General features: G+C 71.7%; 48 protein-coding genes (1 of these 48 cut by a window edge). 28 read left to right on the forward strand and 20 right to left on the reverse strand.

From position 1 onward, the window contains the following. Nucleotides 1-798 carry the 5' portion of a YncE family protein gene (locus NAG42_RS17705; protein WP_250031397.1) on the reverse strand. 255 nt of this gene lie to the left of the window's left edge, so 798 of the gene's 1,053 nt are visible here — the first part of the coding sequence; it begins with the start codon at nucleotides 796-798; the stop codon falls past the left edge of the window. Nucleotides 799-1,248: 450 nt separating this feature from the next. Between NAG42_RS17705 and NAG42_RS17710 the strand changes: the two genes are divergently transcribed. Genes NAG42_RS17710 through NAG42_RS17720 form a run of 3 tightly spaced genes read left to right on the forward strand, consistent with a single transcriptional unit; the run spans nucleotide 1,249 to nucleotide 5,397 of the window. Beyond that, nucleotides 1,249-2,595 (forward strand): glycosyltransferase, encoded by a 1,347-nt coding sequence (locus NAG42_RS17710; protein WP_250031398.1) that lies wholly within the window; start codon nucleotides 1,249-1,251, stop codon nucleotides 2,593-2,595. A gap of 19 nt (nucleotides 2,596-2,614) precedes the next feature. Further along, nucleotides 2,615-3,775 carry a non-hydrolyzing UDP-N-acetylglucosamine 2-epimerase gene (gene wecB, locus NAG42_RS17715; RefSeq protein WP_250031399.1) on the forward strand — a complete coding sequence of 387 codons (1,161 nt, stop codon included), beginning with the start codon at nucleotides 2,615-2,617 and terminating at the stop codon, nucleotides 3,773-3,775. After that, entirely contained in the window at nucleotides 3,775-5,397 is a 1,623-nt protein-coding gene (locus tag NAG42_RS17720; protein ID WP_250031400.1) for a DUF2334 domain-containing protein, read from the forward strand. The genes wecB and NAG42_RS17720 overlap by 1 nt, the downstream gene beginning before the upstream one ends. A 52-nt stretch (nucleotides 5,398-5,449) precedes the next feature. Here the strand turns inward: NAG42_RS17720 and NAG42_RS17725 are convergent, their stop codons facing one another. Then, a complete protein-coding gene (locus tag NAG42_RS17725; protein WP_250031401.1) occupies nucleotides 5,450-5,953 on the reverse strand; it encodes an ester cyclase in 504 nt (167 codons plus the stop codon). 63 nt (nucleotides 5,954-6,016) lie between these two features. On the opposite strand from NAG42_RS17725, the gene NAG42_RS17730 reads away from it, so the two are divergent. Beyond that, nucleotides 6,017-6,655 (forward strand): TetR/AcrR family transcriptional regulator, encoded by a 639-nt coding sequence (locus NAG42_RS17730; RefSeq protein ID WP_250031402.1) that lies wholly within the window; start codon nucleotides 6,017-6,019, stop codon nucleotides 6,653-6,655. Between the two features lie 91 nt (nucleotides 6,656-6,746). After that, nucleotides 6,747-7,688 (forward strand): endonuclease/exonuclease/phosphatase family protein, encoded by a 942-nt coding sequence (locus NAG42_RS17735; protein ID WP_250031403.1) that lies wholly within the window; start codon nucleotides 6,747-6,749, stop codon nucleotides 7,686-7,688. 1 nt (nucleotide 7,689) lies between these two features. On the opposite strand, the gene NAG42_RS17740 is transcribed toward NAG42_RS17735, so the two are convergent. The 4 genes from NAG42_RS17740 to NAG42_RS17755 are packed head-to-tail and all read right to left on the reverse strand — an operon-like array spanning nucleotide 7,690 to nucleotide 10,366. Beyond that, complete coding sequence (locus NAG42_RS17740) at nucleotides 7,690-8,115, reverse strand: GNAT family N-acetyltransferase (protein WP_250031404.1); 426 nt, start codon at nucleotides 8,113-8,115, stop codon at nucleotides 7,690-7,692. Next, entirely contained in the window at nucleotides 8,108-8,722 is a 615-nt protein-coding gene (locus tag NAG42_RS17745; protein ID WP_250031405.1) for a GIY-YIG nuclease family protein, read from the reverse strand. Before NAG42_RS17745 ends, NAG42_RS17740 begins: the two co-directional genes overlap by 8 nt. A 34-nt stretch (nucleotides 8,723-8,756) precedes the next feature. Then, entirely contained in the window at nucleotides 8,757-9,722 is a 966-nt protein-coding gene (locus tag NAG42_RS17750; protein WP_250031406.1) for a sulfotransferase family protein, read from the reverse strand. Nucleotides 9,723-9,763: 41 nt separating this feature from the next. Next, nucleotides 9,764-10,366 (reverse strand): GNAT family N-acetyltransferase, encoded by a 603-nt coding sequence (locus NAG42_RS17755; RefSeq protein ID WP_250031407.1) that lies wholly within the window; start codon nucleotides 10,364-10,366, stop codon nucleotides 9,764-9,766. 60 nt (nucleotides 10,367-10,426) lie between these two features. Here NAG42_RS17755 and NAG42_RS44915 point away from each other — a divergent pair, with 60 nt between their 5' ends. Continuing rightward, nucleotides 10,427-11,119 (forward strand): HAD family hydrolase, encoded by a 693-nt coding sequence (locus NAG42_RS44915; protein WP_250031408.1) that lies wholly within the window; start codon nucleotides 10,427-10,429, stop codon nucleotides 11,117-11,119. On the opposite strand, the gene NAG42_RS17765 is transcribed toward NAG42_RS44915, so the two are convergent. Further along, on the reverse strand, nucleotides 11,088-12,101 hold the full coding sequence (locus NAG42_RS17765; protein WP_250031409.1) for a DNA topoisomerase IB: 1,014 nt from the start codon (nucleotides 12,099-12,101) through the stop codon (nucleotides 11,088-11,090). The two genes, NAG42_RS44915 and NAG42_RS17765, sit on opposite strands and share 32 nt — an antisense overlap. A gap of 172 nt (nucleotides 12,102-12,273) precedes the next feature. Here NAG42_RS17765 and NAG42_RS17770 point away from each other — a divergent pair, with 172 nt between their 5' ends. Continuing rightward, nucleotides 12,274-14,436: a patatin-like phospholipase domain-containing protein gene (locus NAG42_RS17770; protein ID WP_250031410.1), complete on the forward strand. Its 2,163-nt coding sequence runs from the start codon at nucleotides 12,274-12,276 to the stop codon at nucleotides 14,434-14,436. 19 nt (nucleotides 14,437-14,455) lie between these two features. On the opposite strand, the gene rraA is transcribed toward NAG42_RS17770, so the two are convergent. Then, entirely contained in the window at nucleotides 14,456-14,947 is a 492-nt protein-coding gene (gene rraA / locus NAG42_RS17775; protein WP_250031411.1) for a ribonuclease E activity regulator RraA, read from the reverse strand. A 64-nt stretch (nucleotides 14,948-15,011) separates the two neighbouring features. Here rraA and NAG42_RS17780 point away from each other — a divergent pair, with 64 nt between their 5' ends. Continuing rightward, nucleotides 15,012-16,430, forward strand: coding sequence for an MFS transporter (locus NAG42_RS17780; RefSeq protein ID WP_250031412.1), 1,419 nt, complete (start codon nucleotides 15,012-15,014; stop codon nucleotides 16,428-16,430). Nucleotides 16,431-16,446: 16 nt separating this feature from the next. On the opposite strand, the gene NAG42_RS17785 is transcribed toward NAG42_RS17780, so the two are convergent. Continuing rightward, on the reverse strand, nucleotides 16,447-16,953 hold the full coding sequence (locus NAG42_RS17785) for a MarR family winged helix-turn-helix transcriptional regulator (protein ID WP_250031413.1): 507 nt from the start codon (nucleotides 16,951-16,953) through the stop codon (nucleotides 16,447-16,449). Between the two features lie 76 nt (nucleotides 16,954-17,029). Here NAG42_RS17785 and NAG42_RS17790 point away from each other — a divergent pair, with 76 nt between their 5' ends. Next, on the forward strand, nucleotides 17,030-18,382 hold the full coding sequence (locus NAG42_RS17790) for a glutamine synthetase family protein (RefSeq protein ID WP_250031414.1): 1,353 nt from the start codon (nucleotides 17,030-17,032) through the stop codon (nucleotides 18,380-18,382). 4 nt (nucleotides 18,383-18,386) lie between these two features. On the opposite strand, the gene NAG42_RS17795 is transcribed toward NAG42_RS17790, so the two are convergent. Further along, nucleotides 18,387-19,265, reverse strand: coding sequence for a LysR family transcriptional regulator (locus tag NAG42_RS17795; protein WP_250031458.1), 879 nt, complete (start codon nucleotides 19,263-19,265; stop codon nucleotides 18,387-18,389). A gap of 71 nt (nucleotides 19,266-19,336) precedes the next feature. Here NAG42_RS17795 and NAG42_RS17800 point away from each other — a divergent pair, with 71 nt between their 5' ends. Further along, nucleotides 19,337-20,710 (forward strand): NAD-dependent succinate-semialdehyde dehydrogenase, encoded by a 1,374-nt coding sequence (locus tag NAG42_RS17800; protein ID WP_250031415.1) that lies wholly within the window; start codon nucleotides 19,337-19,339, stop codon nucleotides 20,708-20,710. A gap of 123 nt (nucleotides 20,711-20,833) precedes the next feature. After that, complete coding sequence (locus NAG42_RS17805) at nucleotides 20,834-21,286, forward strand: DUF5994 family protein (RefSeq protein WP_250031416.1); 453 nt, start codon at nucleotides 20,834-20,836, stop codon at nucleotides 21,284-21,286. 26 nt (nucleotides 21,287-21,312) lie between these two features. Here the strand turns inward: NAG42_RS17805 and NAG42_RS17810 are convergent, their stop codons facing one another. Further along, nucleotides 21,313-22,137 carry an ATP-binding protein gene (locus NAG42_RS17810; protein WP_250031417.1) on the reverse strand — a complete coding sequence of 275 codons (825 nt, stop codon included), beginning with the start codon at nucleotides 22,135-22,137 and terminating at the stop codon, nucleotides 21,313-21,315. Nucleotides 22,138-22,701: 564 nt separating this feature from the next. On the opposite strand from NAG42_RS17810, the gene NAG42_RS17815 reads away from it, so the two are divergent. Both NAG42_RS17815 and NAG42_RS17820 read left to right on the forward strand, forming a co-directional pair. After that, the gene (locus NAG42_RS17815) at nucleotides 22,702-23,418 is read left to right on the forward strand and encodes a GAF and ANTAR domain-containing protein (RefSeq protein ID WP_250031418.1); all 717 of its coding nucleotides are present in this window, start codon (nucleotides 22,702-22,704) and stop codon (nucleotides 23,416-23,418) included. 48 nt (nucleotides 23,419-23,466) lie between these two features. Continuing rightward, entirely contained in the window at nucleotides 23,467-24,198 is a 732-nt protein-coding gene (locus NAG42_RS17820) for a GAF and ANTAR domain-containing protein (RefSeq protein ID WP_250031419.1), read from the forward strand. 12 nt (nucleotides 24,199-24,210) lie between these two features. Here NAG42_RS17820 and NAG42_RS17825 read toward each other — a convergent pair whose 3' ends face one another. Continuing rightward, nucleotides 24,211-25,026 carry an ATP-binding protein gene (locus tag NAG42_RS17825; RefSeq protein ID WP_250031420.1) on the reverse strand — a complete coding sequence of 272 codons (816 nt, stop codon included), beginning with the start codon at nucleotides 25,024-25,026 and terminating at the stop codon, nucleotides 24,211-24,213. A 271-nt stretch (nucleotides 25,027-25,297) separates the two neighbouring features. Between NAG42_RS17825 and NAG42_RS17830 the strand changes: the two genes are divergently transcribed. From NAG42_RS17830 to NAG42_RS17845, 4 genes are all read left to right on the forward strand, one after another. After that, nucleotides 25,298-25,876 (forward strand): RNA polymerase sigma factor, encoded by a 579-nt coding sequence (locus NAG42_RS17830; RefSeq protein ID WP_250031421.1) that lies wholly within the window; start codon nucleotides 25,298-25,300, stop codon nucleotides 25,874-25,876. Then, nucleotides 25,830-26,486, forward strand: coding sequence for an anti-sigma factor (locus NAG42_RS17835; protein ID WP_250031422.1), 657 nt, complete (start codon nucleotides 25,830-25,832; stop codon nucleotides 26,484-26,486). The genes NAG42_RS17830 and NAG42_RS17835 overlap by 47 nt, the downstream gene beginning before the upstream one ends. A gap of 291 nt (nucleotides 26,487-26,777) precedes the next feature. Further along, entirely contained in the window at nucleotides 26,778-28,343 is a 1,566-nt protein-coding gene (locus tag NAG42_RS17840; RefSeq protein WP_250031423.1) for a M28 family metallopeptidase, read from the forward strand. 66 nt (nucleotides 28,344-28,409) lie between these two features. Next, the gene (locus tag NAG42_RS17845; RefSeq protein ID WP_250031424.1) at nucleotides 28,410-28,865 is read left to right on the forward strand and encodes a hypothetical protein; all 456 of its coding nucleotides are present in this window, start codon (nucleotides 28,410-28,412) and stop codon (nucleotides 28,863-28,865) included. 108 nt (nucleotides 28,866-28,973) lie between these two features. Here NAG42_RS17845 and NAG42_RS17850 read toward each other — a convergent pair whose 3' ends face one another. Continuing rightward, complete coding sequence (locus tag NAG42_RS17850; RefSeq protein ID WP_250031425.1) at nucleotides 28,974-30,347, reverse strand: SGNH/GDSL hydrolase family protein; 1,374 nt, start codon at nucleotides 30,345-30,347, stop codon at nucleotides 28,974-28,976. 135 nt (nucleotides 30,348-30,482) lie between these two features. On the opposite strand from NAG42_RS17850, the gene NAG42_RS17855 reads away from it, so the two are divergent. The 6 genes from NAG42_RS17855 (at nucleotide 30,483) to NAG42_RS17880 (ending at nucleotide 35,324) form a co-directional block, all read left to right on the forward strand. After that, nucleotides 30,483-31,682: a serine hydrolase domain-containing protein gene (locus tag NAG42_RS17855; protein WP_250031426.1), complete on the forward strand. Its 1,200-nt coding sequence runs from the start codon at nucleotides 30,483-30,485 to the stop codon at nucleotides 31,680-31,682. A gap of 10 nt (nucleotides 31,683-31,692) precedes the next feature. Further along, nucleotides 31,693-33,099, forward strand: a complete 1,407-nt coding sequence (locus NAG42_RS17860; protein WP_250031427.1) for an APC family permease — start codon at nucleotides 31,693-31,695, stop codon at nucleotides 33,097-33,099. After that, on the forward strand, nucleotides 33,096-34,112 hold the full coding sequence (locus NAG42_RS17865) for an acetamidase/formamidase family protein (RefSeq protein WP_250031428.1): 1,017 nt from the start codon (nucleotides 33,096-33,098) through the stop codon (nucleotides 34,110-34,112). The genes NAG42_RS17860 and NAG42_RS17865 overlap by 4 nt, the downstream gene beginning before the upstream one ends. A gap of 47 nt (nucleotides 34,113-34,159) precedes the next feature. Further along, the gene (locus NAG42_RS17870) at nucleotides 34,160-34,381 is read left to right on the forward strand and encodes a hypothetical protein (protein ID WP_250031429.1); all 222 of its coding nucleotides are present in this window, start codon (nucleotides 34,160-34,162) and stop codon (nucleotides 34,379-34,381) included. A gap of 2 nt (nucleotides 34,382-34,383) precedes the next feature. Then, nucleotides 34,384-34,920, forward strand: a complete 537-nt coding sequence (locus tag NAG42_RS17875; protein WP_250031430.1) for a P-loop nucleotide/nucleoside kinase family protein — start codon at nucleotides 34,384-34,386, stop codon at nucleotides 34,918-34,920. A 116-nt stretch (nucleotides 34,921-35,036) separates the two neighbouring features. Continuing rightward, the gene (locus tag NAG42_RS17880) at nucleotides 35,037-35,324 is read left to right on the forward strand and encodes a DUF4287 domain-containing protein (RefSeq protein ID WP_250031431.1); all 288 of its coding nucleotides are present in this window, start codon (nucleotides 35,037-35,039) and stop codon (nucleotides 35,322-35,324) included. A 36-nt stretch (nucleotides 35,325-35,360) separates the two neighbouring features. On the opposite strand, the gene NAG42_RS17885 is transcribed toward NAG42_RS17880, so the two are convergent. The 7 genes from NAG42_RS17885 to NAG42_RS17915 form a co-directional block, all read right to left on the reverse strand. Then, on the reverse strand, nucleotides 35,361-35,828 hold the full coding sequence (locus NAG42_RS17885) for a hypothetical protein (protein ID WP_250031432.1): 468 nt from the start codon (nucleotides 35,826-35,828) through the stop codon (nucleotides 35,361-35,363). A 15-nt stretch (nucleotides 35,829-35,843) separates the two neighbouring features. Continuing rightward, nucleotides 35,844-36,791: an RNA polymerase sigma-70 factor gene (locus tag NAG42_RS17890; RefSeq protein WP_250031433.1), complete on the reverse strand. Its 948-nt coding sequence runs from the start codon at nucleotides 36,789-36,791 to the stop codon at nucleotides 35,844-35,846. A gap of 218 nt (nucleotides 36,792-37,009) precedes the next feature. Then, complete coding sequence (locus NAG42_RS17895; protein ID WP_250031434.1) at nucleotides 37,010-38,386, reverse strand: FAD-dependent oxidoreductase; 1,377 nt, start codon at nucleotides 38,384-38,386, stop codon at nucleotides 37,010-37,012. Nucleotides 38,387-38,431: 45 nt separating this feature from the next. Then, nucleotides 38,432-41,170: an ATP-binding protein gene (locus NAG42_RS17900; RefSeq protein WP_250031435.1), complete on the reverse strand. Its 2,739-nt coding sequence runs from the start codon at nucleotides 41,168-41,170 to the stop codon at nucleotides 38,432-38,434. Continuing rightward, nucleotides 41,137-41,328 (reverse strand): hypothetical protein, encoded by a 192-nt coding sequence (locus tag NAG42_RS17905; protein WP_250031436.1) that lies wholly within the window; start codon nucleotides 41,326-41,328, stop codon nucleotides 41,137-41,139. Before NAG42_RS17905 ends, NAG42_RS17900 begins: the two co-directional genes overlap by 34 nt. A 108-nt stretch (nucleotides 41,329-41,436) precedes the next feature. Continuing rightward, on the reverse strand, nucleotides 41,437-42,579 hold the full coding sequence (locus NAG42_RS17910; RefSeq protein WP_250031437.1) for a serine hydrolase domain-containing protein: 1,143 nt from the start codon (nucleotides 42,577-42,579) through the stop codon (nucleotides 41,437-41,439). Nucleotides 42,580-42,657: 78 nt separating this feature from the next. Continuing rightward, nucleotides 42,658-43,845 carry an ROK family transcriptional regulator gene (locus tag NAG42_RS17915; protein ID WP_250031438.1) on the reverse strand — a complete coding sequence of 396 codons (1,188 nt, stop codon included), beginning with the start codon at nucleotides 43,843-43,845 and terminating at the stop codon, nucleotides 42,658-42,660. 158 nt (nucleotides 43,846-44,003) lie between these two features. Here NAG42_RS17915 and NAG42_RS17920 point away from each other — a divergent pair, with 158 nt between their 5' ends. From NAG42_RS17920 to NAG42_RS17940, 5 genes are read left to right on the forward strand one after another with little or no spacing between them, the layout of a single operon-like run. Beyond that, complete coding sequence (locus tag NAG42_RS17920; RefSeq protein ID WP_250031439.1) at nucleotides 44,004-45,020, forward strand: substrate-binding domain-containing protein; 1,017 nt, start codon at nucleotides 44,004-44,006, stop codon at nucleotides 45,018-45,020. Beyond that, complete coding sequence (locus NAG42_RS17925) at nucleotides 45,017-46,015, forward strand: ABC transporter permease (protein ID WP_250031440.1); 999 nt, start codon at nucleotides 45,017-45,019, stop codon at nucleotides 46,013-46,015. The genes NAG42_RS17920 and NAG42_RS17925 overlap by 4 nt, the downstream gene beginning before the upstream one ends. Next, complete coding sequence (locus tag NAG42_RS17930; RefSeq protein WP_250031441.1) at nucleotides 46,012-46,782, forward strand: ATP-binding cassette domain-containing protein; 771 nt, start codon at nucleotides 46,012-46,014, stop codon at nucleotides 46,780-46,782. The genes NAG42_RS17925 and NAG42_RS17930 overlap by 4 nt, the downstream gene beginning before the upstream one ends. Further along, nucleotides 46,779-47,420, forward strand: a complete 642-nt coding sequence (locus tag NAG42_RS17935) for a nucleoside/nucleotide kinase family protein (protein WP_250031442.1) — start codon at nucleotides 46,779-46,781, stop codon at nucleotides 47,418-47,420. The genes NAG42_RS17930 and NAG42_RS17935 overlap by 4 nt, the downstream gene beginning before the upstream one ends. Then, the gene (locus tag NAG42_RS17940) at nucleotides 47,417-48,184 is read left to right on the forward strand and encodes an SDR family NAD(P)-dependent oxidoreductase (protein WP_250031443.1); all 768 of its coding nucleotides are present in this window, start codon (nucleotides 47,417-47,419) and stop codon (nucleotides 48,182-48,184) included. Before NAG42_RS17935 ends, NAG42_RS17940 begins: the two co-directional genes overlap by 4 nt. The last annotated feature ends 132 nt before the right edge of the window (nucleotides 48,185-48,316 follow it).

Consider the following 48,316-nt stretch of genomic DNA (forward strand, 5'->3'; position numbering starts at 1 on the left):
GGGGTAGGGACCGGTCGAGTAGGTCGGACCGGCCTGGGTCAGGTCGGCCATCGAGAACGACTGCACGTAATAGGGCGCACCGCTCGCGGTGTAGACGGTGGTGCCGGTCGGGTCGAGTGCCGCGTCGCCGAGGTTGGAGCCGACCGAGACGTGGTCGGTGGTGCTGACGTGGGTCAGCGCACCAGCCGCACCGATCGTGTAGGAGTAACCGGTCCAGGGGCTGAGGCTCTCCTGCCCGGCGAACAGCACCTTGGTGTTGCGCAGCGCGGTGGCCAGCCGCGGCGCGCCGTAGAAGGTCTGTGCGGCGAGGCCGGTGGTCACGACGGCCGGCTGGCGGGCGAGGTCGATCTTGCCGATCTGGCCGTCCCAGCCGCCGCAGCCGTAGCCGAACCACAGGTAACGGCCGCCGAAGGCCAGCGTCGACGGACAGCCGCCGGCACCGGTGTCGTAGAGCGCCGACTGCGTGAGCGAGCCGGTGTCGTACGCCGCGATCCGGCCCGCCTCGGGCAGCGCCACATAGAGCGTGCGCCGGTCGTTGCTGAGCTGCAGATCCGTGGGACCGGCGAGGCCGTCGATGGTGCCGGTGATGACGCCGGTCGCCGAGGTCACGACGATCTGGGTGGTGTCCCGGCCGCCGCTCACGAAGACGCGGTCGCCGGACGAGACGACGTCGGCCGGGTTGCCGAACGGCAGCACGGTGACGGTGGGCTGGGCCGCGGCCTGAGCCGTGCCCGGGGCGACGGCGAGGCCGCCCAGGCACGTCACGAGCGCGGCGAGGAACACAACAGGACTGCGCACCGATCTTCCTCCTTCTACTGCGGGAGGAACGGGCAGGGGGCAGCACGGACTGGACGGTCTCGCCCCCGCGCACCGATCCAGAGTGGTCAATTGATACCACAGGGCACCGACCATGTCCGGCCCGTACCGCGCGACAGCTAAAACACGCTTAGTGACCAGACCGGCGCCGACGCCGCTTCGCTCAGCGCGAACGCCGACATTACGGACCGTGAAATCGCCGGCCGCCGGGGCGGACCGACCGCTTCGCGGCAATAGCCCGGATCATGCCCGGTTTCGACCTCCTGCGCCCCGCCTGAGATGTCTGACTTCAGCCGTTTGGCCAGAGAGTGCCGTCGGCCAGGCAACCGCTCTTGTTTCACGCTGCGTAGCTTCTTATTGTCCTATTACGTCCAGCGGCACGGCAAACGTTCGTCGGACGACATCACGAAAAGTGACGAGTCGGAGGTAGCGATGTTCGGAGCACACGGCGGGTTGATCCTCGTCGCCGGCTACGCGCTCATGCTCTCCTGGCCGATCTCGACGGTGGCCCTGGTGACCATCGCGGTCCGCTACGTCGCCTCGCGCCGCCACGACCTCGTCGCCCGGTCGCTGGCGCACGGTGACGGCACTCCCGAGCACTTCTGGATCATCGTGCCGGCGCTCAACGAGGAGGTCGTGGTCGGCAACACCGTCCGGGCCGCACTCGCGCTGAGCGGGCCGGGCAACACGCTGGCCCGGGTCCTGGTCGTCGACGACGGCTCGGACGACGGCACCCCGGACGTGCTGGCCGCGATCGACCACCCTCGCCTGCACGTGATGCGCCGCGAGCTGCCCGACGCGCGCAAGGGCAAGGGTGAGGCGCTCAACGCCGCCTACCGCTACATCGCCGAGCAGACCGCGCGGGACGGCGTCAGCCCGGACAAGGTCGTACTGGGCATCATCGACGGCGACGGGCAGGGCAGCCACAACATCCTGCTCGAGGTCTCCCGGATGCTGCGGGACACGGCGATCGGCGCGGTGCAGGTGCAGGTGCGCATCCGCAACCGCAACCGGCTGCTGGGTGCGGTGCAGGACCTGGAGTTCGGCACGATCGTCAACGCCTGCCAGAGCCTGCGCGACCGGCTCGACACCGTCGGCCTCGGCGGCAACGGCCAGTTCACCCGGCTCTCGGCCCTGCTCACGCTGGGCGACGCGCCGTGGTCGGCCTGCCTGGTCGAGGACCTCGAGCTGGGCCTGCGCATGCACCTGTCCGGGGTCGGCATCCGCTACACCGCGCGGGCCGCGGTCACCCAGCAGGCCGTGGTCGACGTCCGCCGGCTCACCCGGCAGCGCACCCGCTGGGCCCAGGGCAACCTGCAGTGCGCCCGCTATCTGCGGCAGCTGGTGGCCTCGAAGCGGATCGGCCTCACCTCGCTCGGCGAGGTCCTGCACTACCTGTTCTCGCCGTGGATCAACGCGCTGGTCACCGTGTTCCTGGCCGGCCTGGTCCTGGTCGCCACGACCGGGCTGATCCTCGGCCGGCCGATCTCGCTGATCTCGAGCTGGACCGAGCTCGGCATGAGCGGCGGCGTCTGGCTCGGCGTCACCTGGTTCCCCGGCTTCGTCTGGGCGCTGGTGCACCGTTACCGCCTCCGCGACGAGACCCTGCCCCGGCTGCTCGTCGCCGCCCTCGCCTACCCGGCCTTCCTGCTGCTCGGGCTGGTCGCCACCTATCGGGCCATCGGCCGCCAGGCCACCGGCCGGCAGGCCTGGGCCAAGACCGAACGCCTGGCCGAAGAACCGCTCCCCACCACCACCGCTCTCGCGCTGGCCGCCTGAGACCCCCCAGGAGATCCCGATGTCGCTCCCCGAAGTGCACCTGATCGGCGGTACCCGCCCCGAAGCGGTCAAGCTGGCCCCCGTCGTGCTGGCCATGCGTGAGCAGGGCCTGATCGAGCCGGTGCTGCTGGCCAGCGGTCAGCACCCGCAAATGGTCACCCAGGCGCTGGCCGCCTTCGACCTCACCCCCGACGTCACGCTGACTGTCGAGCGCACCACCGGCAGCCAGGCCGAGCTGCTCACCGGAATGGTCCGTGAGCTCGACGCGCTGTGGGACGTCCGGCCGCCGGCCGCGGTGATCGTGCAGGGCGACACCACGACGAGCCTGGCCGGCGCGCTGGCCGCGTTCTGGCGCCGGATCCCGGTCGTCCACCTGGAAGCGGGTCTTCGCTCGGGTGACCTGGACTCGCCGTTCCCGGAGGAGGCCAACCGCAAGCTGGTCGCCCAGGTCGCCTCGCTGCACCTGGCGCCGACCCCGCTGGCCGCGATGAACCTGCTCGACGAGAACGTCGCCCCGGTCGACGTGATGGTCACCGGCAACACCGTCGTCGACGCGACCCTGGCCGTGGCCGGGCGCAAGCTCCCGTACGAGAACCCGGTCGTCGCCGCCGCCCGGGCCGGCCGCACCAACCGACTCGTGCTGGTCACCGCCCACCGCCGCGAGTCGTGGGGTCACCCGCTCGACCGCATCCTCACCGCGGTCCGCACGCTGGTCGCGAAGTACCCGGACATCGACGTGATCCTGCCGAGTCACCCCAACCCGGCCGTACGGGCGCAGGTGGAGGCCGGTCTGGCCGGGCTCGAGCGGGTCACGGTCACCGACCCCCTGCCGTACGCGGACCTGTCCCGTCTGCTGTCGGAGGCCTACCTCGTGCTGACCGACTCGGGCGGCATCCAGGAGGAGGCGCCGTCGTTCGGCGTGCCCGCGCTGGTGCTGCGTGAGGTCACCGAGCGGGTCGAGTCGCTCGACGCCGGCTGCGCCAAGCTGGTCGGCTCGGACACCGCCCTGATCGTCGCCGAGGCGTCCGCCCTGCTCGACGACCGGGCCCGCCGGGACGCCATGACGGTCAACGGCAACCCGTACGGCGACGGACTCGCCGCCCGGCGCACGGCCCAGGCCACCGCCGCTCTGCTCGGTCTCACCGCCTCTCCCGAAGCCCTGGTTGGAGTGTCCCGCTGATGCGTTTCCCCAAGCCTCTTCTCTCGGCCGGCGTCGCCGCCGTCACGCTGGGCGCCTTCGCCCTCAGCTCGGTCAGCGCCGAGGCCGCGGTCACCCCGGCCGCCGTCGTGAGCGCGTTGCCCGCGGCCAAGTCCGGCAAGGCCGCGCCCGGCGGCGGCACCGCCAAGACCCTCGTCCTGTACGACACCACGGGCGCCTACGGCTGGATGGGCGAGGTCTACGCGACCCAGACGGCCAACCTGAGCTCGCACTTCGGCTCGTGGACGGCGGCGCCGGTCGGCTCCTACCGGGCCGGTGACCTCAACTCCTACACCGCGGTCATCTACGTCGGCTCGACCTACGACGAGCCGATCCCGGCCGCCTTCCTGACCGACGTGAGCGCCACCAGCAAGCCGGTGACCTGGCTGTACGACAACATCTGGCAGCTCACCAGCGACCCCGCCCTGGCCGCCCGGCTCGGCTTCACCAGCGGCGGCTTCGACTTCGCCGACGTGGCCGAGGTCGACTACAAGCAGCAGAAGCTCACCCGCGACACGGTGAACAAGTCCGGCATCATGAACCTGTCGATCAGCGACCCGGCCAAGGTGACCACGCTGGCCACGGCGGTGCGGCCGGACGGCACGACCTTCCCGTGGGCCGTCCGGTCGGGCAACTTCACCTACGTCGGCGAGATCCCCTTCGCCTACGTGACCCACGACGACCGCTACCTGGCCTTCGCCGACCTGCTCTTCGACGCGCTGGGCACCACGGGCGCCGAGCGGCACCGCGGTCTGGTCCGGATCGAGGACGTCGGCCCCGACTCCGACCCGGCCGAGCTCAAGGCGGTCGCCGACTACCTGTCGTCGCAGAAGGTGCCGTTCACGGTGGCCGTCTACCCGCGGTACCGCGACCCCAAGGGTGTGAACAACGGCGGCAAGGCCCAGGACTACACGCTGCTGAGCAAGCCCAAGGTGGTGGCCGCGCTCAAGTACATGCAGAGCAAGGGCGGCACGCTGCTCATGCACGGCTACACCCACCAGTACGGCTCGATCGCCAACCCGTACGACGGGGTCAGCGCCAACGACTTCGAGTTCTACGCCGCCCACGTCGACGCGAACGACAGCGTGATCTACGACGGCCCGGTGGCCGGCGACTCGGCCGCCTGGGCGACCAGCCGCATGGTCGCCTCCGGTCTGGTCTTCGCGGCGGCCGGCCTGGGCACGCCCACGATCTTCGAGTTCCCGCACTACGCCGCCAGCGCGGTCGACTACCAGACGGTCAACTCGATCTTCGGCAAGCGCTACGACCGCGGGCTGTACTTCCCGGGCGTGCTGACCGGGGCCAAGATCGACTACGCGAAGCAGTTCGGCCAGTTCTTCCCGTACACCGTCCGGGACGTCTACGGCTCGGTCGTGGTACCGGAGAACATCGGCAACGTCGAGCCCGACGCCTTCAACAACCACCCGGCCCGCCTGCCCGCCGACCTGATCGGCGCGGCCGAGCGCAACCTGGTCGTCCGCGACGGCGTGGCCAGCTTCTTCTACCACCCCTACCTCGGCACCGACTACCTCAAGCAGGTCGTGACCGGCGTCAAGGCCGAGGGCTACACCTTCGTCCCGGCGGCCACGATGCTCGCCGGCTGACGTCGCACCCGAAGCGCCGCCGGTGACCCACCGGCGGCGCTTCGCCGTGCTCTCATCGGCGGGCGGCCCGCCTGGCCCGGGCCATCCGCCACAGATAGACCGGCGTCGGCGGCACCCAGCCGAGCTGGGCCGCCAGACCCAGGTCGTCACGGTTGGCCCAGTGCTCGACGACCTGACCGTCCCGCATCCGGAACCAATGGGTCTGGGTGATGGCGAACGTGCGGCCGGTCGGCGGGAACGCCTGGGCCACCTCGCCACGCTCGTCGTAGGACACGAACGGGCCGACCTGGCGCCCCGACATGGTGCAGTGCACGGCGATCAGCTCGCCGTCGGCCACCGCGTCGTGGACGTCGAAGGCCAGGTCGGCGAAGGCGGCTCGCAGCCACTGGGCGGTGGCCGCGAACGCGGCCGGACCCTGGCCCCGGCAGGCCGGCGGCTCGTCCTTGGCCTCCCGGTTGACCGCCTGCGGATGGACGACCGGGATCAGGTCGTCGAGGTCACCGGAAGCCATGACCGTCATGGAGCGGATGCAGGCGTCGGTGTCGATGGTGTGCATGGTGCCTCCCAGCTGGTTATCGGATACAGTGGAGAAGTATTCGATACCAGCGAACGGTAATCAATGACTCGTCGCCCATACGACAACACCGGCCGCACCGAGCAGGCGCGGCAGACCCGGCGCCGCGTCCTCGGCGCCGCCCGCGACCTGCTGGTCGAGCGCGGCCCCGCGGCGACCACCATGCGCGACGTGGCCACGCGGGCCGGGGTCTCGGCCGAGACGGTCTACAAGACCTTCCGCAGCAAGGCGGCGCTGATCAAGGACGTCTACGACGTCACGCTGGCCGGCGACGACGAGCCCATCTCGATGATCGACCGCCCGGAGCACCAGGCGGTGTTCGCCGCGGTCGGCGCGCGCGACAAACTGGCCCGGTATGCCTACGCCGCCCGTCGCATCGCCGAGCGCACCGGCCCGCTGGTGGCCAAGCTGCTCGCCGCCGCCCGCGGCGGTGACCCGGAGCTTGCCGAGTTCCGCGAGACCATCAACCGCGAGCGCCTGACCGGCGCCGGCGGCATCGTGGGTCACCTCGCCGCCACCGGCGGCCTGCGCCCCGGCGTCGACCCCGGCCGGGCGGCCGACATCGTCTGGACACTGATCGCGCCCGAGGTCTACGAGCTGCTGGTGATCGACCGCGGCTGGTCCTCCGACGAGTACGAGCAGTGGCTGGCCCAGGCCCTCATCGACGCGCTCGCCCCCTCCTGACTGACGACGCCGGCTTCCGCGTCCCCTACGGACGGCGGCCGGCGGATCGACGTTCACCCTCCGTTCCGGGCCCGCGAACTATCATGTGCCTGTGGCGATTCGCGTCGGTCGATCCGCGACTGGGCGGGGATCGGTGCTGCGGTCGCTGATCACGGCGGTGCTGGTCGTGGTGAGCACGGTGTCCGTCGCCGTCGGGCCGGCCGTCGAGGCCCCCTCGGCCATGGACACGCTGGCCGGGCGCGGGACGGCCGCCGACCTGCACGTGATGACCTTCAACCTGCGCTATGCCGGCACCGCGACGCCGAACTCGTGGTCCCAGCGGCGGCCGGTCATGCGGAACCTGCTGACGGTCGAGCGGCCCGATCTGATCGGCACCCAGGAGGGACTCGTCGATCAGCTGGGCGACATCGAGAGGGATCTGGGCGGCGGCTACGCCTACCTCGGCGCGGGCCGCAACGGGGGAACGCTCGGCGAGTTCATGGCCGTCTTCTACCGCCGGGAGCGGCTGACCCCCGAGGCGTACGGGAATTTCTGGCTCTCCGACACGCCGGACAAGCCCGGCTCCGAGACCTGGGACGGCTTCGCGGTCCGCATGGTCACCTGGGTGCGGTTCGCCGACCGCGCGACCGGCAAGCGGTTCCACGCCGTCAACACCCATCTGGACAACGCCAGCGAATACGCCCGCCGGCGGGCCGCCCAGCTGATCCGCGACCGCGTGAGCGCGATGAACCGGCGGCTGCCGGTGATCCTGACCGGCGACTTCAACACCCCCGCCCAGGCGAGCAGCTACGTCCACCAGCTGCTGGTCGCCCGGGCGGGCTATCAGGACGCCTGGTCCGTCGCCGCGTCACGGGGCCCGGCCTACGGCACCTTCCACGGCTACAGTCCGCTCGTACCGGATGGCCCGCGCATCGACTGGGTGCTCACCACGCCGGGGGTCACCGTGTCGGCCGCGCTGATCAACACCTACCGCGGCGGCACCCAATACCCCAGCGACCACCTGCCGGTCCAGGTTCGCCTGCGCCTGCCCTGACTCACCCGAGCGGTTTCACCCAGCGGGACCAGTCGTCCTGCTGCCGGTAGCCGTGGGCGGACCAGACACCGTGAGCTCGCTCGTTGGCGTCGAGCACCATGGCGTCGACCCGGGTCCCGCCCAGGTCCCGGAAACGGTGCTCCGCCGCCGTCAGCAGCCGTCCCCCGATCCCGGTCCGGCGCCGGTGCGGCGCGACCGCGAGCCGATACAGATGGCACCGCCACCCGTCCCACCCGGCGATGACCGTCCCGACGATCTCACCGTCGTCGACCGCCAGGATCAGCGCCTCGGGATCACGCGCGATGAGCGCCTCGACCGCCGCCGCGGTGTCGGCCGGCCGGCTGCCGTTCTCCGCCGACTCCCGCCAGAACTCCAGCACCGCTCCCAGATCCGTCGGTGCCGCGACCCGCAGGGTCAGCTCACCCACGGCTGCCACGCTGATCGCCCGCCGGCTGGGGCGCCGCATCGACCGGCCGGCTGGAGGCGTTGTAGGCGTTCTTGGCGGCGACCACGGCCGCCTCGACATGCTCGGGGTCGACACCGTGGACGTTGAGCGGCGGGTGCAGGCGCCGGACGAGCTCGGCCTCGACGGAGACCGGCTCCGGGTCCTCGGCCCAGGTCAAGCGCAGGTGCGCGTGCATCCACGCGGTCAACCGGGCCTCGTCCTCCGGGACCAGGACGACTCGATCGGTCCAGGTCGTCCGGTAGCCCTCGGACACCAGCAGCCCGGCCAGCGTGCGGCGCAAGGTGGAGCTGCCCGACCGGCGCAGATGGTTGCGCAGGATCCGGCCGCGCAGGTTGGTCGCCCGCCCGAGATAGAGCAGGCGCAGGGACGGTACGTTCTCGTTCGGCGTCCCGGCCAGCTCGGGCAGCGCCGACGGCGTGCCCCACCACGCGTAGACACCGCTGCCGCGGCTCAGTCTCTTGGCGGCGACGTCAGGCGCGAACGGCACGCCGGACAGCAACCGCAGGGCTTCCTCCGCCCGCTCCTGGGCCGGGGGGAGGTCGTCGGGTAGCTCTTCAGGATTGGTCATCGAGGCCATGCTAGGCGTGCTGCCGGAGCGACCGTCAGCCCCGGGCGGCGTAGCCCATGGCCGGGATGACCTCGCCGAGTCTGCGTTCGATCCGCTCGCGGGTGGCCGGGTCGAAGTGGTCGTCGCGGTGCAGCAGTCTGCTCGGCTCGAATGCCGAAGGGGTCGCGAAGTCGTCGACCCCGAGCTGGTCGAACAGGGCGCGGCGCTGCCCGGGCCAGTCGGCCGCGAGGTCCTCGGCTTTCACCTCCACATATCGCCGGCCGGTCAGATCGGTGCTGTCCCGCCAGCTGAGCCACCGGTCGTAGACGGGTTCGAGATAGGCCAGCATGCCGTCGACCGTGGGTGGGGCCCAGGGCTGGGCGAGGTGGGAGGCGAGCACCGAGACCGGGTGGCGCTTGATGTGGACGATGGTGGCCTCGGGGACCAGCTCCCACAGGAAGTCCATGCACAACAGGTTGAACGGTGTCTTCTCACACCAGGCCGGCTTGCCCGCGTCGGCCGCCGCGCCGCCGAACAACGTGTCGATCAGCTGCCGCAGGATGCCGAGCAGTTCGCGCCGGTCGCGGAAATATCTCGGCAGCACCCGGCGGCGGCTCGCCGGCTCGAACGGACCGGCCAGACGGCCGGCGTTGCCGAACCCGTTGGGGTTGGACGGCTCGTCGAAGGTGCAGGCGGTCAGCTGCGCCCAGAGCCGGTCCACCGCGTCCCGGTAGCGCTGCTCACCGACCAGCTCGGGAACGGTCTTGCCCCGGTCGTCGCGCCGGCCGGGCAGCCGCACGGTGAGGAAGTCGCTCAGCCGCGACAGCGCGTTCTCCCCCACGATCGGGTCGTACCGGCTGGTGAGCGCCTCGGCCAGATCGCGCAGCCCACCCGGATCGACGAGGAACCGGGTCTCCATCGGAATCCGGTGAATCCGCGGATGCTCGCCGATGATGTCCGCGATCCGCGACGTCCCCGAGCGCCCCGTGCCCGCCACAAAGATCGGTGAAGGTGAATCCATGGTGATCAGCCAACCCCCAACCCGATGGCCGCCGCAACCCGTCAGCCGAAGTCGCGGCGCATCACGACCCGCCGGGTGGTCGGGTGGCTGACCTCCCGGAAACCGGCCGCGAGGAACGTGGTGCGGGACCCGACGTTCATCTCGCCCCACGACACCTTCTGCCCCTCCCTGGGGACCATCGGGTAGGCCTCGACCGCCTTGGCGCCCCGCGCCCGCGCGTATTCGGTGGCCGCCCGCGCCAGGTGCCGGGTCAGCCCCTGCCCGCGACAGCCGGCCCGGATGGCGAAGCAGACGATCGCCCAGACCCGGGGGTCGTCGGGATCCTCGCTCCGCCCGGCCCACGGCACCGGGGACCCCCGCAACCGCCGATAGCCGGCCCGCGGCTCGACCGCCACCCAGCCGACCGGCTCACCGTCCCGGTAAGCGACCATGCCGCTGGTGCCCTCGGCCTCCGGATGACCGCAGTCGGTCTCCTCCCGCAGCCGATGCATGCGTTCCTCGACCCCCGTGCCGAACCAGTCCCGGTCCCCCAGCTTGATCCGCTGGCACTGGCACGTGGCCGCCGGGCCGCGCCCGAACACCGTCTGCAGATCCGCCCAGCTCGCCTCGTTGGCCGGGATCACGGTCACACCGTCGTCCTCCACGACCAGGCAGCCTAAGCACGGTTCCGGACGATCCACGTCCGGAACCCTTAGCCTCAATTCGTGGAAGCTGTGGTCTTCGATCTGCTCTACACCCTGGTCCACCCCGGGAGCTATCCGGGCGGCACGGGCCGGATCGGCTGGCTGGCCGGGACTCTGGGTGTGGACGCGGCCGGCCTGGCGGCGCGGTGGGCCGAGTTCGAACCGGTGCTGGAGTCCGGCCGGACCGGCGATCGCGACCCGGAGCTGGCCTGGGTTCGTTCCGTCGCCGGCCGAGCCGACCTGGCGTACGTCGAAGCCGACTGGGACCTGACCAGGCGGGAAGCTCTCCTGCACCCGCCGCCGTCGTCGGTCGCGACGCTGGTGGCCTTGCGCGAACGCGGTCTCCAGCTCGGCGTCCTGAGCAACACGCATGCCTGGGAACTGCGGGCCTGGCACCGCTCGCCGCTGGCCGCGCTGGTCGACGTGGTCGCCCTGTCGCACGAGATCGGCGCCGTCAAACCCGATCGGGCCGCCTACGAGTTCGTCCTCGACCGCCTGGGGGTGCCGGCCGCCCGAGCGGCCTACGTGGGTGACGGCAGCAACGACGAGTTGGTGGGCGCGCGGGCCGCCGGGTTCGGTCTGGTCGTGCTGGCCGAGCAGGCCGCGGCCGAAGCGGCACCGGGCGACCTCCCGCGCCTGCGCGCGCAGGCCGACATCTCGGTGCCGTCCCTGCTCGACGTCGTCACCGTGCTGGAGCAGCGGGCAGCAGGGTGAGGGTGGCTTGCTGGACGGCCGGGTCGCGCCAGAGCACGGCGAGGCGGTCGTCCCCGGTCCGCGCGGCGGCCTCGTCGACGGCGGCGGCGATGGTGTGGCCGTTGTCGAAGGCGGTGAGCACCGCGGGGTGGATGTAGGAGGCGCGGGCCACGGCCGGGGTGTTGCCGAGCAGGCGGCTGGTGGCGCGCACCGCGGCGAGCTGCGGCGACTTGGCCCGCTCGTCGTGGCGGGCCCCACCCAGGGCGGCCGCGGCCAGCACGGTGCCGGCCCAGGTGCGGAAACGCCGGGCCGTCGCGTCGATGCCGGTGTACGCGTGGATGAACGCGTTGACGTGCGTGCTGTGCACCCGCTGCCAGCCGCCGTCGTCGCGGCTCCAGGCCAGGAAGGCCGGGTCGTCGCCGGCCCGCGCGAGCAGCCGCCGCGCCCACGGCACGACAACCGGGTCGGACACCTCGACCACCCGGTGCAGGTGCTCCTTGGCCGAGTAGTCGAACGTCACCGTCTCCCGGCCCACGTGCACGTGCCGCCGTTCCAGGGTCGTCAGGCCGTACGTGTGGTTGTCGCGCGCGTAACGCTCGGAGCCGACCCGGAAGAAGCCCAGGTCGAGCAGCCGCACCGCCACGCTGAGCACGTGGTCGCGGTCGAGCGCCCGGCGCGGAACCCCGAGCCCATGACTGACGTGATCCCGCAACGACGGCAGCGACGCCGCGAAGTCGGGCACGTGCGCGAACTTGTCCCGCGCCCGGCTCTCGGTCCACCAGCCCGCATACCGATACTGCGTACGCCCCGCAGTGTCGACCCCGACCGCCTGCACCTTGGCCGCCGGGTCCCCGGCCACCCAGACGTCCCGCCACGCGGGCGGCACGGCAAGCGACCGGATCCGCGCGACAACCTCGGCCTCGGTCACCACCCGGCCGTCGTCATCGAGGTACGACGAGCCCTGGCGCCGATAGCCCGACGGCCGGGCGTGCACGCTGGTCACCCGATCCACGGTAATGACGCTCCCCCACTCGTGCCCGCTCTTGAGACCCTCGCCTCAGCACGACTTCCACCGGATCGACAGACGCCGATCATCCGAGGCGGGACCGGCTGCTCCGGTCATGGCGACGGCGCGCGCCCCGTGTCAGCGTGAATCGACGGTGGGGGTGGCGAGGATGGCACAGCCCGACGAGGGGCGATACACGACCTGGCGCCGCAATTTCGACCTGGCGCCGGGTCGCGAATGCGGCCGGACCGTCATAGCCCTGTCCGGTGGAGGGATCCGGTCGGCCGTGTTCGCGCTCGGCGCCGTGGACGCTCTGCGCACCCATGGCGTGCTGGGCCGGACCCGCTACCTGTTCGGGGTCTCCGGCGGAGGCTACGCGGCCGGAGCCATGCGACTGGCGTTGCAGAAGCCCTCGAAGGCGACGGCGGAGGACGTGTTCGCGCCCGGGTCGCCCGAGCTCGACCATCTGCGCCGGCACGGGAAGTACCTCGCGGACGGCGCCGGCGGCTGGGCGGCGGCGCTGGGTGTGGTCTTCCGGGGACTGGTCGTCGTGCAACTGACGATGCTCTTCGTCGTCGTCCTGGCCGGCTATCTGGTCGGCGGGGCATACATCCTGGCCGGAAAGCTGGGCGCGCCGTTCGCCGGTCTGCCGTCCGGATCGATGCTGCTTGTCACCGCGGTTCTGCTGGGCGTCGCCGCGGTCTTGTGGCTTCTGAGTATCGCCATGGAGAACTGGGCGGGCACCTACGTCACCTGGGCCCCGAAACTCGCCCGGATCGCGCGGGTTCTCACCTGGCTCGGGCTCGCCGTGCTCGTCGTGGTGGCCGTGCTCCCCCCGCTGGCCCGAGCGTCCGACATCGACGGGCTCGGCCTGTTCGACGCGGCCGGTGCGGGCGCGGCCGTCGCCGGGACCGGGTTCGTCGCCACTGTCAGCGCCATCTTCCTGGTCGTCCGCGCGCCGATCAGCAAGGCGGTCTCCGGGCTGTGGAAGGCCCGGGACCAGATCCGGGTGATTCCCGCTTTCGTGTTGCAGCGACTGCTCGTCCTGGCCGGGGTGGTTGTTCTCGTGGGCGCGCACGTTTTCGTCTTCGCACGGGTCGTCGACACGATGCAGCAGCCGTTCGCCGAGTGGCCGTGGCCGCTGCACCCGGTGGCCGTCGCCGCCTGCTTGATCGGCTTGGTTCTGCTGGGCGTCCTGATCGATCAGACCCGGTGGTCGCTGCACCCGTTCTACAAGCGCCGGCTCGCCAGTGCGTTTGCCGTGCACCGGATCGACGACCCGGCGCGGCCCGGGCAGTTCAAGGCCGAGTCGTACGCTCCCGGCACGATCACCCATCTCCACGAGTACGGGCGGAAGGCCGAAGGCTTCCCGCAGGTTGTGCACGTCGCCGCGGCCAACGTGTCCGGTCAGGCGCTGGCGCCGCCCGGCCGCCGGGTGATCACCTATTCGATGTCCGGTGACTATGTCGGCGGTCCGCAGCTGACCTGGATCCCGGCGGCCGACCTCGAGCACCTGCGGTGGCCGCTGCGGCTGGATTCCACCGTCCAGGCGGCGATGGCCGTCTCCGGGGCGGCGTTCGCGTCCGCGATGGGGGCGAGCGCGACGCCGTTCAGCCTGCTGCTCACCCTGACGAATGCCCGGCTCGGCACCTGGCTGCCCAATCCCGCCCATCCGGGCCGTCAGGCCGGCGCCACCTTCAGGCGGACCTTCCGGCAGCGCGATCTCCGGTACATGCTGCGGGAGATCTTCGGCCGGTACCCGCTGAGCGATCCGCTCCTGTTCACCTCGGACGGCGGACACTTCGACAACCTCGGTCTGATCGAGGCGCTGCGGCACCGGCCGGCCGAGGTCATCTGCGTCGACGGCAGCGGAGGTGCGACGGTGTCGGGCGGGGCCCTGGGCCCGGCCATCGCGCTGGCCCGGCAGGAGCTCGGCATCGAGATCGACTTCGTGGGTGGCGAGCCCCAGGACCTCGAGCCGGGTGTCGCCGACAAGGACGACAAGGGTCCGCTGGCCGGCCGCTTGGCGACGGCCTCGGTGATGACCGCGACGGTGACCTACCCGGATTGCTTCCCGGACGGGCGCCCCCCGGCCGGGCGGCTCTATTACGGCCGCGCTGTGCTGTCGGCGGCCACCCCGTGGGACGTGCTCGCCTACGCCGGCGCTCACCGCAGCTTCCCCAACGACTCCACCGCCGACCAGTGGTTCCAGCAACAGCAGTTCGACGCCTATCACGCCCTGGGCGAGCACGTCGGCGAGGCCCTGGCCGCCCGCACCCGCCGGCCCGCCGCGGCCACCCCACCGCCCGGGCCCCGAGCCGGCGACGGCTGACCTCCGTCACCCGCCGATGTCAGCCCGGTGACCTCCGGTCGCCGGCCGGGGGGAGGACCACGATCCCGTCCTCGTCCGCGACGACCTCGGCTCCGGGGTGGAAGGCGCAGCCGCCGATGGTCAGCGGCACGTTGCGCTCGCCCCGGCCGGTCTTGGTGCTCTTGCGCGGGTTCGCGCCGAGGGCCTTGACGCCGATCGGCAGCTCCCGCAGCTCGGCCACGTCCCGCACGGCGCCGTTGATCACGACCCCGGCCCACCCGTTGGTCACCGCCAGCCCGGCGATCACGTCGCCCAGGAGCGCCCGATGCACCGACCCGCCGCCGTCGACCACCAGCACCCGGCCCTCCCCGGGCTCGGACAGCACCGTCTTGAGCAGCGCGTTGTCCTCGAAGCAGGACACCGTGACGGCCGGCCCGCGGAATCCCGTGCGCCCGCCGTAGTCGCGGAGCTGGCTGTCACAGGAGCCGATGTCGTCGCCGTATCGGTCGACGAGATCCGCGGTCTTGTCCATGGTCTTCCCTCCGTCGGCGGTGCCCCACGATCATCGCGCGGCCGCCGAAGCGGTAGTAATAAGGGTGACCGAACTCAGTCCCCGCCGCCGTGCGCTCGTGCTCGCCATCTGCTGTCTGAGCCTGTTCATCGTGGGTCTGGACAACACCATCGTCAACATCGCGCTGCCGGCGCTGCGGACCGACCTCGACACGTCGGTGTCGGGACTGCAATGGGTCATCGACGCCTACACGTTGGTGCTGGCCAGCCTGCTGATCCTGGCCGGCAGCACAGCCGATCGGGTCGGGCGGCGGCGCACCTTCCAGACCGGGCTGGCGCTGTTCACGATCGGGTCGCTGCTGTGCAGTGTGGCGCCGGGGCTGGGGTGGCTGATCGCCTTCCGGATGATGCAGGCGGTCGGCGGGTCGATGCTCAACCCGGTGGCCATGTCGATCATCACCAACACGTTCACCGAGCCCCGGGAGCGGGCCCGCGCCATCGGCGTCTGGGGCGGGGTCGTGGGGCTGAGCATGGCGCTGGGGCCGGTGCTGGGTGGCGTCCTGGTCGACTCGCTGGGCTGGCGCTCGATCTTCTGGCTCAACGTGCCGGTGGGGCTGGCCGCGATCGCCCTGACCGCGCTCTTCGTGCCCGAGTCGCGGGCGCCGCGACCGCGGCGCATCGACCCCGTCGGTCAGGTGCTGGTGCTGGTCGCGCTGGCCTCGATCACGTACGGGATCATCGAGGGCCCCGGCGCGGGCTGGGCATCGGCCGAGATCGTCGGCTGCTTCGTGCTCGGCGCGGCCGCGCTGGCCGCCCTGCTGGTCTACGAGCCCCGGCGGGCCGAGCCGCTGCTGGATCTGCGCTTCTTCCGCAGCATCCCGTTCAGCGGGGCCACCCTGATCGCGGTGTCGGCCTTCGGCGCGCTGGCCGGGTTCCTGTTCCTCAACACCCTCTACCTGCAGGACGTACGGGGTCTGTCCGCCCTGCACGCCGGCCTCTACACCCTGCCGATGGCCGCGATGACCGCCGTCTTCGCCCCGCTGTCGGGCCGCCTGGTCGCCACCCGGGGCGCCCGCCTGCCGCTGATCCTGGCCGGGACGGCGATGACGCTGGCCATGCTGCCGCTCACCCGGCTCACCGCGACCACCCCGGACGCCCTGCTGATCGGCTGTTACCTGCTCTTCGGCATCGGCTTCGGCCTGGTCAACGCGCCGATCACGAACACCGCGGTCTCCGGCATGCCCCGCGCCCAGGCCGGCGTGGCCGCGGCCATCGCGTCGACGTCACGGCAGGTGGGCGGCTCGCTGGGGGTCGCCGTCATCGGGGCGGCGGTCGTGTCCGGTGTCTCCGGGCCGATGGCCACCGGCTTCGCCCAGGCCAGCCACGTCGGCTTCTGGATCGTCGTCGGCTGTGGCCTCGCCGTGCTGATCCTGGGCGTGCTGACCACGGGCCGCCGGGCCCGCTCGACCGCCGACCGCACCGCCGCCGAGCTGATCCCGGCCTGAGTCGCAGCGCAGCGGATCAGTGCTGCTGGGTCTCCTCGATCGTGAGGACGATCTCGCGCAGGCCGCTCGTCATCGCGGCCAGCTCCTCGGCCGGCACCCGGGCCACGACCTTGGACTCGATGGCGTTGAACTGGGGATACAGGTCCCGCATCACCTGTTTGCCCTCGTCGGTGAGGTGGACCTCGACCAGGCGGCGGTCGTCGTCCCGCCCGACCCGGCGCATCCAGCCCCGGCCCTCGAGCGTCTTGACCACCCCGGTCAGCGTCCCCTTGGAGATGGCCGCGGCCTCGGCCGCGTGCCGCGTCTCCATCCCGTCGAAGATCCAGACGACCCACATGACCACGAACCCGGTCCAGGTCAGGTCGTACGACCGGAGCAGGTCGTGCCCGGCATAGGCGCGCACCGCGTTCGCCGCCCGATAGACGCTGGACACGGCGAGGGCGGCCTCGTAGTCGAGGCCCAGCGACCCGACGTGCTCGCGCATGGCGCGCTCGGTCGCGGCGAGATCGGGGTGCTCGGTCATGGCGATGATCGTACGTTCCGGTTCGCCGGGGCTGTCTACACTCGACGACTGTGGCCAAGGTATACGGGGAGTGACGATGGTCGCTGTCGACACGAGTGTCCTCGCCTCGGTCCAGGCCGAGCTGTCCGGGCAGGACATCGATGTGGTTCGGCTCGGCTACAGCGATCTGATCGGCGCCGAGCGCGGCCGTGACCTGCTGGTCCGCCACTTCGCCCGGACCGCCGGGGACGGCGTGGCGTTCTGCCGGTCGGTCTATGCCACCTCGCCGATGGGCGACGTGGTCGACATCGAGGGTGGCCTGTCGGCCGGCCTGCCCGACATCATCGCGATCCCCGACCTGAGCACGATGCGGGCCGTCCCGTGGGAGCCCGGCGTCGCCCACGTCATCGCCGACCTGCACAACCCGGACGGCTCACCCTCCGAGCAGAGCCCACGCACCGTCCTGCGCCGGGTCGCCGACCGGTTCGCCGAGCTCGGCCTGCGCCCGCTGATCGGGCCGGAGCTGGAGTTCTACCTCCTCGAGCGGTCCCCGCAGGCGCCGAACGGCTGGAAGCGCTACGGCGAAGGCACCGGCAACGTATACACCGCCGGCTACAAGGGCGACCCGGACAACACGCTGCTCGCCCTGCTGCGCGGCCTCGACGCGTACGGTCTGGACGTGGTCGCCGCCAACCACGAGTTCTCCTCCGGCCAGTTCGAGATCAACCTGTGGCACTCGGGCGCGCTCGACGCCGCCGACCGGGCGTTCCGGTTCAAGACGGCCGTCCAGGAGCTGGCCCGCATGCGCGACAAGATGGCGACCTTCATGGCCAAACCGTTCAACGACGAGGGTGGCTCCGGTTTCCACCTGCACTTCTCGGCCTGGTCGGACGAGGGGGCCCCGGTGTTCGACGACCCGGACGGCGAGGACGGGCTGTCGGCGACCGCCCGCTCGGCGGTCGCGGGTCTGCTGGCCCACGCCCCGGCGCTGACCGCCCTGCTCAACCCGACGGTCACCTCGTACAAGCGCTTCGGGCCGGACACGCTCGCGCCCTGGCTCGTCGACTGGGGCCTGGACAACCGCAGCGCGATGGTGCGCATCCCGCCCGAGCGCGGGCCGGCCACCCGGCTGGAGCTGCGGCTCGGCGACGCGTCGGCCAACCCGTACCTGGGCCTGGCGGCCCTGCTGGCGGCGGCCTATCTGGGCATCCACGACAAGCTCGAGCCTCCGCCGAAGCTGCGGGGATACGGCTACGACGCCGGCCGGTCGCCCCGGCTGCCCGGCGACCTGCCGTCGGCCCTCGCCGCGCTGGAGGCCGACACCGAGCTCACCGAGCTGCTCGGCCCGGCGTTCGTGGCCGCCTTCGTGGCTTACAAGCGCAACGAGCTCGACCGCTTCTCCCGGTGGGTGACCGACTGGGAGTTCCGCGAATACAGTTACCACCTGTGAGGCGTCACCCGGGCCGGACCTCGGCGCCGTAGCGCTCCACCGCGAACTCCGACAGCCGCGCGGCCAGCGCGGCCAGGGTCGCGGCCGCGTGATGCCCGGGATCCCAGGCGGCGTAGAGCCGGATCTCCGGGCCGTCGATGCGCAGCGGGACGAGGCCGAAGCGCGGGTCGTCGGTGACCACGGCGATCCCCCGGCCGGCGGCGGCGACCGCCTGCGCCACCTGCGCGTTGCCCACCTCGACGACCTCGCCGTAGGCCACCCCGGCCGCGTCGCAGGCCGCGTCCAGCAGCGCCCGCGGCCGGAACTCGGGAGTGAGCAGCACCAGGGGGCGGGTGACGAGATCGGCCACCGCCACCTTTGCCCGAGCCGCCCAGGGATCGTCCGCGCGGACGTACGCCCACACGGGCAGCACGGCCAAGGCCCGCGACGCCAGCGCCGGGGGTGGCGGACGGGTCACCACGGCCAGGTCGGCGCCCGCGCGCACCGCCGCGACGGCCCCGCGCGGGTCGAGCTCGCGCACCCGGGGCACCGGGTCGCCGGCCCCGAGGGTGGCCAGGAACGGCGCCAGCAGGTCGGACAGGGTCGTCGTGGGCACCGCGATGTGCAGCGCCTCGAGGCGGCCGGCCGCCAGGTCCCCGGCCACCCGCTCCAGCCGCTCGGCCTGCCGCAGCAACGCCCGGACCTCGGGCAGGAAGTCCTCGGCGGCCCGCGACAGGCGCAGGTGCCGGCCCTCCCGCTCGAACAGCCGCAGCCCCAGCTGCCGCTCCAGCTGGCGCAGCTGGCGGGAGAGCACCGGCTGGCTGACGTGCAGCAACGCCGCCGCCCGGGTGGCCGACCCGGCCTCGGCCACGGTCGCGAAATAGCGCAGCAGCCGCAGATCCATGCTCACAGGGCATGAGAATAGTGCCGAACGAGTCTTGGACGGCACCGATCGGCGTCGCGCACGCTGGCCCCATGTCCGTCTTCACTGTCGAGAACCCCGCGACCGGTCAAGTGATCGCCGAGATCGCCGACGGCACGCCGGCCGACGCCGTCGCCGCGGTCGACGCCGCGGCCGAGCGGCTGCCCGAGTGGTCCGCGCTCGCCCCGCGCACCCGCAGTGAGCTGCTCACCCGGGTCCGCGAGCTGATGCTGCGCGACGCCGGCGACCTCGCCCGGCTGATCGCGCGCGAGAACGGCAAGTCACTGGCCGACGCGCGCGGCGAGGTCACCTACGCCGCGGAGTTCTTCCGCTGGTACGCCGAGGAAGCCGTCCGCCCGCACGGCGAATACGGCCCCTCCCCGGCCGGCGGCACCCGGACGATCGTGACCCACCGCCCGGTCGGTGTCGCCGCCCTCGTGACGCCCTGGAACTTCCCGGCCGCGATGGCCACCCGCAAGATCGCACCGGCCCTGGCCGCGGGCTGCACCGTGGTGCTCAAGCCGGCCGCCGAGACCCCGCTGACCGCGCTGGCCATCGCCCGCCTGATCACCGAGGCCGGCATCCCCGACGGCGTGGTCACGGTCGTGCCGACGACCGACGCGGCCGGTGTGGTGACCGCCTGGCTCGAGGACCCCCGGGTCCGGAAGATCTCCTTCACCGGCTCGACCGGCGTCGGCCGCCTCCTGCTCCGGCAGGCCGCCGACCGGGTTGTCAACACGTCGATGGAGCTGGGCGGCAACGCCCCCTTCATCGTCACCGCCTCGGCCGACCTCGGCGCCGCCGTCGAAGGCGCCATGCTGGCCAAGTTCCGCAACGGCGGTCAGGCGTGCACCGCGGCCAACCGGTTCTACGTGCACGCCGACGTGGCGGCCGAGTTCACCGCCCGGCTCGGCGCCCGCGTCGAGGCGCTGCGGGTCGGTCCGGCCGACGACGGCCACGACATCGGCCCGCTCATCTCGGCCCGGGCCCTCACCGGCGTGACCCGGCTGGTCGACGACGCCGTGGCCCGCGGCGCCGTGATCGCCCACCGCGCCCCGGCCCCGGCCGGCGCCGGGCACTTCTACCCGCCGACTGTCCTCACCGGACTCGGGGCGGACGACCCGCTGCTCGCCGAGGAGATCTTCGGCCCGGTCGCCCCCATCGTCGTCTGGGACCACCTGGCCGGCCTCCTGGCCGCGGTCGACAACACCGAATACGGGCTGGCCGCGTACGTCTTCGCCGAGCTGGCCGAGGCGCTGCGGATCGCCGAGTCGCTGGACGCCGGCATGGTCGGCGTCAACCGCGGCCTGGTCTCCGACCCGTCGGCCCCGTTCGGCGGCGTCAAGCAGAGCGGCCTCGGCCGCGAGGGGGCCCGGGCCGGTCTGGAGGAATACCTGGAGACCCAGTACTTCAGCGTGGCGTGGTAGCGATGCACGGTGCCCGGCCTGAGGAGCGTACGGTGACAGCACATCGGCTTCTCGACGTCTCCTCCGACGAGCGCATCGCGCCCGCCCTTCGATGGCGCGGTTGTCGCGACAGGAGGGCACCCCATGACCACGACCACGATGACCCCCACCCCACGAGCTCCCGACGACGCCGTACGCCTGCGGTTGGACCCCGTCCCGTCCCGGACCACCCTCCTCGACGGAGCCTGGTGGCCCCGATCGACCGACGCGGTCGCCGAGCTTCCCGCTCTGGTCGACGCCCTGGCCGGCCGGCGCGGCGAGATCACGCACGTTCTGCTGAACGCCGACGAATGGGATGAGCCGCATCCGCGGCGGGTCGGCGCGGGCGGCCGGGCCGTGCGGCTGGGCTGGTTCACCTCCCAGCCGGCCGGACTGATCACCGTCATGACCGACTTCGGACGTGACCGCTTCGACCTGCTGGTCGTCCCGCCGGACGCGACCCCGGCGTCGGCTGACACCGCCCTGACCACCGCGGCCGACGGTTCCAACCACCGCCACACGCCCGAGCTCCTGGCCGCGGTCGAGCACACCGGCTGACCGCCCCGCCCGATCCCGCTCCGCGGTCACGCCACGGCGGCCCAGACCACCTTGCCGTCCCGCGCCGGCACCGCGCCCCACGCGGCAGCCGTCGCGTGGACCAGCCGCAAGCCCCGTCCCCGGTCGGCCCGCGCGATCGGCCGGCCGGCCAGCCTCAGCTCGTTCGCGGCCGGAAACCTGCTGACGCCGTCGTGGACCGCCACATGCAGCCGGGTGCCGTTGCACGACATGGTGACGAGGAAGTCGGTGCGGGCATGCTCCACCGCGTTGGCGGCGAGCTCGGAGGCGATCAGCCAGGCGTCCGGCACCAGCTTCGGCCGGCCCCACGCGTGGCACGCCTGCGAGACCAGGTTCCGGGTGGCCTTGACCGAGGCCGCTCGAGGTTCCAAGCGGGCCTGCAGACGATCGGTGCGGCCGCGCCGCCCGGCGATTGCCGCGCGCGCCTCCGGCATCGTGGCGTAGACGCGTGGCTGCGGTCCGCGCAGATACCGGAGGCGCCGGCTCAACGCGGTCGCGGCCGCGATACTGAACGTCACGTGCACCGGCACGGTCTCGAACCGGGCCTGTCGCCAGAACGCCAGCCAGAAGGGCAGGCTCGACCCGTGCGGGTCGCCCAGATCGTGCAGGTCGACGACGATGGTGGTCGACGGTCCGGCCAGACACATCCGCAGCGTTGCCGAGACCTGCTCACCCGACCGCGGTGACCACCGGCCGCGCACCACGACCTCCACCATCGTCAGACCGGCGTCGCCCGTCACGATCACCCGCGGGCTGAGCCTCTCGGCGACCGCGGTGAGCAGGTGTGGAGGCTCGGTCGACGGTTCCTGCGCCTCAGCGCCCGCCGCGGTCACGGTGCGACAGCGACTCGCACGGCGCGACCGGCCGGTCGCACGGTCAATAAATTTCTCACGTGGCGATCGACGACGACCACAGCTGCTCCCCAGGCTTCGGCGCGCTCGATGCGCTACCGGGGACCGGGGCAGCAGGACCGGGAACGGACATCCGGCACAGCCACGCTATCTCACCGGGACCGGGCCTGGCGCTCACCAACGGGTGACGGTCGCCGACCGGGCGGGCGGCAGCGTGCCGGGAGCACGCCTGGCCCGGAGCGCGCATCTCGATACAGTGAACCGGTGGCACTTCTGCTGCGCGAGACAGTGCACCGGCAGCGGTGGCGGGTGCCGCCCGCGTCGACCCCGCCGCCCTCGTGTGCGCGCCGCGCGGCGCCGGCCGGCCAGGGCCGAGTTCCTCCCGTCACGCGACCGACAGCATGTCGGTGGCGCGGTAGGCTACCCGCGGATCTGCTGCCTCGACCTCGGCGGCACCCCACGGAAAGGGTGCCGACATGTGGCACAAAGCGTCGGGCAGCCGATCAGGCGGCAGGCCGGAGCGGGCCGATCCCGGTGGTGGCACCGATGGATGATCCGGCTCGGACCGTTCGCCGCCTCGTCGCCGCTTCCACCCGGCCGGGCATGGCCACCGATGACTTCCTGACCCACCTGTGCCGCACCGCGGCCGAGGCGCTGTCCGCCTCGGGCGTCGGCATCAGCGTGATGACCGACGACGGCACCCGCGGGGTCTGCGCCGCGTCCGACCCGCTGAGCGAACGCGTCGAGGACCTGCAGTTCGTGATGGGCGAGGGCCCCTGCATCGACGCGTTCGCCGCACGCCGGCCGGTCCTGGTGGCTGACCTCGGAGGCAGTGCGGTGCACCGCCGGTGGCCCAGTTACGCCTCGGCGGCCATGCAGGACGGCATCCGGGCCGTGTTCGCCTTTCCGCTGCAGGTCGGCGCGGCCCGCCTCGGCATCCTGGACGTGCTGCGGCACCAGGCCGGCCCGCTGACCGACGAGCAGGTCCCGCTGGCCCTGACCTTTGCCGACCTGACCGTGGAGGTGCTGCTCGACCGGCAGGTCGGGGCCGGGAACAGCGACGTGACGCACGCCCCCGCGGCCGTCGACGTCGGGCACCGTGCCGAGATCTTCCAGGCCCAGGGCATGGTGATGGTCCAGCTCGGTGTCAGCCTCGGCGAGGCGCTGTCCCGGATGCGCGCCCACGCTTATGCCGAAAATCGCCCCCTCGACGACGTGGCGCGCGACATCGTCGCCCGGCGTCTGCACCTCGACAAGGACTGACCTGCTCATGAACGACCGCGACAGTGCACGGCAAGCCGGGAGGCTGGCATGACCACCGTATCCGCGGAACGACTCGCGGCGATCTTCGTCGAGGCGGCCGACACTCTCGTCGACGACTTCGACCTCATCGAGTTCCTGCACATGCTCACCGAGCGCGCCACCCACCTGGTCGGCGCCGCGGCCACCGGACTGGTCATGGCCGACCCGCGCGGGCGTCTGGAGTTCATGGCCGCCTCCGACGAGGGCGCCCGGATGCTCGAGCTGTTCCAGTTGCAGAACGAGGAGGGTCCCTGCCTGGAGGCGTTCACCACCGGACAACCGGTCATCAACATCGACCTCGCGGCGGCCGCCGGCCGATGGCCCCGTTTCGCCCCCCGTGCGACCTCGGCCGGCTATCAATCGGTGCACGCCTTCCCGATGCGGGTCCGCGAGCGGGTGATCGGCGCGCTCAACGTCTTCGGGGACACCAAGGGCGGCACCTTCACCGGCGCCGACGTCCCGATCATGCAAGCCCTCACCGACATCGCGACGATCGGGCTGCTGCAGGAACGCACGATCAGCCAGAGCGAGATCCTGACCGAGCAGTTGCAGGGCGCGCTCAACAGCCGGATCGTCGTCGAGCAGGCCAAGGGCGCGGTCGCCCAGGCGTGCCGGGTCACCGTCGACGAGGCGTTCGCCGTGATCCGCCGATTCGCCCGCGATCACAACCGCAAACTGACCGAGGTCGCCCGGGCCATCACCGAGGAGCCCGGCCTGGCCGCGCGGATGATCGTCCGCTGACCGCGAGGCGGGTCACATCAGCGTGGCCCACACCACCTTGCCACCGCGGGTGGGCATAGCTCCCCACGCGGCGGCGACCGCGTCCACCAGCAGAAGGCCGCGACCTCGGGGGGTAGCCGCCGGACCGGCCGCCGCCGGTCGGTGCAGACGCGGGAACGCGCGCGCGCCGTCCTGCACCGCCACGTGCAGCCGGTCGGCCTGACGGGAGAGCGTGACGACGAAGTCACTGCCGGCGTGCTCGACCGCGTTGGCGGCCAGCTCGGACGCGGTCAGCGAGGCGTCGTGCAGCAGATGGGGCAGGCCCCAGTCGCGACAAGCTTGCTTCACCAGGTCACGGGCGACCCGTACGCGATCCGGCCGCGGCTCCAGCCGCACCTGCAACCGATCGGTCCGGGACACCATCGGGGCCACCGCGAGACGCGCCTGCGCGGTGCCGGCAAACAAGCGCGGTCCGTCGACGACGCGCAACCGCCGGCCCAGCGAGCTCGTGCCGGGCACGCAGAACATCAGCTCGACCGGCGACGCCGCCAGCCGGGCGCGGCTCCAGGCCGCCGCCCAGAACGGCATGCTGAGACCCGGCGGATCGTCGAGATGATGCAGGTCGATGATGGTGAAGAGGGACGGGCCGGCCAGGCACAGCCGCAGGCAGGCGGAGATCTGGTTGCCGAACTGCGGCGACCATTCACCATGGGCGGCCATCTCGACCACGGCGGTGGTCGCCTCGCCGGTGACCGCCACCGCCACACCACGACGATCGGTCAGGGTGGTGAGCAGATGGGGCGGCTTGAGCGGGGGTGTGCGGTCCCGGTTCCCGGCGGCGGTAACCATCGATCGGCCACGATCGGCATTCGCAAGCACGGCTGCTCCCGAGCACATAGTCCATAGGAGTGCACTGCCGAGGTCTGGAGCAGCCGGCGAGGAGAAACCTCCCCGCATGACCCAAACATAGAGCAACCAGCCCTAGATCGACCCTCACCGTCGAGTCAACCTTCGGACGGGCTACGTCCCGCCGGAGATGTCACTCTGCCTGAGGCATCCTAGGAGGCTAGGTTTAAAATCTCTACCCATCCGCACCGGCCGGGTGACCGAATCACCGCCGATGGACTCCGACGACGAGCTCGCCTCGCGGCTGCGCGGCGGTGACGAGAGAGCGCTGCGTGCCGCCTACGACCGGCACGGCGCAGCCGTGTTCTATCTGGCCCAGCGACTGCTGGGCAATCGCGCCGACGCCGAGGACGTGACCCAGCTGACGTTCGTGGCCGCCTGGACCGGCCGTGACGGCTACGACCCTCAGCGCGGCACGATGCTGGGCTGGCTGCTCGGCATCGCCCGGCGCAAGGCCGTCGACCGGATGCGGTCGGCGGCGCGCGATGATCGGGTGACCGAGACCGTACGGGCCCACCTCGTGCCCCCCGACGGCCGGGAGACCCCGGAACGGGTTGTGGACCGGCTGGTCGTGGCCGACGAGATGGGCCGGCTGCCCGAGGAACAGAGGCGCACGCTGGAACTGGCGTTCTTCGACGACCTGACCCACCACCAGATAGCGGCCGTCACCGGGCTGCCGCTCGGTACGGTCAAGAGCCATATCCGGCGCGGAATGGCGAACCTGCGACGACGTTGGGAGGTTGACGGTGCACCATCTGGATCCCGATCGGTTGGTCCTACTCGCGCTCTCTGACGAGCCCGGGCTGGACGAGTCGGATCATCTGGACGGATGCGCCGCCTGCCGCCACGACCTCGCCGCCCTGCGCGACGTGGCCGGGATCGGCGCCGAGCTGCAGGACCTGCGTGATCTGCCGGCGCCCCCCGAGCACGTCTGGTCGGCGATCGAGTCCGAGATCGCCGGCCCGGCCCGGCGCCGCCGGCCCCGCCGGCTGGTGCCGGCGATGGCGGCCGCCGTGGCGGCGGTGGTCGCCGTCGCCGGTGCCGTGGCGTTCTTCCGGGCGCCGGCCGAGCAGGTCGTCGCCCGGGCCACGCTCACCCCGCTGGCCACCGTGCCGGCGGGCGCCGGAGGCAGCGTCCGGGTGCTCGCCGACGGGCAGATGCGGATCGAGGTCCGCAATCTGCCCCTGACCACCGGTTTCCACGAGGTGTGGCTGATCGACCCGGACGACCTGACCAGGATGGTGGCTCTGGGCAACCTGGGCGACCGGCCGGACGAGGTGCTGCCGGTGCCGGCCGGCGTCGACATGAACCGATACAGCCTGGTCGACGTCAGCGACGAGCCGCACGACGGCGACGCCACCCACTCCGGCCGCAGCCTGCTCCGGGGCACCTTGACGTCCTGACCGCGACCGCGAGGTCGCCGATGACCGCCGGGGCGGGCGCGCCAAGGGTCCTCGCGCCCGCCCCGGCTCCACCTCAGCTCAGCCGGCTGAACACCGGCGATCTTCGTCTGCTCGGCGCCGAACTCGATAGACGTCAATGGATGCCCACCGTCGACTGTGGGCCGGAAGGCGGCAACGGCTGGCCGAGTGACCGGTTCCGCACCCAGCGTAGGGGATCTAGGTTGCTGGATATTCACAGCCAACGCTGGAGAGGATGGACACATCGTGGTGTCTCGATCGGCATGGAGACGTGTGGGGGGCGCGGCCGCCGCGGCGGTGCTGCTCGGTGGGCTGGTCGCCGCCGGGCCCGCGCAGGCGTCGTCCGGCAGCAGCTCGACCAAGGAGATCACCAAGGCGGTCACGCTGGCCGGGGTGCTGCGGCACCTTGTGGCGTTCCAGGCGATCGCCAAGCTCAGTGGCGACACCCGGGCCTCGGGGACGCCCGGATACAAGCGCAGTGCCGACTACGTGTCGGCGCTGATGCGGGCGGCCGGATACAAGGTGACCCGGCAGCCGTTCCCGTTCAACTTCTGCACCGAGAACGGGTCGTCGTTCGCCCAGACGGCGCCGACCCCGACCACCTACGTCGACCAGGAGGACTACGACGTCCTGGACTGCTCGGGCAGCGGCACGGCGACCGGCTCCGTCGTCCCGGTGGACCTGGAGCTGACGACGCCGAACACCAGCACCTCGGGCTGCGAGGCGGAGGACTTCGTCGGCGTCAGCGGCAACATCGCGCTCGTCCAGCGGGGCACCTGCTCGTTCGGTCAGAAGGCGGCCAACGCTCAGGCGGCCGGCGCGACCGGCGTCATCATCATGAATCAGGGCAACACAGACGGGCCGGACCGCCAGGACGTCTTCCTGGGCACGCTCGGTGAGCCGGTCGGCATTCCGGCCATCGGGATCTCGTACCCCCAGGGCGTCGCCTTCGCCGGCACGGCGGGTCTGACCGTCACCATCACGACCGACACCGTCGCTCAGGTGCGCCAGACCGAGAACGTCATCGCCGAGTCGCGGTACGGCGACCCGAACGAGGTCGTCATGTCCGGCGCCCACCTCGACTCCGTACCGGAAGGTCCGGGGATCAACGACAACGGCACCGGCAGCGCCGGCATCCTCGAGGTGGCGCTGCAGATGCGCAACCAGAAGACCAAGAACAAGCTGCGGTTCGCCTGGTGGGGCGCCGAGGAGGCCAACCTGGTCGGCTCGACGTTCTATGTGAACAGCCTGCCCGAGGCGGAGGCGGCGAAGATCGCGCTCTACCTGAACTTCGACATGATCGGCTCGCCCAACTACACGTTCGGCGTGTACGACGGCGACGACTCGGACGCCACCGGCGCCGGGCCCGGACCGGCCGGCTCGGCGCAGATCGAGCAGGTCTTCCAGCGCTTCTTCACCGCGCGCGGTCAGGCCACGGCGGCGTCGGACTTCAGCGGCCGCTCCGACTACGGCCCGTTCATCGCCTCCGGCATCCCGGCCGGTGGACTCTTCACCGGGGCCGAGGTCGAGAAGACCGCGGAGGACGTGGCGAAGTGGGGCGGTGTCGCCGGTCTGGCCTACGACCCGTGTTACCACCAGGCGTGCGACAGCTTCACGCCGGAGCGGGACGGCGCTGACGCGGCGGTCTACCGGCAGCTGCGGCAGGCCTACCGCAACCAGCTGCTCGGCAACCTGAACACGTTCGCGCTCGACACCAACGCCGACGCGATCGCGACGGCGGTGGCCACGTTCGCCCAGGACACCTCGTCGATCCCGCCGCGGCCGGCCGCGGTGGCCGCACGATCGGCGGCGCCGAGCGTGCACAGCGCGCTCAGCTGACAGCGGAGATGTGCCCGGCATCACGGTGCCGGGCACATCCTTGACCTTATGACCGAGAATGGGCAGATGATCGCGAGGCGCATCGCCACCGTCGTGGCCACCCTGCTGGCCGCCGCCGGGCTGGGCGCCTGCGGCAGCCCGCCCACCACCGAGCGCGAACACAGCGAGTCCGCCGCGATCGCGCCGGCCGCCGGCACCCGCACGGCCTCGCGCGACGTCCAGGCCGTGGCCCGGGCCGAGACCACCGTACGCAATGTGCCGCAAGCCTTCCGGCTGCCACCCGGCAGTCGCGTGACCGCCCTGTCCGACTCCGAGGCGGGCGCCTCGTTCACCCTGGCCGCGCCCGACCCCGAGGCCGTGCTGTCGTTCTATCGCCGCGAGCTGGGGCGCGGCGCGTTCACGATCGTCGCCGACCAGGCCGGTCCCGACGCCACCAGCCTTTCCTTCCGCGACACCGACGGCTGGGCGGGCACGATCTATGCCACCCCGCAACGCGTCGCCGTCGCCGTCCGCCGAGCCTGACCTCCGCCGGCCGGCGCGCTGTCGCCGTCAGCACCCGGCAACCTCGGCCGGGACCGCGCCCCGTCGGGCTCAGCGGGGTCACCGTCCCCACCCGCGTCGTCCGCTGCTCTACCGCGCCGCCGCGGCCTTGACGCCGGTGGCCCAGCGCTCGATCTGAGCCACGTCGACCGCCCCGCCCATGGCCAGGAAGCCGGCCCGGTTGGGGTGCAGGTGGTCGCCCGGGCCGCCGACGCTGCTGTTGGTGTCGAACTCGGGTCGCAGGTGGCCCGGGCGGGCCGGGTCCTCGGTCACCGCGCTGAAGTCGGCCACCCCGTCGAACACCCCGCCGGTCCGGATGAAGTCGTTGACGGCCCGGCGCTTGGCGTCGGTCTCGGGGGTGCCGTAGAGGCCGAACTCGGTGCCCGCGGACGGCGTCAGCGTGGCGCCGACGATCTTGATTCCGCGCGCGTGCACCCGGCGGACGATCTCCCGGTAACCGTCGATCACCTGGGCCGCTGTCGCGTTGCCGCCACCGAGGTCGTTGATGCCCTCCAGCAGGATGACCACGCGCACACCCGGGCGCTGCAGGACGTCGCGGTCGAGCCGGTCGAGCGCGGGCGGCCCGTCACAGGGTGTGCAGCCGCCCGGCGTACGACCGATCCGGGTGACCATGTTGCCGCCGATCGCCTCGGTGACGACCGTGACGTCGCCCCGCCGGTCGAGCCGGCGCTGGAGCACGTCGGGCCACCGGTCGTGGCCGTTGATCGTGGAGAAGAAGCCGTCGGTGATCGAGTCGCCGAACGCGACGACAGTGGCCCGTTCCTCCCGCTGCGCCTGCACCTGAACCTCGGAGAGGAAGAACCACGAGGTGGTCGAGTGCGGGAACGCCGTCTCCCCCGGGTCGGCGGTGCGGTCGCCGGCGCCCGGCCCCGAGACGTACGAGGTGGTGAACCCGGCGGCGTGCCACGTCATCGGCCCGCTCTCACCGGCCACGAAGAGGCTGATCGCGAGCCGCTGCGACGGCGCGTCGGTCACCCGGACCCGCACCGGGTCACTGAGGACGGTTCGCCCGGCCGGGACGACGACCGATCCCCGGCCGCCGAAGGTCAGCGGCCGGTTGGTGCCCGGCACGACGGTGGCCCCGATGGACTGCAACCCGGCGTACGCCCGCCCGAAGGTCACCGCCCGGGTGCCGTACTCGTTGCTGAGCCGCACCCGCCAGACCGTGCCCTCGACGCTAGGGTGCACGGTCATCCGCAGCGTCTGATCATGCGCCTGGTTGTCCGGGAAGGCTCCGGTCAGCAGCGGTGCCGTGTTCCCGGGCCCGGCCGGCCCCACCGGTCCGGGCTGGCCCACCGAATACCCCACCGGATAGACCCCCTGAGCCGACCCGGCCCACCCGGCACCCCAGGCGTTCCCCCGCGCCTGCGCGGCGGCCACCGGCGTGAGCAGAACAAACGCGGCGACCGTGGCCATGGCCTTGCTGATCCGAGCGACTCGCATGGCACCCCCTAGGAAGTCATCGACGACCATCGTTACCACCGGCCCGGGGCCCGATCAATCGTTCCGCCCTGGACAGGCACATATTGGATGATCGGTCGCCTGTGCGACGCGGTCGGCGGTGCCACGGTGAGGGACATGAGACATTCGTCGATACGTACGCTCCTCGCCCTCTGCACCGCACTGGTGCTGCCGGCCGTCGTGGTGGCAGTGCCCGCGCCGGCCTCGCCGTCGTCCACCCGGGGCGACCCCGTGCTGCAAGCCGCGCTCGACGACATCGTGGCCGCGGGCGCGACCGGCGCGCTGGCCGTCGTCGACGACGGCACCCGTACCGTCCAGCTGACCAGCGGCGTGGCCCGGCTGCAGCCCCGGCAACCACTGCGGCCGACGGCGCGGTTCCGGGTGGGCAGCGCCACCAAGACCTTCGTCGCCGTCACCGCACTCCAACTGGTCGGGCAGCGCGAACTGGGACTGGACGACACCGTGGAGCGCTGGCTGCCCGGCCTGGTGCCGAACGGGCAGAACATCACCCTGCGGATGCTCCTCAACCACACGAGCGGCCTGTTCGACTTCACCGCCGACGAGACCTTCCTCGCGGCGTTCCTGGCCGACCGCACCCGGCTCTGGACACCGCGCGAGCTGATCGCCGTCGCGACCAGCCACCCGCCCACCGGCCCGCCCGGCAGCCCCTGGGCCTACTCCAACACCGGCTACCTCCTGGTCGGCCTGATCGTCGAAAAGGCCGCCGGACGCGACCTGGAGTCGCTCGTCCGGCATCGCATCATCGAACCGCTGGGCCTGCGCAGCACCGCGTTCCCCCGCACCCCGCGGATCGCCGGCTACCACGCCCACGGCTACGCCCCGCCGTCGCTGACCGGGGCCGGCTACGTCGACGTGACGCCCGTCAGCCCGTCCGCGGTCTGGGCCGCCGGGGCGATGACCTCCAACGCCGCCGACCTGCGGACCTTCTACGAGGCGGTCCTGGGCGGACGCCTGCTCGCCCCGGCTCAGCGCAAGGAGTTGCTGGCCGCCGTCCCGGTGACGCCGGACTTCGGCTACGGCCTGGGCCTGTTCGTCGAGACGTATCCGTCCTGCGGCACGGCCTACGGCCACAACGGCGGCATCCTCGGATACATCTCCTGGACCTACACCGACCGGGTGGGTCGCCGCAGCGTGGTGATCATGATGCCGACCGAGCCCGACGCGGCATTGTGGCCCGTCCTCAACCGGGCACTCACCATCGCCGTGTGCCGCATGTTCGGCCGGACCGCCCCCGATCCGCTCGCCGGCCATCGACACTCACCGATCATCGGGGCTACCGTGCGGGCATCAGCCTGAGGAGGTCGCCATGACTCGAGCGTCGGACGGACCGGCTGCGGCCGATCTTCAGCAGTTCGGCTACCGGCAGGAGCTCAGCCGGTCGCTGAGCTTCACCGACCTGCTGATCTACGGCCTCATCTTCATGGTGCCGATCGCGCCGTTCGGGATCTTCGGCAGTGTGTACAGCGGGTCCGGCGGGATGGTGGCTCTCGCGTACGTCATCGGCATGGTGGCGATGATGTTCACCGCGCTGTCGTACTCGCAGATGGTCAAGGCCTTCCCGATGGCCGGGTCGGTCTACAGCTACGCCGGGCGGGGCATCGCGCCGCCGGTCGGGTTCCTGGCCGGGTGGGTGATCCTGCTCGATTACGTGCTCGTGCCCGGTCTTCTCTATCTCGTGGCCAGTGTGGCCATGCACTCGCTGGTGCCCGCCGTCCCGGTCTGGCTCTGGCTGGTGGCCTTCGTCCTGCTCAACACGGTCGTCAACTACCTGGGCATCCGGATGACCGCCCGGGTCAACCGGATCATGCTGGTGGCCGAGGTCATCATCCTGGCGATCTTCCTGGTCGTCGGGGTGGTGGCGCTGGCCTCCGGCAAGGGTGCCGGCTTCTCGTGGAGCCCGCTCTACAACGCGGACACGTTCTCGTGGTCGGTGGTCTTCGGTGCGGTGTCCATCGCCGTGCTGTCGTTCCTGGGTTTCGACGGCATCTCGATGCTGGCCGAGGAGAGCCGTGAGGAGGCCCGCCAGATCGGCCAGGCCATGGTCGGCGCGCTGCTGCTGGCCGGCTCGCTGTTCGTCGTGCAGACCTGGGTCGCGGCGCTGCTCGTGCCGGACGCGCCCGGGTTGCTGGCCGACGGCGACCCCGAGGGTACGGCGTTCTACGACGCGGCCCGGGCGGCCGGCGGCGGCTGGCTGGCCAGTCTGACCGCGCTGGCCACCGCCATCGCCTGGGGCTTCGCCAACTCGCTGGTCGCCCAGGCGGCCACCAGCCGGCTGCTCTACGCGATGGCCCGCGACGGGCAGATGCCGCGGTTCCTCAGCCGGATCAGCGAACGGCATCGGGTGCCGGCCAACGCCACCCTGCTCGTGGCGGCGATCTCGCTGGCCCTCGGCCTCTACATGGCGAGCCGGGACGACGGCATCTCGCTGCTGTCGACGCTGGTGAACTTCGGCGCGATGACCGCATTCCTGGCCCTGCACGTCGCGGTCGTGATCCACTACGTCGTACGGCAGGGAAGCCGGGACTGGTGGCGGCACCTCGTCGTCCCGGTGATCGGCTTCCTTATCCTGTTGTACGTGGTGATCAACGCGGACATCGCCGCGCAGACCCTGGGCTTCGCCTGGCTCGGCGTCGGCGTGATCGTGCTCATCGTCTTCTATGTGACCGGCCGGCGCCCGACCCTGGCCGGCCTGACCGGGCAGGAGAACCCATGACCGAGGTCGTCAGCTACCGCCCCGGCCCGGAGGAACTGGCCTACACCTTCGGCGGACGGGAGCCGGTCCTCTCGGTGGCGCCGGGCACGGTGGTCGAGCTGTACACCGAGGACTGCTTCGGCGGCCGGGTGCGCGACGTCGGCGACCTCCCGTCGGTGGTGTGCGAGTTCCCCTACCTCAACCCGGTCACCGGTCCGATCCACGTCGAGGGAGCCGAGCCCGGCGACACGCTGGCCGTGCACTTCGTCGACATCGTGCCGGCCCGCGACTGGGCCGTGTCGTCGACCTTCCCGCACTTCGGCGCGCTCACCGGCACCCACACCACGGCGATGCTGCACGCGCCGCTCGACGAGCTGGTGTGGCGCTACGACGTGGACGTCGCCGCGGGCACGGTGCGCTATCAGGCCCGGCGCAGCGACTACAGCGTCGAGCTTCCCCTCGACCCCATGCACGGTACGGCGGGAGTGGCCCCGGCCGCGTTCGAGAGCCGCATGACGATCGTGCCCGACACCCACGGCGGCAACCTGGACACGCCGGAGCTGCGTGCGGGGGTGACGGCCTACTTCGGTGTGAACGTGCCCGGTGCGCTGTTCGCCCTGGGCGACGGCCACTGCCGCCAGGGCGACGGCGAGGTCTGCGGTACGGGGGTGGAGGCGGCCATGAACACGGTGGTCATCCTCGACCTGGTCAAGGGGGTGCCGACCCCCACGCCGCGCTTCGAGACCGACGCCGCCCTGATGTCGGCCGGGTCGGCCCGGCCGCTCGAGGACGCGTACCGGATGAGCCAGCACGACCTGGTCACCTGGACGGCCGGCCTGATCGGACTGGACACGCTCGACGCCTACCAGCTCATCAGCCAGGCCGGCGAGGCGCCGGTGGGCAACGTCTGCGACCCCAATTACACGATGCTGGCCAAGGTGGCCAAGTCCTACCTGGGCCCGGCCCGGCCCTACGACGGAATCCACGCCCGCCTCCGCGGCTCGGCCCGGGACTACCAGTCCACGTCCCGCTGAGAGGAGCCGGATCCGGCTGGGACCCAGCCGCTGGCACACTGGCGGACATGATCGATCGTCAGCCGGCCGAGAGCCCTCGGCGTAGGGTGAGCGACCGGCTCGCCCTCACCCTCGTGGCCGTTGTCGCAGCGGCCGGAGTGGCCTTCGGCGTGCTGGTTCTCCACCTTTCCTGGCCGGTCGCACTGTTGATCGCCGGATCGCCGGCCGTGGCCACGAGCACCGGGCTGCTCCTCAAGACGAAGTATTCCGGCCGGCCGGAGGCGCAGTGACCATGAAGCGACCGACGCTGTTCCTGACGGTGGGACTTCCGTGCGCCGGCAAGACCACTGCCGCCCGGCGGATGGAGATCGAGCACGGCGCGCTTCGTCTCACCAAGGACGAATGGGTGAAGGCCCTCTATGGGGCGGACAATCCGCCGTCGGCCAATGACGTGATCGAAGGACGGCTTATCCAGATCGGGCTGCGCGCCCTGGAACTCGGCACCAACGTCGTGATCGACTACGGCCTCTGGAGCCGGGACGAGCGGTCCGCTCTGCGCCGGGCCGCCGCCGACCGGGGCGCCGCGGTGGAGCTGCACTACTTCGAGGTCACCCCGGCCGAGCAGCGGAGACGAGCTGACCGGCGGCAAGCCGAAGCGCCCCACACGACGTGGCCCATGTCCGACGCGGAACTGGCCGAGTCGGCCGCCTTCCTCCAGATCCCGACCCGGGGCGAGCTCGACGGCAGCGAACCCCTGGACGACCCCCCGGCGGGCTTCCCGACCTGGGACGCGTGGCGCGCCCACCGCTGGCCATCATCGGTCTCCTGACGTCCGGCATCCCGGATCTCGGGTGAGCCACGTCACAACGGCCGGAGCGATGACATTCCGGGGCCGGGCCGGTCTGACGGCATGTCAGGCACGAACCCCAGCGGAGGGAAAGAACCATGAGCTTCCAGGCCTACCTCGACAACATCGAGGCGAAGACCGGGCTGACTCCTCGCCAGTTCATGGCGCTGGCCCACGAGCGCGGCCTCGATGAGCCGTCGACCAAGGCGGGGCAGATCGTGGAGTGGCTGAAGGACGACTACGGTCTCGGACGAGGACACGCCATGGCTCTCGTCCACGTGATCAAGAACGGGGCCACGATCAGCGACAAGCACGTCGGGACGTCCGGCTCCCATCGCGACGACTCGGACACCCTGTGGCTGGACGGCGTCGCGAACCGCCCCTGAGACGAGCCGCCGCCCCGCCGCGGCAAGGGAGACGGGTCAGACAGACGCGTAGGTCCAGGGAAGACTCCGGCCGTTGACCGTGGGGGTGATGACGAACACGTCGTCGAGCTCCCTCGTGGTGGCTCCGTAACAGACCGAGAAGGACTTGGGTCCTACGGTCGACGCGGTGCAACTCCATTCACCGATGCGGCTGATGGACGTGTTCCAGAGGTCCACCGAGGCCTGGGCCCGAAAGGTGGTGGACGTGCGGTTCTGCACGATGATCGCCGCCTGCACGTTCTTGCGGTCGGACGACCGGATGGCGCAGGCCTGAGCAATCACGTCGAGTTCGAGTGACGCGCTCTCGGCACATCCCCACTCACTGGTACTCGGCTTGATGGGACTTTTCTCGTACGAGCGCCAGGTCCCGGACGCCGCCGCGGCGGGACTGACAGTGGCCAGGCACAGCCCCAGAGCCGCGACGCCGGTGGCCGCCGCCGAGACGGCCAGTCTTGTCTTCATCATGCCAACTCCTTCTGTCTATTCCGGAGCGTGAGCTGCCGGTCGGGGTGGGTGACGACGCACCCTCCTGAACTCATGGGACGCGGCCCAGGCATCGGCCACGGGACCGAGGTGCCGCAACTTGTCCGGGTTGGACACGACGCGGATCGTCTGGATGCGTCCATCGAGAATGCCGAGGTCGATGGTGTTGAGCACGTGACCGTCGCGGTTACGCCACATCGCGCCCGGCTGCCCGTTGACTCGCTGGGTCTGCACCACGACGCCCATCCGGGCCAGCGGCTCCGCGACCGCGGCGAGCAGCCGCGCGGCCTTGCCGGCGCCCACTATCGGCTTGGGGGTTCGTGGCGCCTTGCCGCCGCTGTCACTGACCACCTCCACGTCCACGGCGAGCAGCTCCCGCAGCGAGGCCACGTCACCGTCCCGGAAGGCATCGAAGAACCGCTCGGCCAGTTGTTCGCGCTCGCGCCGGTCGGCCTCGAACCGGGGCCGGCCCGCTTCCATGTGCCGCCGCGCCCGCACCGCGAGCTGCCGGCAGGCCGCCTCGGACCGGCCGACCGCCGAAGCAACCTCATCGAAGGGGAACGCGAACACCTCCCGCAGGACGAAGACCGCGCGTTCGAGCGGACTGAGACGCTCCAGCAGCAACAGCGCTGCCGTGGAGAGCGAGTCGGCCAGTTCGGCGGAGCGTTCCGGGTCCTCGTACGGATCGTCCATGAGCGGCTCGGGCAGCCACGGGCCGACATACTCCTCCCGGCGCACCCGGGCCGAGCGCAGCAGGTTGATCGACGTCCGGGTGACCACGGTGGACAGGAACGCTTTGGCCGAGCTGACCTCGGACGGATAGGCCTGGTACCCGATCCAGGTCTCCTGGACTGCTTCCTCGGCCTCGCTGACACTTCCCAGGATCCGATAGGAGATCGCGAACAGAAGTGGTCGCAGCTCCTCGAACACCTCGACCTTGCTCACCCATGCACCTCTGCCATGGCGGTCCCCCTCCAGCCATCCCGGTCACCCTCCACCACCTGAGTCAAAACAGCCACCCGTGGTGTGACATGCGCAGCCGATCCCGTCGGGCGGGTCAGGCCGGCTTCGGCCTGAGCTCGATCGGTACGGTCCGGAACGAGCGCGCGCCGGCCCGGACCGTCGATCCGGTCCGGGCCGGCGCGAGGCTCAGGCCGCGGGTGTCAGGCGCCGATCGAGGGCAGCAACCGCTCGAGCCCGGTCCAGATGCGGGTCGAGTTGTGCGAGTGCCAGGCCGCGCCGGACCAGTAGGTGCTGTTGCGGCCCTGCAGGGCGTTGAGCCGGCGATAGAAGCCGCCGGCGATGTCGCGCGGGCCGACGTGCAGCTCGAACGGGGTGTGGCTCTTGTAGACCGCGAAGCCCTCGAACCGTACGGGATAGGTCCCGGCCGCGGCGACGCGCTCGATGCCGGCCCGGATCTCGCGGCGGACCACCGCGTCGGCCAGGGGGGCCGGGCTGCCGTACTTGACGTTGTAGAGGCCGGGCACGGCGGTCGGGGCGACCGAATAGAGACCGGGCAGCGGCGGCAACTGGTAGGGCGTCTCGGCGGCCACGTTGTCTAGGCCGACCCCCGCCGGGAGGCCGGAGAGGCGGACCACCGAGGTGTAGTAGGCGCCGCTGACGAACTTGCCGAACACCGCGCGCTCGGTGTTGTCGAGGTCGACCGCGCCCAGGTTGCGGACCAGCGGCGGGATCGTGATCAGCAGTTTCCGGGCCTCGATGACGCTGGGGCCGCCGGGGCCGGTGACCCACACCCGTACGCCGGACCGGGACCGCTCGATCCGGAGCGCCCGCGTGCTCAGCAGGGCGTCGTCACCCAGCCGGTCGGTCGCGCGCTCGTAGATCAGGCTGTTGTCCCGGGCCGCCGTGGTGAGGTAGCTGGCGTTCAGGATGTTGCGGGTCACGCCCAGGCCGAACGTGTTGATGGCGTAGAGCGCGGGCAGCCCGAGCACGTCGCCGATACCCTGCCCGTAGTTGAAGACGAAGGGCACGACCGAGCCGAAGTCGTGCTTGGCCACGTAGTCGGCGAACGGGGCGACCAGCTCGGCCGGCACCGGGTCGGGCAGGTCGATGACGGTGTCGATCGGACCGAACCGGCTGATGTCCTGGAAGTAGGCGGGCAGGGCGACCGGCGGCGGCTGGTTGTAGTCGACCGTCCGGCCGGTGCGGAAGTCCACATAGGTCGTCGTGCCGCCGCCTCCGCCACCCTCGGCGATCCGGACGAGGTCGACGTCGAACTTGCCGAAGTAGTCGCGGACCAGTGGCTCGTCCTCGAAGACGACCACGCCGAAGTCGATCGTGCCGCCGGTGGCCGGGTCGTGGTAGGTCTCGGTGTGGCCGCCCAGCCGGTCGTTCGCCTCGACGACGACCACGCTGCTCCCCAGCTCGCCCAGGCGCACCGCCGCGTACGTGCCGGCCGAGCCACCACCCAGGACGCACACATCACGCTTGATCACCCGGGGTTTGCTCGCACCGGACAGCAGGGGAGCGGCCGCCGCGGCACCCATTACGGAAAGCATCTGCTTACGTGTCAGGCCCATGAGTGCGAACAATATTCGCTTTGATCGATTCGCGGGGGGCGGATCTCAGGACCGGGTGATCAGGGCGCCGACCTCGGTGCGGGACACGACGCCGAGCTTGCGCAGGATGTTGGAGACGTGGACGGCGGCCGTCCGGGGCGAGATGTAGAGACGCCGGGCCAGCTCGGAGTTGGTCAGGCCGTCACTGATCAGCACTGCCACCTCACGTTCACGGGGGGTCAGCGCGGCCGGGCCGGTGACCGCGTCGGCGGCGTCGTCCGGGGCCATGCCGAGCCGGGTGCGGACGGCGTCGAGCTGGGCCGCCCGCCAGCCACGCCACCGGGACAGCAGGGCGGCCGCCGCTTCCGTCTGGGCGGCGGCCTCGGCCCGCCGGTCGGCCGACAGCAGGCAGCGCGCGGCTCCGACGCGTACGGTGCCCCGGGTCGCCGGACCGAGTGCCTGGTCCTCGGCGATGGACAAATAGCCGGCCAGGGCCTCGGTGTGCTCGCCGCGCGCCTCGGCCAGCTGGGCCCGGACCAGCGTGCGGTAGGCGTCCCAGACCTCGGCGTCGAGCAGCGCGGCGGCCATCGGCTCGAGCTGCGCGGCCGGCAGCCCGAGCTCGAGGGCGGCCGAGACGAGATCGTGGGCCTGCTCGCCGCTGCGCCAGCTCTGCGCGCCCAGGGCGGTCAGCACCTGGCCCAGCACCGCCTCGGCGCGCGGCAGGTCGCGGCGGCGGCAGGCGAGGTGGAACGTCAGCCCGGGAATCATCAGCGGCGGGTTGCCGGGCAGCCGGGCCAGGTCGGCGATGAGCTGCTCGACCCGGTCGAGCTCGCCCGCCTCCAGGTAGAGCCCGGCCAGGAAGACCCCGTGGAAGTCGGCCCAGCGTCCCCGGCGCCGGTAACCGCTGTCCCGCTCGCGGCCCTCCTCGAGCGCCGCGATGGCCGCGTCCAGGTCACCGGCCCGCAACGCCAGCCGGGCCCGGCCCTGGAAGTAGGCGGCCACCGCCAGCGACTCGAAGCCGGCCCGCTCGGCGTCGATCCGCATCCGCTCCAGGGCTTCGGCGTGCTCGGCCGGCGAGGTCGGCGGCACCTCCTGCACCAGCGTGTTCAGAGCCCGGGCGGCCAGCACCCACTCCCCCGCCTTCTCGGCCTCGTCGACCAGGGTGGACAGGATCTTCTGCCCCTCGGCCGACGTCTGCGCCCGCTCGCAGAGCGCCGAGCCCTTCTCCAGCAGCGCGGTCAGGCGGATGACGGGCAGGTCGAACTCGCCGGCCAGGGCGAGCGCGCGGTCGGACCAGAGCACCGCCGCCTCGAGATCGTCACGCAGGTAGGCCGACTGGGCGATCGCGGTCATCGCCCGGGCCTGACCGGCGCCGGGTGGCAGCTCGGCGATCAGGATCTCGATGTCCTGCGTCAGCTCGCGCATGGCGTCGAACTCGCGCGACTCCCAGGCCAGCCGGACCAGCAGGTAGAGCGACTCGGCGCGGTCGGTCGCGGCGACGGCGAGCCGGTGCCAGCGGCGGCTGTAGCGCTGGGCGTCGTCGAGCAGGCCGGCCAGCCAGGCCGCCCGGGCCGCGGCGCCGAGCAGCTCGACGTCGTCGGACGCCTCCTCCAGACCCATCTCGGCCAGCTGCAGAGCCTGATAAGCGGAGCCGATCGACAGATACAGCGCGGCGCCACCGCGGGCCGCGGCGACCAGGTCGTCGTACCGGCCGGCTCCGCGGGCGTGGTGCGCCACCATGGCCGGGTCGGAGGCGCCGCTGCCGAGGAGCACGTCCAGCGCCACCTCGTGCAGCCGCCGGCGCTGGCGGCCGAGCATCTGACCGGCGATGGCCTCGCGCACCAGTGCGTGCCGGAAGGCGAACTCGTCGTCCCCCGACTCGACCAGCACGCCCCGGGTGACCAGGTCGCGCAGCACCGCGATGAGCTCGTCCTCGTCCGCCCCGGCCACGTCGGCCAGCAGGTCGAACGGGATGCGGTGGCCGAGCACGGAGGCCGCCTCGACGATGCGGTGGCTGACCGGCTCGAGGTCGTCGACCTGGCGGCGCAGCACGTCGGCCAGGCTCCACGGCAGCGGCTGGTCGACCAGGGCCTCGAGGTCGGGCCCGGGCCGGGCGCGCAGCAGCTCCTCGAGGAAGAACGGGTTGCCGCCGGTGCGGTGGTGCAGGGCGGTCGCGGCGCGCAGCGGCGCCGGGGCGCCGGTGGCCGCGGCCAGGAAGGCGGCGGTCTGCGACGGGGTGAGGCGGTCCAGGCGTACGTGGGTCACGGCGTGCCGCCGGTCGAGCCGGGCCAGCAGACCCGCCGCGGGCTGGCGGTGGGTCACCTCGTCCGGCCGGTAGGTGCCGATGAGCAGCCGCGGGCCGCGCTGCTCGGCGATCCGCTCGAACAGCGCCGCACTCTCCGAGTCGGCCCAGTGCAGGTCCTCGAAGACCAGGATCGCCGGTGAGTCGCCGATCAGGTCGGCCAGCACGGCCAGACCGGCGTGCAGGCGCTCGACCGGGCTGCGGGTCGGATCGGCCAGGGCGGCGAGCTGCTCGTCGTCGACCCCGGGGCGGCCGTCGATGGCGTCCAGCAACACCTCGTACGGCCGGGAGAGCGAACCCGGCTCGGCCTGGCCGACCAGCACGGTGGTCTGCGCCGGCACGGTGGCCAGCAGCTCCTGCACCAGGCGGGTCTTGCCGATGCCGGGCTCCCCCGCGATGATCGCGACGGCCGGCTCACGCGCCGAGGCGAGCCGCGCCAGCCGGCGCAGCTCGCTCTCCCGTCCGATCATCACCGGGCCGGCACCGCCGCGGAGGGTTCGCACGAGGCCAGGCTACCGGTGGGCTCCTTCACCGGGCGCGCTCGACGGGTCCTGCGGGCGAGGCGGGCCGCCGACAGCAGGCGGGACCGGTCGGCCTCGGCGATCATCTCGCGGTGCCGGTCGTTGACCAGGTTCAGCATGAGCTCCGGGTGCATCAACATGACTTGCTCCTTCGTCCGCCGGTGATAAGTCGATCCTGGTCCGGCGCAAGGGCTGTCACATCGGAAGGGGTTACGTATCTTCGCTGGTCACCGGCCGTCTACGCATACCTACGGAGCCACCGCGGGCACGATGGTGCCGGTAAGCAGGCTCTCCGGCCCGGGCCCGGCGTCCGGGTTGTTGGTGAGCACGACGACCAGGTCCAGAGCCGGTACGACGTAGATGTATTGACCCCCGTAGCCGACGGCCGAGAACGCCCGGGCGCCGTCGATGGTTTCGAACCACCAGTGCAGGCCGTAACCGCTCTCCACGTCCGGTGGCAGCCCGGTCCGCGACGTCGACGCGGTCACCCAGTCGGCCGGGACGATCTGCCGGTCGTCCCACCGGCCGCCGTGGAGATAGAGGTAACCGATCTTCGCCAGCTCGCGGGAGGGCAGCCGCAGGAAGGCCGCGCCGTAGTGCACGCCCTGCGGGTCGACCGGCCAGGCCACGGCGGAGCGGTCGTAGGCAGCGAGCGTGGCGCCGTCCACCTGGCCGCCGAACACCGGCTCGTACGCCTTGCTGGTGTCGATACCCAAGGGCTCGAACAGTTTGGCGCGCGCATAGTCGAGCGTGGACCCACCGGTCGTGGTGGCCACGATGGCCGACAGCAGGTGCGAGGAGGCGCTGCTGTACGAGAACCTGGTGCCCGGCTCGACGATCAGGCGGCGGCTCAGGATCTGCCGCACCCAGTTCGGGCTCGTCAGCATGTCGTCCTCGCCGGCCGGGTCGCCGGCCAGCCCCGAGGTCATGGTGAGCAGGTGCCGCACGGTGACGCCGGCCAGCGGTGACTCGGGAGCCGCCAGCAGCTCGCCGACCGTCTGATCCAGACTCTTGATTTTCCCCTCGGCCAGCGCGATGCCCACCAGCGTGCCGACGACGCTTTTGGTGACCGACCGGACGTCGTGCCCCGAGCCGACGCTCAGACCGTGCCAGTAGCGCTCGTGCACGACATAGCCGTGCCGCACCACGACGACGCTGCGCACCTCGGTGAAGGTGTCGGCCACCTGCTTGTCCAGCTGGGCCATGGCCGCCGGGTCGACGCCCTGGGTCTGCGGCTCGGCCTCGGACCAGTCCGTCGTGGGCCAACCGGCCCCGGGCACGCCCGGTGACGACGGCGCGGCCGGCGCCGACGGCGCGGGCGGCGCCGGCGACGAGCTGGAACACGCGGCGGTCATCGCACCGGTCAGCACGATCGCGGCGAACAGCTTCATGGCGGCACGCTACGCCGCCCGGCGTGCTGAGCCCACGGACCTGCGTCACCTGCCAATTACGGCGGTGCGGCCCGCGGGTCAGAGGTCGGCGAAGGGGGACTTGCCGGTGGTGAGGCGGGCGTCGAGGGCGGCCGGGGCGAGGACGTGGTCGCGGACCAGATGGCCGGCGCCCGCGATGCCGGCGCGGGACTTGAAGCGGGTCGGCACGATCTGCAGGCGGCGGGTGGCCAGCGGCAGGGAACGCTGATAGACCACCTGGCGGATGCCCGCCATCAGGTCGTCGCCGGTGGTGCCGAGCAGGCCACCGAGCACGATCACGTCGGGGTTGAGCAGGCTCGTCGCGTAGGCCACGGACTCGCCCATGATCCGGCCGGCGTTGCGCAGCGCGGCCACCGCGGCCGAGTCGCCGCGGCGCAGACGCTCGGCGACGTCGCGGGCGTCGTGCCCCTCGCCGAGGTCGCGGGCCAGTGCCCAGCCGCCGGCCAGCGACTCGAGGCAGCCCACGTTGCCGCAGCGGCAGGGCGGATCGCCGAAGCCGGCCACGTGGGCGTGGCCGATGTCGCCGGCCGCGCCCTGGGCGCCCCGGTTGACCGCTCCGTCGATCACCATGCCGCTGCCCACGCCGGTGCCCGCCTTGAGGAAGAACAGGTGACGCGCGGACGGCCAGAAACGCCGGTGCTCGGCCAGCGTCAACAGGTTGACGTCGTTGTCGATGAGCACCGGCACCGGCCAGCTGCGCCGCAGGTGGCGGCGGATGTCGTAGTTCTCCCAGCCGGACATGACCGACCAGCCCATCACCCGGCCGGCCTCGTAGTCGACCGGCGCGGGCAGTCCGAGCCCGAACCCGGCCACCGCCGTCTGCTCCAGGCCCTGCTGCGTGATCAGCTCGCGGACCAGCGCGGTGATCCGGTCGAGCAGCACCTCGGGCCCGTCGCCGAGGGTCAGCCGCTCGACCCGGTCGCCGATGATCGCCATGGTCAGGTCGAGGATCGCCATCCGGGTGCGGTCCTCCCCGACGTCGACCGAGATGATCACGCCGGCCCGCGGGTTGAGCTCGAGCACCCGGGACGGGCGCCCCCGCGAGGGCAGGCTCTCGGGGCTCTCGCGGATCAGCTGGGCGTCGAACAGCGTGTCCAGACGCTGCCCCACGGTCGACCGGGCCAGACCGGTGACCTGGGCGATCGCGGTGCGGGTGCGGGCCGTGCCGGCGGTGATCAGGCCCAGGATCCGGCCTGGCCCGTCATCGGCCGTGAGAACGGTGGTCATGAATCTCCCCGTGGCGTGATGGGCCACAGTCAACCACAGCACTTTTGTCGGTCACAAGACATAACTTCGACTTTGATGGTTGACAGTCGACGTAACCACCAACACGATGAGCCGTAACATCGCCGACTTAATTCGGCAGCAGACATACAGGAGGACTCATGAAGGTCACCCGAGTCGCCGCCGCCGGGCTGGCGGCCGGCATATTTCTGAGCGCGACCGCGTGCGGCTCCGACGACGGCGGCAGCAGCAGCGGCGGGGGCAGTGACAGCGGCGACGTGACCATCGGCATCGTCGAGCTCAACCTGTCCAACCCGTTCTTCGGCACCCTGCAGAAGGCGACCGAGTCCGCGGCCACGGCCAAGGGCTGGAAGACGATGAAGGCCGAGGCCAAGGTGCCCGGCGACTCGGCGACCCAGGTGACCGCCATCGAGAACATGATCGCGAACAAGGTGAAGGCCATCGTGCTCGACCCGGCCAACCCGACCGCGCTCAACCCGGTGGTCAAGAAGGCCCGCGACCAGGGCATCCTGGTGATCACGGTGAACGCCACGCTCACCCCGATCGAGGGCGCGGACGCCACCTTCGCCACCGACAACACGGCCGCCGGCAAGCTGATCGGCCAGTGGGCCAAGGCCTCGGCGCCGGCCAAACCGCGGATCGCGATGCTCGACTTCGACCTCTCGGACGGCCCGGCCGGCGGCCGCCACAACGGCTTCCTCGAGGGTTACGGCATCAAGGACGGCGACCCGAGCATCGCCGGCTCCGCCCTCACCAAGGGCACCATCGAGACCGGGCAGTCCGCGATGGAGAACCTCCTCTCGGCCCACCCCGACATCAACGTGGTCTACACGATCAACGAGCCGGTGGCCCGCGGCGCCAACACGGCACTCAAGAACAAGGGCCTGGCCGACAAGGCCACCGTGGTCTCGGTCGACGGTGCCTGCAGCGGTGTGCAGGACGTCAAGGACGGCATCATCGGCGCGACCGCCATGCAGTTCCCGAGCAAGATGGGCCAGCTCGCCGTCGACGCCATCAGCAAGTACCTGGCCGACGGCACCAAGCCCACGGCCGGGCTGAACGACTCGGGCACGACGTTGATCACCGACAAGCCGGTGGACGGCCTGGAGTCGCAGACCTCGGATTGGGGTCTGCAGAACTGCTGGGGCGAGAAGTGACCCAGCTCGACGACGCGGTCCTCCTGGAGAAGGAGGACCGCGCCGGTCCCCTGCGGGCGGCCCTGTCGAGCCAGACCGCCGGCCCGCTGGCCGCGCTGGTGCTGGCCGTGGTCATCTTCTCGGCGACGACCGACTCGTTCCTCAACGCCGGCAACCTGTCGCTGATCGCGCAGCAGTCGGTCGTGGTCGGCACGCTCGCGCTGGGCCAGACGCTGGTCATCCTGACCGCCGGCATCGACCTGTCCAACGGCGCGATCATGGTGCTGGCCTCGGTGGTGATCGGGAACCTGGCCACCGACGGCAACGTGTTCGGCGCCCTGCTGGCCGGGCTGGCCGTCTGCCTGGTCCTGGGACTGCTCAACGGCGTCCTGGTCGCGCAGTTCTCGCTGCCGCCGTTCATCGTGACGCTCGGCGTGCTGTCGGTGCTGACCGCGGCCGCCCGGCTGTACACCGACTCGCAGTCGTACCCGATCGACTCGGCGTTCCTGACCGCGCTGAACGGCGGTCCCACGGTCGGCGGGGTCACCATCACGTACGGCGTGCTGCTGTGGATCGGCTTGACGGCGATCCTGGGTTACGCGCTCACCCAGACCGCCTGGGGCGTGCGCGTCTACGCGGTCGGCGACAACCCGCGAGCCGCCGCCCTGACCGGCATCAAGGTCAAGCGGGTGCTGCTCAGCGTCTACCTGACGGCCGCGGTCGTGTACGCGTTCGCCGCCTGGCAGGCACTCGGCCGCACCCCGACGGCCGACCCGAGCGGCTACTCGACGGCCAACCTGGACAGCATCACCGCCGTCGTGATCGGTGGCACCAGCCTGTTCGGCGGCCGCGGCGGGGTGGTCGGCACGCTGATCGGCGCGCTCATCGTCACCGTGCTGGCCAACGGGCTCACCCAGGCCGGCATCGACTCGCTCTACCAGCAGGTGGCGACCGGCATCCTGGTCGTGATCGCCGTCGCCGTCGACCACTTCGTGCGAACGAGGCAGACCCGATGACCACTGACGTCGTCCTGCAGGCCCGGGGACTCACCAAGCACTACGGGCACGTCGTCGCCCTCGACAACTGCGACTTCGACCTGCGCGCGGGCGAGATCCTGGCCGTGATCGGCGACAACGGCGCCGGCAAGTCCACCCTGATCAAGGCGTTGACCGGCGCCGTCGTCCCCGACGCGGGCGAGATCCGGCTCCGCGGTGAGCCGGTGACCTTCCGCAGCGCCCTCGACGCCCGCCGGGCCGGCATCGAGACCGTCTATCAGGAGCTCGGCGTCGCGCCCGCGCTGGACATCACCCAGAACCTCTATCTGGGCCGGGAGCAGCGCCGCAAAGGCATCCTGGGCACGGTGTTCCGCAAGCTCGACAAGCCGGCGATGCGGCGGGGTTCGGCCCGGCAGATGGCCGACCTGGGCATCCGGGTGCAGTCGATCCGGCAGAAGGTCGACACCCTCTCCGGCGGCCAGCGCCAGGCGGTTGCCGTGGCCCGGGTCGCGGCCTGGGCCACCAGCGTCGTGATCATGGACGAGCCGACCGCGGCGCTCGGTGTCCGCGAGACCAACCAGGTGCTCCGGCTGATCGAGCGGGTCCGCGAGAACGGGCTGCCGGTCGTGCTGATCAGCCACAACATGCCCAACGTGTTCGAGGTCGCCGACCGGATCCACATCCACCGGCTCGGGCGGCGCATCGCCGTGGTCGAGCCGGGCCGCACAACCATGGAGGAGGCCGTCGCCGTGATGACCGGAGCCAAGCAACCGGAGGACCTCGCGTGACCGGCTACCGACTGGCCGAGCTGATCGAGGCGGCCGGGCAGCTGGCCGCCGACGGCCGGCGCCGGATCCTCGGCATCACCGGGGCGCCCGGGGCCGGCAAGTCGACACTGGCCCAGCAGCTGACCGAGGCGCTCGGCGACCGGGCCGTGCTGGTCGGGCTGGACAGCTTCCACCTGTCCAACGCCGAGCTGCACCGCCTGGGCCGGCACGCCCGCAAGGGCGCCGCGGACACGTTCGACGCGGCCGGATATCAGAACCTGCTGCGGCGGCTGCGACCGCAGACCGACGAGATCGTCTACGCGGCCGAGTTCGACCGCAGCCTCGAGGAGTCGATCGCCTGCACCGTCCCGGTGCGCCGGGAGACGCCGCTGATCGTCACCGAGGGCAACTATCTGCTCGTCGACGACGACCGCTGGCGGGCCACGGCCGACCTCATCGACGAGATCTGGTACGTCGACCCGGGCGAGGACGTGCGGATGGACCGGCTGATCGCCCGGCACGTCCGCTTCGGGCGCAGCGCGGAGGAGGCGTACGCCCGCTCGCACGGCTCCGATCAGCGCAATGCCGAGCTGATCGCCTCGACCCGGCCGCTGGCCGACCGCATCGTGCAGATCATCAACGAGAAGGAGCCGGCATGACCGTCCTCGACCTCTTCCGCCTCGACGGCAAGGTCGCAGTCGTCACCGGCGGGAACCGCGGCATCGGCAAGGCGATCGCGCTGGCCCTGGCCGAGGCGGGCGCGTCCGTCGTGGTGGCCGCCCGCGACGCCGAGCGCAACGAGCAGGCGGTGGCCGAGATCTCCCAGGCCGGGCCGGACGCGCTCCCGGTCACCACCGACGTGACCAGCCGGTCGGATCTGGTGCGCCTGCGGGACACCGTGGCCGAGCGGCTGGGCCCGGTCGACGTGCTGATCAACAACGCCGGCGTCGGCATCCACGGCGAGTCGCTGACCCTCGACGACGAGGGCTGGGACCGGGTGATGGCGACCAACCTGGACGCGGTGTGGAAGGCCAGCCAGGTGATCGGGGAGCAGATGGTGGGCCGCCGGGCGGGCGCGATCGTCAACGTCGGCTCGATGTCCGGCATGATCATCAACCGGCCGCAGTGGCACACCCCGTACGGTGTCTCGAAGGCCGCCGTGCACCACCTGACGCGATCGCTGGCCGCCGAGTGGGCGCCGCACGGCGTCCGGGTCAACGCGATCGCGCCCGGCTACACCAAGACCGAGATCTCCGACATCGACGACCCGAAGTGGAAGCACTACTGGATCGACGAGGTGCCGATGCGGCGCTACGCCCAGTCGGCCGAGATCGCGCCCTCGGCCCTCTATCTGGCCAGCGACGCGTCCTCCTTCGTGACCGGCTCGGTGCTGGTCATCGACGGCGGCTACACGCTCTGGTGACGCCTTAGTAGGACTTTGTTAGGTCTTTGTGGTGTGTCGCTTGTAGCGGTCGTGTGGTGATGGTTGGCTGCCCGGTGTGGATGAGGGCAGGTTGGAGCAGGTCCGGGTGCAGCTCCAGGAGTTCGCTGCTGA

It is taken from the genome of Paractinoplanes maris, assembly GCF_023544465.1.
In the GTDB taxonomy this organism is placed as follows: Bacteria; Actinomycetota; Actinomycetes; order Mycobacteriales; family Micromonosporaceae; genus Actinoplanes; species Actinoplanes maris.

Bases quoted from the DNA above. Each gene is read 5' to 3' on its own strand.
- wecB (WP_250031399.1), top strand. From the start codon at position 2,615: ATGTCGCTCCCCGAAGTGCACCTGATCGGCGGTACCCGCCCCGAAGCG.
- NAG42_RS17920 (WP_250031439.1), top strand. From the start codon at position 44,004: ATGAAGGTCACCCGAGTCGCCGCCGCCGGGCTGGCGGCCGGCATATTT.
- rraA (WP_250031411.1), bottom strand. From the start codon at position 14,947: ATGGACAAGACCGCGGATCTCGTCGACCGATACGGCGACGACATCGGC.
- NAG42_RS17720 (WP_250031400.1), top strand. From the start codon at position 3,775: ATGCGTTTCCCCAAGCCTCTTCTCTCGGCCGGCGTCGCCGCCGTCACG.
- NAG42_RS17770 (WP_250031410.1), top strand. From the start codon at position 12,274: ATGGCACAGCCCGACGAGGGGCGATACACGACCTGGCGCCGCAATTTC.
- NAG42_RS17865 (WP_250031428.1), top strand. From the start codon at position 33,096: ATGACCGAGGTCGTCAGCTACCGCCCCGGCCCGGAGGAACTGGCCTAC.
- NAG42_RS17850 (WP_250031425.1), bottom strand. From the start codon at position 30,347: ATGCGAGTCGCTCGGATCAGCAAGGCCATGGCCACGGTCGCCGCGTTT.
- NAG42_RS17785 (WP_250031413.1), bottom strand. From the start codon at position 16,953: ATGACCGAGCACCCCGATCTCGCCGCGACCGAGCGCGCCATGCGCGAG.
- NAG42_RS17905 (WP_250031436.1), bottom strand. From the start codon at position 41,328: ATGTTGATGCACCCGGAGCTCATGCTGAACCTGGTCAACGACCGGCAC.
- NAG42_RS17855 (WP_250031426.1), top strand. From the start codon at position 30,483: ATGAGACATTCGTCGATACGTACGCTCCTCGCCCTCTGCACCGCACTG.
- NAG42_RS17940 (WP_250031443.1), top strand. From the start codon at position 47,417: ATGACCGTCCTCGACCTCTTCCGCCTCGACGGCAAGGTCGCAGTCGTC.
- NAG42_RS17910 (WP_250031437.1), bottom strand. From the start codon at position 42,579: ATGAAGCTGTTCGCCGCGATCGTGCTGACCGGTGCGATGACCGCCGCG.
- NAG42_RS17820 (WP_250031419.1), top strand. From the start codon at position 23,467: ATGACCACCGTATCCGCGGAACGACTCGCGGCGATCTTCGTCGAGGCG.
- NAG42_RS17870 (WP_250031429.1), top strand. From the start codon at position 34,160: ATGATCGATCGTCAGCCGGCCGAGAGCCCTCGGCGTAGGGTGAGCGAC.
- NAG42_RS17745 (WP_250031405.1), bottom strand. From the start codon at position 8,722: ATGACCAATCCTGAAGAGCTACCCGACGACCTCCCCCCGGCCCAGGAG.
- NAG42_RS17845 (WP_250031424.1), top strand. From the start codon at position 28,410: ATGATCGCGAGGCGCATCGCCACCGTCGTGGCCACCCTGCTGGCCGCC.
- NAG42_RS17795 (WP_250031458.1), bottom strand. From the start codon at position 19,265: ATGGATCTGCGGCTGCTGCGCTATTTCGCGACCGTGGCCGAGGCCGGG.
- NAG42_RS17790 (WP_250031414.1), top strand. From the start codon at position 17,030: ATGGTCGCTGTCGACACGAGTGTCCTCGCCTCGGTCCAGGCCGAGCTG.
- NAG42_RS17915 (WP_250031438.1), bottom strand. From the start codon at position 43,845: ATGACCACCGTTCTCACGGCCGATGACGGGCCAGGCCGGATCCTGGGC.
- NAG42_RS17710 (WP_250031398.1), top strand. From the start codon at position 1,249: ATGTTCGGAGCACACGGCGGGTTGATCCTCGTCGCCGGCTACGCGCTC.
- NAG42_RS17805 (WP_250031416.1), top strand. From the start codon at position 20,834: ATGACCACGACCACGATGACCCCCACCCCACGAGCTCCCGACGACGCC.
- NAG42_RS17930 (WP_250031441.1), top strand. From the start codon at position 46,012: ATGACCACTGACGTCGTCCTGCAGGCCCGGGGACTCACCAAGCACTAC.
- NAG42_RS17825 (WP_250031420.1), bottom strand. From the start codon at position 25,026: ATGGTTACCGCCGCCGGGAACCGGGACCGCACACCCCCGCTCAAGCCG.
- NAG42_RS17730 (WP_250031402.1), top strand. From the start codon at position 6,017: ATGACTCGTCGCCCATACGACAACACCGGCCGCACCGAGCAGGCGCGG.
- NAG42_RS17725 (WP_250031401.1), bottom strand. From the start codon at position 5,953: ATGCACACCATCGACACCGACGCCTGCATCCGCTCCATGACGGTCATG.
- NAG42_RS17800 (WP_250031415.1), top strand. From the start codon at position 19,337: ATGTCCGTCTTCACTGTCGAGAACCCCGCGACCGGTCAAGTGATCGCC.
- NAG42_RS17860 (WP_250031427.1), top strand. From the start codon at position 31,693: ATGACTCGAGCGTCGGACGGACCGGCTGCGGCCGATCTTCAGCAGTTC.
- NAG42_RS17830 (WP_250031421.1), top strand. From the start codon at position 25,298: ATGGACTCCGACGACGAGCTCGCCTCGCGGCTGCGCGGCGGTGACGAG.
- NAG42_RS17895 (WP_250031434.1), bottom strand. From the start codon at position 38,386: ATGGGCCTGACACGTAAGCAGATGCTTTCCGTAATGGGTGCCGCGGCG.
- NAG42_RS17885 (WP_250031432.1), bottom strand. From the start codon at position 35,828: ATGATGAAGACAAGACTGGCCGTCTCGGCGGCGGCCACCGGCGTCGCG.
- NAG42_RS17815 (WP_250031418.1), top strand. From the start codon at position 22,702: ATGGATGATCCGGCTCGGACCGTTCGCCGCCTCGTCGCCGCTTCCACC.
- NAG42_RS17875 (WP_250031430.1), top strand. From the start codon at position 34,384: ATGAAGCGACCGACGCTGTTCCTGACGGTGGGACTTCCGTGCGCCGGC.
- NAG42_RS17750 (WP_250031406.1), bottom strand. From the start codon at position 9,722: ATGGATTCACCTTCACCGATCTTTGTGGCGGGCACGGGGCGCTCGGGG.
- NAG42_RS17880 (WP_250031431.1), top strand. From the start codon at position 35,037: ATGAGCTTCCAGGCCTACCTCGACAACATCGAGGCGAAGACCGGGCTG.